Here is a 57671-nt window from a genome sequence, read left to right as displayed (position 1 = left end):
AAAGCACATAATTAATTGGCTTTTAATCCCCAAGTTTTTTTCTGCATCAACTTGAGCTTGATGAATACCAATCATCACGGTATCAAAGCTGACCCCTCTGGAAGTGTGTGCTTGTGGGTCGAAAAACAACTCTGCATACAAGGTTTCTTGGCTTCTGGCTTTGGTCAAGTATGCGTAGGTCAATTGATAGAAATCATCCTCTTCCACCAGCACATTCATGCCTGCATAATAAATGGCTAAGAATGATGGCAAGTCATAAAAGTCGTAGGCAGCGACTAATGCCTCTGGCGTTTTGTAAGCTAATTCGACACCGTTTTTCGCGGCAAGCGCAAAACTTAACTCAGGTTCAAGTGTACCCTCAAGGTGCACATGTAGTTCAGCCTTAGGCATTTTTTCGATAAAGGATTGCATGTTTAAATCGCTCAAAAATTATTAAGTAACATTCAGCTAAGCAACTTTAATGCCCATGAAATTCTCGACATTTTACTAGTGTTACCAGCCATATCGGTATATTTCGATGAGAACAACTAACTAAAAAAGGGAAAACGCACTATTTGCGTGCGATACAGATAAACTGAAATTTTCGGCCAAATACTTGGGAAATAAGTAGCTGTAATATACAGACTAAAGAAACACCCCATTGGACGTTTCTTTAACTCAATTAAATTAAATACTGACTCGTTTGTAAGGGCGGTACTCCGGCATCCAAAAGTTACTTTCGATACGTTCTTTTAGTATTTCATCCGACACTTCCAAGGCCAGATTTTGCTGCATGGCTATTTTTGCTACATCAAAGGCAATCTTTCTACTTAGCTGAGCTATTTCACCCAATGCTGGGAGTAACTCACCTTGCCCCGTTGCAGCAAGAGGTGAAGCCTCTGCCAACGCTGTGCTGGCTGCCATTAACATTTCGTCGCTGATCAAACTGGCTTTGCCTACGATAACGCCTAAACCTATACCAGGAAAGATATAACTATTATTACATTGAGCTATTGGATAAGTTTTGCCTTTATATTCAACTGGTTTAAAAGGACTACCTGTGGCAACAATAACCTTACCATCGGTCCATTCTATAACCTGCTGGGGTGTTGCCTCAACTTGCCTAGAGGGGTTGCTTAAGGGAAAAATAATCGGCAATTCGCAATGTTTTTTCATGCTACGGATAACTTGTTCAGTAAATAAACCCGCCTGCCCAGAGACACCGATTAAAATATCTGGCTGTGCACAATTAACCACATCCAATAATGATGCAAATTCTCCACTAAAGGACCATTCTTTAATTGCATCTTCTGATTGAACAAGACGTTGTTGGAAATCTCGCAGACCTTGCATGCCTTCTGTAAGCAAGCCAAATCGGTCGATCATAAATACTTGGCCTCGTGCTTGAGCATCTGAAATACCTTCTCTGCACATTTGTTGAATAATTTGCTCTGCAATACCACAACCAGCGGACCCCGAACCGACAAAGGCCACTTTTTGTTCAGACAATTTAGAGTTTTTGCTTTTACAAGCGGCTAATATTGTACCCACTGCGACTGCAGCTGTGCCTTGTATGTCGTCATTGAAGCAGCATATCTTGTCTCGATAACGTTCGAGTAAAGGCATCGCATTAGGCTGAGCAAAATCCTCAAACTGCAGCATAGCTTCAGGCCAGCGGCGATTAATCGCCTGGATAAACATATCAACAAACTCGTCATACTCTGCTTGACCGATACGTTTGTGGCGCGCGCCCATATACATGGGATCGGCTAACAACTTTTCGTTGTTAGTGCCTACATCTAGCATCACGGGCAAGGTATAAGCAGGGCTAATACCACCACAGGCTGTGTACAAAGATAACTTACCTATGGGAATCCCCATACCGCCAATCCCTTGGTCGCCCAAACCTAAGATGCGTTCACCATCGGTCACAACTATGACTTTCACTTTACGCTTGGTGGCGTTACGTAAAATATCATCCATTTGATGGCGTTCAGAATACGAGATAAACAATCCACGAGAACTGCGGTAAATGTCTGAAAACTGCTCACAGGCATCACCCACTGTTGGGGTATAGATAATCGGCATCATCTCGTCGATATGATCTTTCACTAATCGGTAATATAAAGTTTCGTTATTATCTTGAATGGCACGCAAATAGATATGTTTGTTCATAGGCTCAGCAAAACTGGAATACTGCATATAAGCTCGTTCTACTTGCTCTTCGATGGTCTCGTACCGGGGCGGGATCAGGCCAGTTAAATTGAACGTAATACGTTCATCAGAACTAAATGCGCTACCTTTATTAAGTAAAGGTGTTTCTAATAATGAGGGGCCAGAATGAGGAATGTACAGCGCATTTTTTGTTGCTGGATTTGCCATTAACGTATTGTCCTGTTTGTTCGTATTATTTCAGTTATCACTGACAACTTCGGCCAGTGAAGGCGTCATGTTACTTTAAAATATATCTTCAATCTGGTTTTTACTTTGTTCACCTTGCTCAGAAGGTTCGATAATTTGTGCATCGGCAACAAAAGTTTGAGGCTCAGTACCTTGAGTAAAGTATTCAAACATAGATGTCTTATCTGTTCTATTAGTCAGTTTACCTGTGCCTTTATCGATACGCACTGTAAGCAAATCTGTAGGCATAGGTAACAAATGCTCAGGTTTACCCGCTAATCCATGTTGCATAAACCTTATCCACGCGGGTTGTGCGGCATGGGCCCCGGATTCACTGCCTACTAATGCATTACCTATATAATTATAGGTTTTCGGGTTTTTATTAATCAAATTTTGATTCGGCATACTGCGTCCCAAACGCCGATTGTTATCATCAAACCCCACCCATGTAGTGGTCACTAAGTCTGGTGTAAACCCACTAAACCAAGTATCACGAACATCGTTGGTGGTCCCTGTTTTACCGGCGATGTCACTACGACGGTTCATCAACACTGCTGCACGCCACCCAGTGCCACGATTATCCCAACTCCCATTAATTTGCACCGCAGAACGCATCATTTCTGCAACTAAAAATGCATTTTCTGCACTGATGACTCTAGGTGCAGAGAGAATATTTTTGACGGGCTCATCAACCTGTGGTGTAACACCAAACTCTGCGGCTAGAAGTGCTTCAATATCTTCAAGCTCGGCATTGCTTTGGTTTGTCTGGGTTGCGGGGACACAAGGATCACAAGCGTTTTTTGGATTCGCTTTCCACAATATGTCACCCATCTCGTTTTCAATGCGTTGGATAAAATGAGGTTGAATTAAAAACCCGCCATTGGCAATGACCGCCATGGCTGTCGCCACCTCTAGTGGTGTATGTGATCCAGAACCTAAAGATAAGGTCTCATCTAAAGGGATATCATTTTTACTAAAACCAAAATGGGTAAGATGTTCTGCAACATTATCCAGTCCTACAGCCCTTAACAAACGCACAGACACAACATTTTTTGATTTAGTTAACGCCACACGCATACGGATCGGCCCATCATATTCTGCAGGAGAATTTTCTGGACGCCATGCGTTTCCTGAACCAGATTGCCATTGCGTGATGGGTGCGTCGTTTATCACGCTTGCCAAAGTGTATCCATGTTCTAGTGCAGCTGAATAAATAAAAGGTTTGATGTTTGAGCCGACTTGCCTTTTGGCTTGCGTTGCACGGTTAAATTGACTTTGATAAAAACTATATCCACCCACCACAGCTTGCGCCGCACCATTTTTAGGATCCAGAGCAATAAGAGCACCACTCGCTTGCGGGTATTGAGTAAGTTGCCAATGCGAATCGTCTTCTCTTTGACGGATTAAAATCAGTGCTCCAGCTTGTAGTATGTCGCTGGCTATTTTGGGTGCGGGCCCTTGTTTTGTGTCATTAATAAATGGTCTCGCCCAATCTAAGCCATCCCAATCAATAATATTGTATTTCTCTTTTTGGTTGAAAATAACGATGTCTTTTTCATTCACTTTAACAACAATGGCTGGATGCATTGATTCGAAGGTTTGTACATCTTGCAGGTAAGTTAACATTTTTTCTTCAGGCCACGGGTCTGAGCTATTGGGTTCAGATTTTTCAGACTCTGAAAGTTGCTCATTTTTATCATCAGATAGATTGGATGACCAAAGTTGTTTAACTACCCCATGATATCCATGACGTTCATCGTAATCATGTAAATTTCTGCGCACAGCTAGTTGTGCCGCCGCTTGCAAATCAGATGTAACAGTCGAATAAATTTGATAGCCGCCAGTTTCCGCCTCATCTTTGCCATACAGTGCAATCATTTCGCTATAAATAATATCGGCTAAGTAGGGCGCATCTAAATTTATTTCGGCGCCATATTTTTGTGCGGTGACAGGCGCGTTTACAGCTTCCTCAAATTGCTCTTTATTGATGTATTCTTCATCCAACATACGTAGCAAAACGATGCGTCTTCTGACCACTGAACGATCTGGGCGACTAATAGGATTGAGTACTGACGGCGCTTGAGGTAACCCTGCAATAGTGGCAATTTGAGCTAATGTCAGTTCATTAAGTGACTTGCCATAATAGACTTGTGCTGCAGCACCAAAGCCAAAGGCTCGGTGGCCCAGTTCTACTTTATTTAAATACAACTCTAAAATTTCTTGTTTGCTTAATAATTGCTCCATATGCCACGCTAAAATAATTTCACGTATTTTGCGGATATATTTCTTTTCTCGGGTCAGGAAAAAATCTCGCGCCATTTGCATAGTCAGGGTACTTCCACCCTGCCCTTTTTCGCCGGTAACGACTAAATTAACTAATGCGCGCATCATGCCGATAGGATCTATACCTGGGTGTTCATAAAATCTGCTATCTTCAGTGGCGATAACAGCTTGTATTAACTGTTCCGGGATTTGCTCAAGGGTAACAGGTATACGGCGTTTCACCCCATATTGGGAGATAAGTTTACCATCTTGGGTAAAAATGCGCATAGGCGTTTGCAATCGAACATCTTTAAGGACGTCGACACTAGGTAAGTCAGATTTGATATAAAAATAGGTACCTAATAAGGTAGCAATACCAACTACAAATGTGACAGAAATGACTATTAATGCGGGTTTAAGTAACTTCACGGATAGATAATACCAAGGCAATTTCTAATAAATGATCTACATTTTATACCTATGTACAGTTATTAGAACCATAAAACACAAAAAATTACGTAATAATGCTGGCGTGGATTTATTCTCATTCAATCGGATGTCTAACAATTGAAAAAATTATTTGGTCCTAAAGTACAAAAAATGATTGGCCTTGATATAGGAACTCGGTTTATTAAAGCCGTGGTACTTGAAAAGTCAGGTAAACAATTTAACTTGCAAGCCTATGCTTGCGAGCCCATTCTTGGCAATGCTTTTGCAGAGCGTGAAATTAAGGATTTCGAAGCAGTCAGCCATGCGCTTAAGAAAGTAAAGCTTGCCTTAAAAAGTAAAAACAAATTAGTTGCCATAGCAGTATCAGGCTCAACCGTGCTGAATAAGATTGTGTACATGGATCCGGGGCAGACCGATCATGAACTTGAAAGCCAAATTGAATTGGAGGCTGATAGTTTGATTCCTTATCCTCTGAACGAGGTATACATTGACTTCGAAGAGATAAGTGACACCCAAACCACAAATAATAAAGTTGAAGTATTATTAAGTGCTGTTCATAAAGAATTAGTTGACCGCAGGATCACCTTATTAGGTGAAGTGGGTTACGAAGCCAAAATTGTTGATGTTGAAAGTTACGCCTTAGGGGCAGCGGTTGCATCCTTCTATCCCCACAAAGAAGACGAAACGGTATGTTGTATCAATATTGGAGCCAGTCATTTACAAATGTGTGCAGTAAAAAATGGAAAGGTTATTTATACCAAAGACCACAACTTTGGGATGGACGCATTGATCCAAGACCTCACTATGCTCTACAGCCAAGAACGATCTCAAATTGAACAACAATTGACAGATGGCACCTTACCAGAAACATGGAAACAAGACGCTTACCCTATGTTTTTAGCCAACCTGCAACAAAATATTAACCGAGCATTGCAAGTTTACATCAGTGCTTCTGGCGAAGCTCGACCTAGTACTTTGCTGATTTGTGGAGGCGGTGGACATCTGACAACTTTACCTGAAGACTTGACCGCTGATTTAGGTATTGAGGTACTATGTTTCAACCCATTTACTGACATGACAATAGCAGAAAACATTAATCAAGGAGATTTAGAACAGATCTCTGGACAACTTATCATTGCTGCAGGTTTAGCCAGTAGGAGCTTTCAACCATGGCACATATAAATTTACTGCCTTGGCGCGAAGGCCGCAGGGTTGAACATAAGAAGAATTACCTGACCTTACTTACGGTGCTGGCACTTAGTGCAATTGGTTTAATGTTTGCTGCCGGTAATGTGTTAGAAAAAATGACAGATAACCAAAATTATCGAAACAATTTTGTTGAGCAACAAACAGCCTTGTTAGATCAACAAATTGAACAAATTAAAAACATCAAAAAAGACAAGGAAGCGATTGAACAAAGAATGGCCTTGATTGAGCAACTTGAATCAAGCAGAAACGCCGTGCCAATCGTTTTAGATGAGTTAGTTCGACTGGTTCCACATGGTTTATCCTTTCGCAGTTTTTCTCGCCAAGGCAATCTGATTGAAATATTGGGAGTCAGCGAATCCAACAACAGGTTGGCAGATTTCATGCGTCAGCTACAAGAATCAACTGTATTTAGTAGTGGCGAATTATCTTCAATCAAAGCGGATACATCGGCCTTAGAAGCGGTCAGTGATTTTAAGCTCACTTTTACTATTAATCCTAGTGTTGCGCCGGATTTCTCAGTCATTACCGAGGAGCCAAGCAAATGAAATTTGATATTAATAAGTTAAAAGAGATCAATGATTTAGATTTCGAGCAAGTGGCTACTTGGCCCTTTGAAGTTAAATCTTTAGTCGCAATGTTTGTCATAATTATTGGCTTAGTAGGTGGGTATTATTTTTTAGTGAAAGATAAACTACCCATACTTGAAGTGGCACAAAATAAAGAGATAAAGTTAAAACAAGTCTATCAAGGAAAATATCGCATTGCGGTAAACTTAGAAGCCTACCAGGAACAATTAGGCCGATTGAAAACCGATTTTTCATCAATGTTAAAATCACTACCTACGAGCAATGAAACCCCCGGATTATTGGATGACATCACGTTAGTAGGCACCTCAGCAGGACTCACTTTTAGATTATTGAATTGGCAAAGAGAAATTCCAAAAGAATTTTATTCAGAGTTGCCTATTGAAATGGAAGTGTTTGGTGGATATCACAACTTTGGACAATTTGCCTCAGAGATAGCGGGATTGCCGCGCATTGTCACGGTGCATGATTTTGAAGTCACCCAGGAAGGCAATACGCTTAAGCTCAGGGTACAGGCAAAAACGTACAGAACGTCAAGTGGACAAGACACAACGACATTGGGAAAAACACAATGAAGCATATTAAAATTGTGTTGGCCACAGCACTGTTAAGTGGCTGTGAAGCCAAGGTTGACGATTTACAGGTATTTATTGCTGAAACAAAACAAACAACTACTGTTAATATTGAGCCTTATCCAGAATTTAATAGCAAGCCTACTTTTATTTACTCTGCTGACACCTTGCGCAGCCCATTTCAACGTCCAAGAAATACAGGAGCAGGTGTCGAAATAAGCGTAGCCGCACAACCAAATTGTGCACAGCCCGATTTTAACCGTAGCAAACAACCTTTAGAAAAATTTGGTATCGATGCGTTATCTGTTACTGGTGTGTTTCAATCCAATGGTAAAAAATGGGCGCTTATTCAGTCTAATACAGGAAGTTTATTTAAAGCGACAATTGGCGATTACCTCGGATTGTTTTTTGGGAAAATCGATTCTATTCAAAATGGCACAGTTTCTTTTACTGAAATGCTGCCCGATGGTGCTGGCTGCTGGCAGAAAAAGCAAGCCACACTCACCATGCTTTCGAAGGCAGGAGAAAATAATGTCTGAGCGTTTTATTTTTAACAAAAAACTTAATCGAACTAATCCGACTTGGTATTGGTTACTTGCGTTAGCTTTTAGCCTATTGACATTTAAAGCGTTAAGTCAAGAAGAAGCTGTTGTGCTGGTTGACGTCGATCCTCAGGTCAACAGCGTTTTTCGCACTGAATTGTTAGATGTGCAGTTTTCGCGTTTACCCAGTGGTGGCGCAAAAGCGATAATGATGTTTAGTAATAAAAACTTTCAGCTACAGTTGAGTGAAAGAGGCAAAACCTTAAGCTTGGTTTTACCCAGAACAAAACTGGCTGACGAACAATTGTTTAAACTCGATGTAGTAGATTTTGCCACACCGGTCAATGCCATTGAAACTTTCCAAGATGAAGAACAAACCAGAGTTGAGTTTTCACTGCAGGACAAAATCACCTTTCGTCATCAAAAAAATGCTAATAGTTTAAGTATAGAAATCGAAAAACGTCTGAAAGATGCTCCTGTGGATGACCAGCAAAATAATTTTGCCGGGGAACCTATTTCCCTGGATTTTCAAGACGTACCCGTTCGCCAAGTATTACAAATTATTGCCCAGGTTAACGGTTTTAATTTGGTCACAACGGATACTGTGACGGGCAACGTGACTATTAGTTTATCTGGTGTACCTTGGGATCAGGCTTTAGACATGATCTTAAAAATTAAAGGATTAGACAAAAGGCTTGAAGGAAACATTTTACTTATTGCGCCCACTGAAGAGCTCACTGCTCGTGAAACGCAGCAACTGCAATCCAAACAACAAGTAGCTGAACTCGCCCCTTTAGTGTCAACAAATGTGCAAATCAATTATGCTAAAGCCCAAGACCTCGCAATAATCCTCAAAGGTACAGAAAATAGCATTTTAACACCCAGAGGCAGTGTTGCAGTGGATGAAAGAACCAACACACTTTTACTTCGAGATACGCAAACATCAATCGATGAGGCCAAAATCCTAGTCGATGCCTTGGACATTCCGATTAAACAGGTATTGATTGAATCTCGCATGGTAACCGTAAGAGATAATGCCAGTGAATCATTTGGCGTACAGTGGGGATTGAGCGATACCATAAATAATGGTGCCGTATCAGGTTCATTGACGGGTGCTGATTCTATCGCCAGCGGTGTTGTTCCTTCCATAACAGACAGGCTCAATGTGGCATTACCCGTGCAAAGTCCAGCTGGGAGAATTGGTATACAAATCGCTCGTCTATTAGACGGTACTATCATTGATTTGGAGTTATCCGCCCTTGAGTCTGAAAACAAAGGTGAAGTCATTGCAAGTCCTCGCATCACGGTAGCTAACCAACATGAAGCTTATATAGAACAAGGTACAGAAATTCCGTATGTAGAAGCAACGTCTAGTGGTGCTACATCAGTTGAATTCAAAAAAGCGGTATTAAGTTTAAAAGTCACACCACACATCACCCCAGATAATCGAATTATCATGGATTTAGTGGTTACTCAAGATACCCGAGGCGACACTGTATCAACATCAACAGGTGATGCAGTTGCAATTGACACCCAAGAAATCAGCACCCAGGTGTTGGTTGAAAATGGCGAAACCATAGTACTCGGTGGCATTTTCCAGCAAAGTTCTTCAAACGATGTGCGAAAAGTCCCCCTTTTAGGCGATTTACCTTTTGTGGGTTATCTTTTCAAAAATACATCAGAAATATTAGAAAAACGCGAGTTACTCATTTTTGTAACACCTAAAATTCTAACGGATGAATTGAGAACTAATTAACATTTGGCGATCTAGCCACCTTATTCGATTCAAAAAAACAGTTTAATCACTTGATTAGGCTGTTTTTTTATTATTCCTGCCGCATAACCTTTACAAAGCTTGCAAAATTCACTGTAAAACTGAGATAATCGATTTATCGAAATTTTCGACGAGGTCTGGTTAATCCATAAAAGGGTAGCCGAACAGAATTTTCTACCCCTTAAACATAGTTGTGAAATAAGCAAAAATGGCTGAAAAACGTAATATATTCCTTATAGGCCCCATGGGTGCTGGTAAAAGCACTATTGGTAGGCATCTAGCAGAAGAACTTCATTTAGAATTCTTTGACTCTGATCAAGAGATTGAGAAGCGCTCTGGCGCAGATATCGCTTGGATATTTGATCTTGAAGGGGAAGAAGGTTTTCGTCTACGTGAAGAAAATATCATTAACGACTTAACTGATAAACAAGGCATTGTTTTGGCAACGGGCGGTGGCTCAGTAGTCAGTAAAAATGTTAGAAACAGATTGTCAGCACGCGGCATAGTCGTTTATCTGCAAACCACCATTGATAAGCAAGTCGCTAGAACCCAGCGTGATAAGCGTCGTCCATTGTTGCAAAAAGATGATCCTGAAACGGTATTGCGTAATCTAGCTGAAGAACGTAATCCCCTTTATGAAGACGCAGCCGATTATATTGTTGATACCGATGATCAAAGTGCTCGTGCTGTTGCTAATCAGATAATTGTTAAAATAGGTTTGTAACTCTTCTTTTAAATATAACAAAAATAGGGCTAGCTACTTATGGCAACACTAACAGTTGAGTTGGGTGAGCGTAGTTACCCTATATTGATTGAAGCCAATCTGCTTAATCATCCTGAAGTTTTGACCACACATCTCACCACAAACAAAGTAGTAGTCGTGACCAATGATGTGGTTGATCCGCTTTATTTCCCCATTGTCAGTCAGGCCTTAGCAGGCTATGACGTTAGTAAAATTGTTGTTCCTGATGGCGAACAACACAAAAATCTACAAAGTTTTGAAATGGTCATTTCAAAACTCTTGGGAATGTCTGCGGGTCGTGACACCACATTAATCGCATTAGGTGGTGGTGTAGTGGGTGACTTAACGGGTTTTGTTGCTGCTAGTTTTCAGCGGGGTATGCCCTTCATCCAAATCCCTACCACCTTATTATCACAAGTGGATTCATCCGTAGGTGGAAAAACAGCAGTCAATCACCCATTGGGTAAAAATATGATTGGCGCATTTTACCAACCTAAAGCAGTATTGATCGATACTGATAGCCTATCTACTTTGCCTGAACGCGAGTTTGCTGCTGGTATGGCTGAAGTCATTAAATACGGAGTAATTTACGACGCCGATTTCTTTATATGGTTAGAACAAAATCAAAAAGCCATAAAACGTAAAAATCTCGTCGCACTGCAATATATGATTGCCCGTTGCTGCGCAATTAAGGCAGAGATAGTCGCTATTGACGAAAGAGAGTCTGGCTTAAGGGCGATATTAAATTTAGGTCATACATTTGGCCATGCCATTGAAGCTGAAAAGGGTTATGGCAACTGGTTGCACGGCGAAGCTGTCTCAGCAGGCATCGTTCTTGCTTCTGCAGTAGCAACTAAGATGAATTGGCTCGAAGCGTCAGAATTCAGTCGTATCGAATCTTTACTTCAATCATTTGATTTACCTACAGTTGCACCTAGTGACATGGCATATGACGACTTTGTTAGCCATATGCGTCATGATAAAAAAGTGCAAGCTGGGCAACTATTTTTTGTCATTCCCAAAGGGATTGGCAAGGCGGTGATCACAAATGAAATATCTGAAGAGGTGTTACGCGTCATTCTTTCTTAGGACATTTTTTTGCATTGATGTTTTTTGTATCGACATTATAAGCATCACTACCTAGGTATATGAAAATGGCAGCGTCAGAACTGAACAACCGATTAGACTATCTAATTAGTTACTCTTCGCAACTTGTGTTTGTTTGCAGCGATAAAATACAACAGCAATCACAAGTTGTTGAAAATTTTCTAGCTCATAAAAATGAACAAGCTGATTTGGCCTTGCTCACTGCCAATGAATTAACCCCACTGGTTATCTATCGAGAGAAGTTGTTTCGTCAACTCGTTAGCCAAAGCCAAACGGCAGACTTTAATCGACCTCTGAACCAGTTACTAGAACCACTGAATAATCATAATGGTCCAATTTTGATAAGCGTTTTTCAAGCTGAAAAACTGCCCATTAAGCTTGTTAAAGAGCTGTGGGATTTAGTCTTACAAAGTCGTTTTGCCAACAACAAACAACATCTTAATGTATTGCTTATGGGTCTCTCCGATTGGGCCGAGTCCGCTAGATCATGTTTGGGGGCTAAATCCAAACATCAACCCATAGTGTTAACTAATCAAAGTGATATTCAGCCCGCTGAGGATCATGAGTTTTCTGATTTAGAGTCATTCATTCAAGATAAACGGAAAAAATTCGCGCAACGCATAGAGGATCGTAATGTTCAGTCTTATGAGGCTGAACCTATTTATAAAAAATGGTGGATGGCCACTTTATTCGGACTGGTTTTTTTAACTATTTTCACTGGAATACTGGGCTGGCATTACCCAGAAAAAGTGAATGTTATATGGTCATATATTAACATTCAGGTATCGCCCCAAGAGCAACCTGTTGAACCTTCTGATGTCGCCGAGCTAGCAGATGAGTCAGTGGCGACTATAACGACCCAAGCAGCACCGCAATCTGTCGAAGTTACAGTTGTACCAGAAGTCATACCAAATGCGACTAAAGTGGGCATTAAAGAACTTTTAGTGACGGATTGGAGCACGGCCAGCGGCAAACTTGAAGAGCAGTCAAATAAAGTACTTTTACAAAGCAGCAATATTGATGAAAAAGTGGATACACCAACGCAGCTATCTTTAATACCAAAGCAGCCCGCCGTAGTTGAAGACTTAAAAGCACAAACTGACACTGTTAATGACTATCAAGTCGTAGATAAAGTTACGTATGCACCGATATCCGATCAAAAGGGAGAACCCTTAGGTAATACTGAACAAGTCAAAACCGCCGATTTTCTTAAGCCTGATCCTGATATGTTGTTGGCATTACCTAATAAAAACTATGTGATTCAAATTGCAGCGATGGCTAATATTAGTATCTTGCAAGATTATGTTAGGGATGAACAACTGGGCCAACAACTGTGGTTATATAAAACCCAACGTTATGGTGGTGATTGGTATGTGTTACTAAAAAACCAACATTTTTCCACAATAGAAGCTGCCAGAGCAGAAATAATCAATTTGCCAGAGGCAATGTTGAAGAATACTCCTTTTGTTAAGAGTATTGGGCAAGTCAAACAAGAAATAAGCGTCTCTGAGGCTTAAGCTATTTGTTGTTTTTGTCCAGTACCGTTACAATTCCGCCTATAAACTAGCGGCTCCGACTTGGTTGACACATTGGCAGTAACAAAAGATAAAAAAAATAGAGCCTTTTTGAAGTGGGCCGGTGGAAAATACAGTCTTATCGAAGACATAAACGCAAAACTTCCAAAGGCTAAAAAACTTATTGAGCCATTTGTCGGTGCAGGCTCGGTATTTCTCAATACCAATTATTCTAAATATCTGCTCAACGATATTAATCCTGATTTAATTAATTTATATAATATTGTAAAACACCAACCTACTGATTACATAACAGACAGTGCCAAGTTGTTCACTTCAGTCTACAACGAAGAAACACGTTATTATCAGATGAGACAAGAGTTTAATGATAGTGAGGATATCTATGAACGTGCGGTGTATTTCCTTTACTTAAATAGACACGGCTACAATGGGTTATGCCGTTATAACAATAGCGGAAAATTTAATGTACCTTTTGGTCGATACAAAGCCCCCTACTTTCCAGAAAAAGAGCTGGTGTACTTTGCAGAGAAATCTCAACTAGCCACTTTTACTTGTGACTCTTTTGAGAAGGTTTTCGCCAAAGCGCGCAAGGGCTCAGTCATATATTGTGACCCACCTTATGCGCCCATTAGCAAAACAGCTATGTTCAATAGTTATGCTACTGGGGGGTTTACGTTGGATAACCAGATTAAACTAGCATCCTTGGCACGACGCACCGGATACACGCGCAATATTCCTGTGTTGGTGAGTAATCACGATACTGAATTTACCAGGGATATTTATCAAGGCGCAGACATGACTAAACTTCAGGTCAGTCGTTTTATCAGTCAAAATGGTAGCACTAGATTAAAAGTGGCTGAACTATTGGCCCTCTATCAGGCCGACTAATTCACTTTATTTCTAAGTGAAATTAATTTGTCTGAGATGGATTTTTGGCTTGGCTATTCCCTGAACGTGAAAGCAACTCAAGTAAATCGATAAAATGAAACTGATATGAGCTTGAACGCCCAGTGAACCATTCAGACCAACTTACACCTTGTGACTGATTAGCAGCACATCTATTCACAGGGTGACTAACAGGTAACTCATGATCAAAGACAACATTTTCTACATTTCCACAAAACGCATTTCTATCGTCTAACGCCCCCTGAGAAATACTTAATAAAGCGACGATCGCTAAACTAGTTATAGTTACTCCAGTGAGGGTAAATAACGATTTTGACTTCCTGTTCATAGTGTTATCCGCGTTGAAATATTTTGTGACATTATACCTGTGATGGAAATATCGACAACGGTGCTTTAACTGAATTGTTAGGGCATTCATCGATAAATGCGACGATTTAAAACAAAAGGAGCGCCTAAGCGCTCCTTTTAACATTAACTCATAACGTAAAGCTCTACTAAAAAGCAGTGCCCCAACTAACTGCGAAGTTAGTATCGTCGCTTCCGGACTCTTTGTCTGCTTTTGAGATAGTTAGGGTAAAATCACCTTTTCCTAAATCAACTTGGAAGTGACCATAATCGGAATCACTGGTAGGTGTATCAAAATCATAGTAGCCATAGGTAAGGCCTAAAGAATAATCGTTACTTAAATCAAAACCGTAACTCACGTTATAATACAAATCGCCTGTACCAAAAGGTACATCATCGTCTGCATCACTATTAATAGTGTAAGCTACGCCGAAACCTAGGTCTCCGAAACTACCATTTAAGTAAATTTCTCCAAAATTACTGTCCTCATAACCAGTCGCAGGATAATAATAGTAGATATAACCAACATCATAGCCAAAATCACCAGCTTCACCACCAAACCCTGCATAGAAATCAACCTCGGCACCTTTATCATCAGAGGTTTCATCAGTCCAATCGATAGTACCTACCCATGTGCCCGCATAAAAACCGCTCTCGTCAGAGTAGTCTATACCACCAGACAATGAAGGTGCGTTACCACTTTGGGTTACACCACGCCACAAGTAATTGCTTGTCGCTCCAAAATTAGACTCAACGTCAGCTAAAGCGACATGACTAACACTAGATGCAGCTAAAACAGCAGCGGCAAGAGCAGAAATTTTTAAAGTTTTCATATGTGTACTCCGATTGTATTTATAATGTTTTCAGTGATTTGAATATGTTTTCTATCATATTATTTTTATTTTATTTTATTCACTGCTTAACGCAAAACTAATGCCTAACTAAACAGCACCCACAATAAAGCGTTTATCCACTTGTTTTTATTAGTTATTTCCTAATGAAAATAATTTAAAACCGTACGATTTTTTTATCTTTTAGGACGCTAAATGCACCACAAAAGAACAATGGGTCAACATTGGTGCAAAGAGGGCGCTTTTGTCTATTTGGATTTTTCTGTAGAATATTGTTTTTGATTGCAAGGAAAGTAATGAAACCTTATTTGATAGCTCCTTCGATTTTGTCCGCCAACTTTACCAAGTTAGGTGAAGAAGTAGACAACGTGCTCAGTGCTGGCGCAGATGTCGTGCACTTTGACGTTATGGACAATCATTATGTGCCAAATTTGACTATTGGCCCATTGGTTTGCAAAGCATTACGCAAACATGGTGTAACGGCTGATATCGATGTTCATCTTATGGTGCAACCAGTGGACGATATGATCAGGCAGTTTGCCGATGCTGGGGCAAGTTATATCAGCTTTCACCCTGAAGCATCCCAGCATGTGGATAGAAGTTTACAACTGATTATCGATTCTGGTTGTCAGCCAGGTTTGGTGTTTAACCCCGCGACTCCATTACAGCATCTCGATCATGTGATGCATAAGTTACATCATATTTTGTTGATGTCTGTTAACCCTGGCTTTGGCGGTCAATCTTTTATTCACAACAGCTTAAACAAGCTAAAACAAACCCGTGCATTAATTGTTCAATCAGGTTTTGATATTCGATTAGAAATTGACGGCGGCGTAAAAGTCGATAATATTCGGGCCATTGCAGAAGCAGGTGCCGATATGTTTGTAGCAGGTTCCGCTATTTTTGACCAAGAAGATTATCAAGCAGTGATTCGCCAAATGCGCTCTGAACTTGCTTTAGTTAATTAGATAAATAAATAATTAACCTTTCTTTCAACACTCTTTATAAGTAGAACCGTTTAACATGACAAAACCAATTGTACTTAGCGGCTGCCAGCCTTCAGGCCAACTCAGCATTGGCAATTATATGGGTGCACTTCGTCAGTGGGTCAATATGCAAGATGATCATGACTGTTTATATATGTTGGTTGATTTGCATGCAATCACAGTAAGACAAGATCCTAAAGCCCTGCACCAAGCCTGCTTAGATGGATTGGCGCTTTATATAGCTTGTGGGATTGATCCCGCTAAAAGTACTGTTTTTATGCAGTCACATGTACCAGAACATGCCCAATTAGCTTGGTTGTTGAATTGTTATACCCAGATGGGTGAGCTCAATCGCATGACTCAATTTAAAGATAAGTCAGCGAAAAATGTGTCAAATATTAATGCTGGTTTGTACTCATATCCGGTATTGATGGCGGCAGACATTTTATTATATCAAGCTAATCATGTGCCAGTGGGCGATGACCAAAAACAACACCTAGAGTTGGCTCGAGATATCGCCACTCGTTTTAATAATGTATACGGTAACATTTTTAGCATACCCGACCCTTATATCCCCGAATTTGGTGCTCGAGTAATGAGTTTGCAGGACCCAACAAAAAAGATGTCTAAGTCAGACGATAACGTCAACAATTTTGTTGGCCTATTGGAAGATCCGAAAAAGATTATCAAGAAAATTAAGCGCGCAGTGACAGACTCGGACGATCAAGCCCGTATTTACTTTGATACAACAGAAAAACCCGGTGTATCTAATTTGTTGAGCCTATTATCCTGTGCCACAGGAACCTCAATAGAAACACTGGTTCCTATTTATGAAGATAAAATGTACGGACATTTAAAATCAGATGTAGCCGATGCAATAGTGGCGTTACTAGAGCCTATTCAGCAAAAGTATCACGCGTTACGGGATGATAAAACTGAGCTAAACAAAATAATGCGTGAAGGCTCAGAAAAAGCCAGTCAACGTGCAGCCATTACCTTAGCTAAAGCATACGAAGCGGTAGGTTTTGTTAAACGCCCTTAATTTAATCACGGTTTAAAACAAACAATGCTTCTGTTGATTGACAACTATGATTCATTTACATACAACTTGGCTCGTTATTTTGAAGAATTGGGGCAAAAGGTAGTCGTGTTGCGCAATGATGAAATCTGTTGTGCAGAAATAGGTTCTTTGAACCCCGAATTTTTGGTTTTGTCGCCTGGTCCTTGTACACCGGATAGCTCTGGAATTACACTAGAAGCGATAAAGGTATTCGCCGGTGTCATCCCAATATTAGGTGTCTGTTTAGGGCATCAAGCAATCGGTCAGGTATTTGGTGCCAAGGTCATTCAAGCAAAACAAATAAAACATGGCAAAACATCACAAATTTACCATTCCCACTCTTGTTTGTTTAAAGATGTTCCTATGCCATTTGTCGCCACACGTTATCACTCATTAGTTTTAGATCGACAGAGTATCCCTGAAGACTTTAAAGTAACTGCGTGGTGCTGCGATAATGGCGACGGCAAAAATGACATTTTACACCAAGATAGGATAGAAAATAGAGAAGTCATGGCTATAGAACATCACACTCTGCCAATTTTTGGTGTGCAATTTCATCCAGAATCTTTATTAACTGAATTTGGTCATCGCATACTTAACAATTTTCTTAAGAACAAAAATATCTCTGATGCACTTCAGTAGCAGAGTAGAAATCTCGTCACATTAATGTAACATTAGTATCTGACTTTAATTGTTATAGTACATGAATAATTACATTCAAAAAAAGTTAATCATCAAATCAATTTCTTAAGAATTTAATAATTTATGAGCATATTCACAAATCCCGAAGACCTAATTAAGCAGCGCTTTGAAGCGCTATTTTTAGATCTGAAAGCAGCACAACAACCCGCTCTCCAGAAGAGTGAACCTGTGTTAAATGTCATCGAGATTGAGCAAAGTAAAACAGCCAGAACATTACTGCGAGTTGAAAAACAAGCAATTCGTGAAAAAGATTTAAACATCAAGTCTAATCTTAGTTTTCTCAATACCATCACAGACCAAATCAATATTGAAGTAGAAATCCGTCTAAAAGAAAGCATTGCAGATACAGAACAGCTGTATTCAAAAATAATAGGCATAGACAGATCATTACCTGAATTACTCGATTTGGTCGGCCTTAAAGCAGCAACTATAACTAAAGTTGAACCTCTTGCCACCGAGTTACCTTGGTTCTTCAATGATCTAATGAAGTTTGTTAATCAACCTAAATATCGGCGCATAGATAACAAGGGAAAAGCGGTAATAATTGAAACCATGCGAGTGGGCCTTAACTTTTTTGGTTTAGAGAATTTAATGATTATCATTACATCTCTGGCCTTCAAACGCTCACTACCTCAAATCACAGACCCTTACCCCCAAATAAAATTAAGGATTTGGGAGGAAGCCTTAACAACAGCTATTTCCTGCAAACAAATAGCGTCTGTGGTCGGCGTTAATCAAGACCATGCTTTTTGCTTAGGTATGTTACAAATGATGGGCAAAGTGGTGGTGTCAAAGCTATATTTCAGACTTTTCGAAAGTGTGCTTCGAGAAGCATTATTAGAAACTCAAAATACTCAAAAACATGAAGAACATTCTGCTTTGACCAGAGTTTCACCATCCGGTAAATTTCTCAACCAACTAATTGATAAATACGCCTTAGAAATTAGTGCCAAATTAATTGATAAAATGGCTATGCAGCGAGTCATTATCGCCAATGCAATGTTTGAAGTGGCAAATAATGAACCCGCAGCAAACTTATCCCCCTTAGCTTTAGTATTAAAACAAGGCAAAGCCTATGGGCAATACCGAATGTTAAAAGGTCATAAGCTGGTCGATTTACAGCAGTCTAAAGATTTCATACGCACACTGGGTATGCCTAAAGGCTCCTTAGAATTACTTAAAACCACAGATATGCGTTCACTTGACCTAAGTATGAATAACGATTAATTTTTTTAAGCATATTCATGCAGTACCTCTAAAATAGTTAAATACCCCAATACTGGCATTCAGTATTGGGGTTACTTGATACTGAGGGTGAAACTATATTGTCACCGACTTAATAGTTATTCACTATTCATGCAAAACTAGATGAACCCCTTTAAAAATGGCGCTTTGCATTCAACATGCATAAAGACAAGTGTCAAACCTTCTGCCATACTAGTGCTCTTTTTTAAACCAATATAAGACACTAGTAAGGCAATATTATGAATGTAACTCGCGACTTGTTTAATGAAGTAATGGTTCCTAATTACAATCCAGCGGCAATAATTCCGGTAAAAGGATTAGGCTCTCGTTTGTGGGATCAAGCAGGTACCGAATACATCGATTTTGCCGGTGGCATTGCAGTCAACGTATTAGGTCATTGCCACCCTGAACTTGTCTCTGCATTGACAGAGCAAGGCGAAAAACTTTGGCATTTAAGCAATGTTCTAACCAACGAGCCGGCACTTCGCTTAGCTAAAAAACTCACTGATGCCACATTTGGCGAAAAAGTATACTTTGCTAATTCGGGTGCTGAAGCCAACGAAGCGGCATTAAAACTAGCTCGTCGTTTTGCCCTTGATCAGTTTGGCGAGCAGAAAGATCAAATTATCTCTTTTAAACAAGGCTTTCACGGCCGCACCTTTTTTACTGTCACCGTGGGTGGACAAACCGCTTATTCAGATGGTTTTGGTCCTAAGCCAGGTGCTATAGAACACGCAGATTATAATGATTTAGCGAGTTTTGAAGCATTGATATCCGACAAAACCTGTGCGGTTATGATGGAACCCTTGCAGGGTGAAGGCGGCATAATCAGTCCTACTATTGATTTTGTTAAAGGAGTGCGTGCTTTGTGTGACAAACACAACGCCCTACTTATTTTTGATGAAGTACAATCCGGTGTCGGCCGTACAGGCGATCTTTATGCTTATATGGGGCTTGGTGTAGTGCCAGATATTCTCACAACAGCTAAAGCGCTAGGTGGCGGCTTCCCAATTGGCGCCATGTTAACCACTACTGAAATTGCCAAACATTTAAAGATAGGTACTCACGGCAGCACTTATGGTGGTAACCCACTAGGCTGTGCGATAGCCGAAAGGGTCTTGGATATTGTTAATACACCAGAAGTATTGGATGGGGTAAAACATAAAGAACAACTTTTCCGTAAGGGATTAGAAGCCATCAATGATCAACACCACTGTTTCGCAGAAATTCGCGGTAAAGGCCTTTTATTGGGTGCTGCATTAAATGAAAACTTTACGGGTCGCGCTAAAGAATTTTTAGTTGCTGCTGCCGAAGAGCATTTAATGTGTTTGATTGCGGGTGCTAATGTATTGCGCTTTGCTCCGTCACTTATTATTCCTGATGAAGACATTCAAGAGGGTCTGGTACGTTTCGAACGAGCCGTGGCAAAAGTAGTTGGCGCCGATGTCTCCTTTAAGTGAGTAAGCGCACATGAAAATTATTCGCCCAATCCATCCTGACGATTATTCGTCACTGAATGAAATTGCCCAAGAATCTGGGGTAGGTTTTACTTCGTTACCCGTAAACGAAGTGTTGCTTAGAAGTAAAATAGGCAAATCGGTTCAAGCCTTTGCAAAAGATGTAACCGAGCCAGCGGATGAAAGTTATCTTTTTGTGATGCAAGACCAAGAGACCCAAGAAGTTGTGGGTACTAGCGGCATTGTAGCCGGTGTGGGTTTAGACGATGCATTTTATCATTACCATCTAAGTAAGGTGGTTCATGCATCCCGTGAGCTTAAAATCTATAACAATGTCGATATCCTTACCTTGTGTAACGATTACACCGGTGTCTCTGAAATATGCACATTATTTTTGCGGCAAGTTGCCAGAGAAGGCTTAAACGGGAGATTGTTATCCAAATTTCGTTTTCTCTTTATGATGGAACACAGAAACCGTTTTGCTGAAACTATTATCGCAGAAATGCGCGGTATTAATGACGAAAACGGTCAATCACCTTTTTGGCAATGGTTAGAAGAGCATTTCTTTTCGATGGACTTCCCTACGGCTGACTATCTCACTGGTATTGGTCAAAAACAGTTCATCGCTGAGCTGATGCCAAAATATCCAATTTATGTCAACCTGCTAAGCAAACAAGCCCAAGCAGTGATTGGTCAGGTACATGAAAAAACGAAACCCGCTTTACAGCTTCTCGAACAAGAAGGTTTTAGTTGTAGAGGTTACGTGGATATTTTCGATGCGGGTCCCACCGTTGAAGCAAATTTGAAACATATCCGAAGTGCGCAAGCTAGCAGAAAAATGCAGATTAGAGTGACTGAAGAAGTTAATGATAATCAACAAACGTTCTTTGTAATCAATACTAAAGTGCAAGACTTTCGTGGCGTGTGTACACCACTCGTTATCGATACTGAACATGCCACTATTGGTCAACAAGCTGCCGATGCACTCGGTGTAAGTGATGGCGACAAAATTCGCTTTGCACCTACTCATTTCAGGACATAATCATGAATACACATACACATTTTATCGCTGGCAACTGGTTAGCAGGCGTTGGTCACGACATACACTCAGTTGATCCTGCCAAGAAAAACATTATTTGGCAGGCTAAATCAGCATCCCAAGAACAAGTTGACTCGGCAGTCAAGGCCGCTCGCTCAGCCTTTGTTGCTTGGAGCAACCTAACTTTTGATGAACGATTAGTCTATGTCAAAAAGTTTGCTGAATTACTCGGACAGAATAAGCAAGCACTTGCTTTAACTATCGCTCAAGAAACCGGTAAACCATTATGGGAAACGGCAACTGAAGTGGGGGCTATGATAGGTAAAATTGCCTTATCTGAAAAAGCCTACCATGAGCGTACTGGAACAGTAGAAAATGCCATGCCATTAGGTAAAGCATTTATTCGTCACAAACCTCATGGTGTGGTGGCGGTATTTGGCCCATACAATTTTCCCGGACATTTACCAAACGGACATATCGTTCCTGCATTACTAGCTGGTAATACTATTGTATTTAAGCCAAGTGACCTTACTCCTGTTGTTGCAGAAAAAACCTTAGAACTTTGGCAGCAAGCCGGTTTACCTGCTGGTGTATTGAACATGGTTCAAGGGGAAGTAGAAACAGGCAAAGCACTTGCATCTCATAGTGGATTAGATGGCCTTTTTTTTACTGGTAGTTCCCGTACCGGTAGATTGTTACACGAACAGTTTGCGGGGCATCCCGGAAAAATCTTAGCCTTGGAAATGGGTGGAAATAACCCACTAATAGTCAAAGATGCGGCTGATACCAGTGCTGTGGTGCACGATATTATTCAATCTGCATTTGTGACTTCTGGTCAACGTTGTACCTGCGCACGCCGTTTGTTTATTCAACAAGGTGAGGCTGGCGATGTCATTATGAAAAAATTGATTGAAGCAACCAACAAGATTCAAGTGGGAATGTATGATGCCGAGACACAACCATTTATGGGTGCCATGGTTTCACAACATGCAGCGTCTTTAATGGTCAAAGCTCAACAACAATTGGTTGAGCTTGGTGCGAAGACCTTAGTCGAGCTTAAACATCTAGACACAGAATCTGGTTTTGTTAGTCCTGGTATTATCGACGTGACTGATATCCTTAACGAAATGCCAGATGAAGAGCATTTTGGTCCTTTACTAAAAGTGATCCGTTATAGTGATTTTGATCAAGCCATAGATGAGGCCAACAATACTAGCTTTGGATTATCCGCGGGTTTATTGGCAGATAGCCAAGCAGACTACCAACATTTCTATCAGCGGATCCGTGCTGGAATTGTCAACTGGAATAGACCTATTACCGGCGCCAGTGGTGCAGCTCCTTTTGGTGGGATCGGCGATAGTGGCAATCACAGAGCAAGTGCTTACTATGCTGCTGATTACTGTGCATACCCGGTTTCTTCAGTAGAGCTAGAAAAAACAACCCTGCCAGGCACTTTGAGCCCAGGGTTAACTATTTAATTTTAGAACAAGAGTTTTAGCGCTATGCATAACAAAATAGATAACTTGTTTAGCCATTTATGGCAAGACTATTTAACCATTACGCCTTCGGCAAAAAAAGTACATGACTTGTTGGAAGGATACGAGTCTGAATATTTAGGTAAAACGTCTAAGTTAGTAAATGACCATATTGCGCTGCGCACTTTTAATATTGAAAAAATCAACTTAGATAAACTTGCAGCACACTTTTTAGCACTAGGTTACACGGAACAAGGTCAATATAACTTTGTAGAAAAAAAGTTGCGGGCTAAACACTTTGAACATACTGATGATACTCACCCCAAAGTGTTTATTAGTGAGCTTATAGTTGAAGACATGCCCTTGGATGTTCAACAGATTATTCTAAAAATGACTGATAACATTTCTGATGATGCTTCGACGCAGGATAACTTTTTGTATTCAGGAACACATTGGCAAATTAGCCCACAAGAATATGACGTGCTTGTGGCACATTCTGAATACGCAGCCTGGATGTCAGTTTGGGGATTTAGGGCCAATCATTTTACTGTGAGTTTAAATCACATGGGCCATTTTCAATCTCTTGCACAGATAAATACCCTATTGAAAAATGAAGGGTTTATATTAAATTCTTCAGGCGGTGAAATCAAAGGAGGCCCAGAAGTGCTGTTAGCACAATCATCTACTATGGCAGACAAAATCGAAGTAGAGTTCGCCAATGGTAAGAAGCTGGTACCGAGCTGTTTTTATGAATTCGCTCAGCGATACAAAATGCCAACAGGTAAATTGTACCAAGGCTTTGTTGCAGCCTCTGCTGATAAAATATTTGAAAGTACTAACAGTTAAATTGGTATAACGTCTGATAAAAAGCCAGTTGAGTGACAACTGGTTTTTTATATTACGAATGCGTCAAGACCGACACTAGACAGTAAATGAAGCACCGCAACCACATGTGGTCGTTGCATTAGGATTGGTTACTAAAAAACGAGAGCCTTCTAATCCTTCAGTATAATCGACTTCGCCGCCAACTAAATATTGAAGGCTCATAGGATCAACCACTAAGGTCACTTCGTATTTATCTATAGTGGTGTCCCCTTCATTAACCTTTTCATCAAAAGTAAAACCATATTGGAAACCAGAACACCCTCCACCGGTCACATACACACGTAATTTTAGATTTGGATTTTCTTCTTCTTCCACCAACGTTTTTACTTTTCTAGCGGCAGCATCAGAAAATTCAATAGGTAACGCAATTTGCACTGTCATAACTTGCCTCGGTAAAAAATGGAGTAACTCTAATTACGCGGATTATCTAGTACCTGACTAATATGGTCAAGTATTCACTAAGACTAATTAATTCAGATTTAGTTCTGCTTAGCCTAGTTGGGGTTAATGACCCAATCAAAGACTGTGGTTAACTGCCCTTTCTTGCGTTTAAACTGAAATATATCAGCATGCACAGATACTTGCTCTGGTTGAAAACCTTCTGGTAACCTGATTTCTCCCGCAATCACCTGAAAATATTTAAAACTAAAGGTCAAACTTTTTTGCTCTTGATCGGACAACATAGAATCCAAGGTGTATTGCTTAGCTTCACCATTTTCACTGCCTATCAAAGTAACGTTTAAATTTCCCTTAAGAGTATTTTTGGTTTTGTTTTGTTGCATCAATACTAATTCAAATCGAAAAGAATGATCACTCAACGCGGGCTCTAGATTAAACCCCTCAATCAAAAATCCTTGTTCATTCAGTTCTGGTGCCATCACTTGTTGATAAAAAGCGAGTTGAGTGCGTAAGTCTTTTTCGACATCAATACTTTTTCCAATTTCAACAAAATGTTGCTGCTGAGTCAGTTTTGCTACTTCAAGTTCAACCCCCAAAATATTGAGGTTTTTGGTCAGTTTCTCATTTTCTAGCTTAAGATTTTGAATACTTGTTTCATGGGTGGCTATCGTCATTTGTTGTTGTGTGTAATGGGCGTTGCCCCAGAAAAAACCCAGATACACAGTGGCAGCAATCATCACGATTAGGATCAAATAAAACTGAAATGCGCCGATTTTTTTCTTAAGTTCAGAAATAATCACTTTATGCCCTTTTAAAAGCTGCAAAGTTTTTCTACGTGAATATATTATCATTTAGTCCATTAAAATAGTCGATTGATTTATCAAACATTTAGCTTTTTGGCTGTGCTAAAAAGATTAACTCTTTAAAATACAAAGGCTTGTGATAAACTGATTATCATCTCAGTTATCAGTCCATTTATAATTGTGAACCTTAACCCTTTTAGACAAGAACTTGCCACACCACGCACATCTATTCAGCTGTGTATTATCGGCATAGTGGGTGGTATTTGTGCTGCTTCCTTAATTATTTTATTTCGTTTAAGCGTTGAATGGCTGCAAAGATTATTCTTACCCGAGTTAAATGAATTCGGTGCTTTAGAGCCATCTATGCGTTTTCTTCTGCCTTGTCTAGGTGCGATAGCTATAGTGCTCATTGCCTATCTGACAGGATTTAAACACTATCGAATGGGGATCCCTTTTGTTATCCATAGAATTAAACACTACTATGGACACATTCCATTTAGAACAGCTATTAATCAATTTTTCGGTGGTACTTTAGCTTTAGTGTGTGGTTTTTCAGTAGGCCGAGAAGGGCCATCGGTTCATTTAGGTGCATTCGGCAGCAGTTTTTTTGGCCAATGGTTGAATTTTCCCCACAATAGTATTCGTATTTTGTCTGGGTGCGGTATTGCAGCCGGTATTTCTGCTTCATTCAACACACCTTTTGCAGCTGTAATTTTTGTTATGGAAGTGGTATTGCGAGAATACAAAATCCATATTTTTATTCCCGTTATGCTTGCAGCGGCTTGCGGCACAGTATTAACTCGAATTGTGTTTGGGGAGGCGCAAGAGCTATCTTTTATTCAATTCCACGAGTTTAGTCGCTGGATTTACATCTATTTGATCATTTTTGGCATCTTACTCGGTTGTCTAGCCACTTTGTTTAATCAGACATTGATGCTAGTTTTCCGCGGATTTAGCCGTATCAATATGGCACGTCGATTATTAATTGCAGGACTAATTACCGGCGCAGTGGGATATATTTTGCCAGATGCATTAGGTGCTCATTTTCACTCCGCACACCTGTTAATTGCACAAAATGAAAATATTCAATTGCTTATAGGCGTGGTAGCGGCAAAATTTTTATTAACTATTGTTGCGATTGGTTTAGGGATCCCTGGAGGCATAATAGGCCCAGTGTTTGTTATAGGGATGCTCAGTGGTGTTGTGCTTGCTTTTCCACTGGGTTTTTTCTTAGATGATGTCAGTGACTTAAATGGCAGTTTTTCGCTGTTGGGAATGGCAGGACTAATGACCGCAGTGATCCATGCGCCATTAGCGGCATTATCAGCAGTTATGGAATTATCCTACAGCCCAGAGATGGTCTTGCCGACTATTCTAGTGATCGTGCCTGCGTATGTCACTTCGACACAGTTTTTGGGTAATAGCTCTATTTTTACACAGCAATTAGACTATCAAAAGTTACCTTATACTATTTCCTCAGTTATGGAATCACTACAAAAGACGGGCGTATTAGCAGTTATGGACAAAGAGTTCAAACTGCTTAGTGATGACAACGAGCAGTTAGTCAGTACCTTATATCAAGCACCTCATAGCACCATAGTCCAATATTCAGTTGATACAGATGGGGGCGCTAAATATTCATTAGTGAAATATGACAATGAAAAAGACGGTGAAGCTGTACGTTTAAACTTTATTCCGATGCAAGGAGTCAACTTTCAGGCTACGCTAGCTGAAGTGTATAGCTTACTTGAAATTAACAGAAATGGTGCGGTATATATATTTTCTACTACAGAAGAAATAGTCGGTATTATTACCTGGAAAACACTTAGACATCACCTGCATAAAGCTAGTTACTAGGAAACACAATGACTTTACTTTGGATAAAAGCACTACACGTATTTTTTATGGTTGCTTGGATGTCAGGTTTGTTTTATTTGCCAAGATTAATGGTTTACCATGCACAGTCAGATATTCAAGCAGTTAAAGATCAGTTCAAGATAATGGAAAAGCGGCTGTGGTACTTTGTCACGCCTTTTGCCGTATTGACCTTAGTATTTGGCGTCTGGTTAATAAGTTTGTATGGCAAAGATTGGTTTGTGGCGGCCAAATGGCTGCATATTAAACTGACATTAGTAACTGCTTTATATGCTTACCATGGTTACTTGTTTGTTTTAGTACGAAAATTTGCCAAAGATGAAAATGCTCATTCTTCACGTTTCTACCGTTTTTTAAATGAAGCCCCCGTTTTGGTAGTTTTCATTATTATCGTTCTAGCGATTGTAAAGTATCTCTAAATTTCTAATCAAGACCTATACTATGTATAAAATTTAGGAGAATCGACATGGATGTCAACCACAAACGCCTCAAGTATTTAGCCGCTCAGACTGACGTCGCATTTGAACAATATAAACAGCACCCAGCATCTGAAAAATATGCTCAAGCCTACGAAGAAGCCAAATTTGCCCTTGATCACTATATGTTAGAAATTCGAAAATCGATGGAACAAAAAGACAAAAAGACAAAAATTATTTAGCCGTCAAACAGACATAAATATGACGGTGGTATTTAATCCTAGCCTCAGAAAATGTTATCATCGGGCAATCTAATTATGGGTCATACCCGTAACACATACACATACTCAATTCATACCACTCATCGAAGAGCCAAATTACATGTCAGATAAATTAGCCGGCCATTACACAGATATACTTTCAATATTAGGGGAAGACGTGAGTCGTGGTGGCTTGGTAGATACGCCCAAACGCGCAGCCAAAGCAATGCAGTTTTTAACTGATGGTTATCAAAAAGATTTAGATGGCGTGGTAAATGGGGCTATTTTCGAAGCAGACACAGATGAAATGGTCATTATACAAGACATCGAATTCTACTCATTGTGTGAACATCATATTTTACCTTTTATCGGTCGTTGCCATATTGCCTATCTGCCCAATGGCAAAGTGTTGGGATTATCAAAGTTTGCCCGCATTGTAGATATGTACGCTAGGCGTTTACAAATCCAAGAAGGATTAACCAAACAAATTGCCGATGCCGTGCAGAAAGTGACTGGAGCGACAGGTGTCGGTGTGATTATGGAAGGTAAACACATGTGTATGATGATGCGCGGAGTGCAAAAACAAAACTCTTCTATGATAACTTCAGTCATGTTGGGCTCGATGCGCACATCTGATGCCACCCGTAATGAATTTCTTCGCTTAATCGGTAAATAAACCTTTGCCAGACTAAGGGCTATTTACCTTATTGGCATGGATTTCCTATACTTCGCTGCCTGAGATAAAAAAGCTCTCTAAGTTGGTGCAGTTAGCGTTAAATAATGACGACTTGCCCAAGTTTATACTCCTACTTGCCCTTCTAAAGGGCAATGAACACTTCATTCACGAGAACGTCACTATGTTTAAAAAACTCAGCATCCATTTTATTTTAATTTCTAGCATCTTACTAATTACCCATAATAGTTATGCAAAAGACATTAGCACTTATGGGCCAAAGGAATTTTCAGATAAAAATAAATGGACTGCGATTGTTGCCGCCTACGCCCCAGAAATTAAAGCTATTGATGAAGCATTCGGTCAACTGGCGGATGCTCAAATCAATGAAACAAAGACTATCAAGGGGGTCAAATACCAACTGGGTTCTTATAAAGGAGAGCCTGTGGTGATATTTACTACAGGTATAAGTGTACCTAATGCGGCTATGACTATGCAGATGGCATTGGACTATTTCCCTATAGACCGAGTGGTAATGATGGGTATAGCTGGTGCAGTTAATCCTGATTTTCAGCCCGGTGATATATCTGTGCCAGAGCGTTGGTATTTTCATGATGAATCCGTCTATGTCAATCCTGACCCCAAAAAAGCAGGTAGTTTTGTATTGCCTGATTATTATGAAAATGCACTCCAAAGATACAAAGAAAGACGCGAACAAGACCCCCATTCTCCTGCATATGAGAACTATGGTTTTATTCATCCTGAAGAAATGGCAGTAGTTAAGCAAGGCTGGGATAAGCCTAAACAAATGCCTTACTTTAGTGCCACTCCTGAACTCATCCAGCTGGCTAAAAAAGCCGTTAATGCGGTGAGTCCAATTAATATGCCTTCTGGGAAACCTATTCAAATCAAAGTAGGTGGAAATGGTGTCACAGGTTCAGTGTTTCTTGATAACGCCGAGTATCGCAATTGGTTACAACGAGTGTACAACGCTCAAGTCACTGAAATGGAATCCGCTGCAGTTGGGCAAGTGTGTTTTGTTAATGACGTAGACTGGGTGATTATTCGTTCGATTAGTGATTTAGCGGGCGGCCAGCACGGCAAGAATGTTGAAAATGTGTTTGATGGTATTGCTTCAGGTACAGGCACAAAATTAATGATTGGCCTTCTAGATCAAATTGTTGCAACACAATTAGCCCAGTAACTGGTCAATAATATTTTTTGAAACAATTGAGCTGATATAGGCAATTTCATAAAGGGTAAACTGATTTAAAATAGCTGCGTGATTAAAAAGGAGACGGTGTGCAATTATCAGTCAAACAGATTAGCAAACAATACGCGGAAGTACTCGCCGTGGATGATTTATCTTTTGAAGTGAAATCGGGAGAAATTTTCGCTTTACTTGGACCTAACGGTGCAGGTAAATCATCTACAATCCGTATGTTAATCAGCTTAACCTATCCTGATACAGGAGTGATTTCATTTACAAATATTGAAGGTCAAAAGATAGCCAAATTAGTTAGTGGCGACTTTGGTTATTTGCCCGAAGAACGAGGCCTATATCAAGAGAGTAATATACAGGACACCCTAGTTTATATGGGGCAGTTAAAAGGCATGACAAAAGCAGATGCATTAGAACAAGCTGATGTTTGGCTAACCAGCTTCGAATTAGCTGAGCGGAAAAGAGACCAACTAAAAACCCTATCCAAAGGTAATCAACAAAAAGTGCAATTGATTAGTGCCATCATTCACCGACCTAAAATCGTGTTTCTTGATGAACCTTTTTCTGGATTAGATCCCGTTAACCAAGAAAAAGTCATATCATTTCTGCAGCTGTTACGAAAACAAGGCACCACCATTATTCTTAGCGCCCATCAAATGTCTTTAGTTGAAAAGTTAGCCGACAGGTTTCTGTTGATGAATAAAGGTAAGGCAACCTTATATGGTTCAATTAAAGATATTCGCCAAGCCGCGCAGCTAGGAACACATTTAACAGTAACATTTAGTGATCCAGTCAGCAGTGAATCTTTTTCACTGACCGAACAAATCATGCTGCTTATCAGTATTGATAGCCACACCGTTCAATTCACCTTAGCACCGTCATGCCATGTCCCTCAGTTTTTACAAAGTATGTTAGCTGAGCATCAAATTGAAAGTTTACAAACTGAACAACCCAGTTTACATGACATCTACATTAACAGTGTCAAAGGAGCCGCATAATGGATAAGGTGTTATTAGTTGCCCGTTGGGAATTTATGCGTAACTTTAAATGGAAACAGGAACTAATCGGCTATTTTTTAATGTTATTAATCTATGCCGCAATTTTTGCTGTGCAGATATGGAGCCAATCAAGCACACAGAAAACCGTTAATTTAGCCGTTATAGGCCAGTTACAGACTCAGCTAAACAGTAAATTTGTGCTGTCGTCACTAGATACTAACGTCGAAGAACAACAACTATTTGATAAAATTGCTGCATTATCATTGGATGGTATATTAAAGGTTGGGCAGTCAGACGAGTTTACTCTGTATATTTCTCAGCAAAGTGTTTGGCAACAAGAATTAGAACAAGCACTGATTGCTGATCAAAAAGATATATTGTTAAGAGCAATGGACATTAGCCCAGAACAATTAGAAAAATTACAAAACCCTATTTCCATGACGTTTGTCAATCAAGCAGAAGAAGTGGTAGGCAGCAGTGTAAAAGTGCTTGGACTGCTTGCAGCAATTTTAAGTGCGATGGCGGTTTTTACTAGCTTTGGTTTATCACTCACCTCAGTGACACAAGAAAAACAACACCGTATTACCGAACAATTACTCACCTGCATTAGCCATCAACAATGGGTCGACGGCAAAGCACTAGGCCTGTGTCTGTCTAGTATTAAAAGTCTGTTGACCACATGTTTTATGATGGCAATTGTATTTACTGGTATCGCAGTTTTTTCAGACGGTGGTGGTGAAAGTATGAATGTATCGGCCACAGTGGTGATACAAATTTTAATTTTTTGTGTGCTGGGTGTGTTGTTTTGGAATTATGTATTTGTCGGTTTCGCCGCGACTATTGATGACCCTAATCACTCAGGAAAAACCGGGTTGATGTTGCTACCCATGTTACCCGTTATGCTGGTATTTATTGTTATGGGGGAACCCAACGGTCAGGTGGCAAAAGTATTGTCTTTAGTACCTCTTACCTCTATCAGCTTTATGCCTATGCGTATTGCTTCCATGAGTGTGCCAGTCTGGCAAGTCGGTTTATCTTTGTTATTTTTGATAGCAGGAGTGTATTACGTTCGTTTATTTGCTACTCGCGTATTCAGAGCCCACATCACCTTGTTTGGTAAGGAGCCAGATTGGGCAGATATTTGGCGCAGTATGTTAAAAAGCAATCCATAGTGATTCATTAAAAAGCTGAGCATAAGCTCAGCTTTTTAATGTTAATAAAATGGTTTAACGCTCAATGACTGCATTGTGATAAACGTGTTGCACATCGTCACAGTCTTCTAACATGTCCATGAATTTGTCAAACGTGGCTACATCCTCGCCACTCACAACAGACTCGGTTTGTGGGATAAAGGTAATTTCATCTGCTTCAAATTCAATATCAGGACTGTCATCGGTTAGTGCAGTTCGTGTATTATTGTATTCTGTATGAGGAGCATAAACAGTTACGATTCCTTCTTCACACTCTACTTCTGTAACGTCAACGTCAGCTTCCATCAATGTTTCGAGTACTGCATCTTCATCATCACCTTTAAAGGCAAATACCGCTTGGTGATCAAACACATGACCTACTGATCCTTCAACACCCAATTTCGCACCAGTCTTGGTGAAACAATTGCGTACATCAGTAATAGTGCGATTATTGTTGTCGGTTAGACAATCAACTATCACCATACATCCACCAGGACCAAAGCCTTCATAACGAGCAGGCACATAGTCTTCACCCGCGCCCCCTGCGGCTTTATCAATCGCTTTGTCAATAACATGACTAGGAACTTGGTCTTTTTTGGCTTTTTCGATCAGCCTACGCAGAGCCAAGTTTGCTTGAGGATCTATTCCACCATTTTTGGCAACAACATAAATTTCTTTGCCGTACTTGGAATAGACTTTGGTTTTCGCTCCAGCGGTCTTTGCCATGGAGATTTTACGCACTTCAAACTTTCTACCCATTTAATTATTCTCTTCTAATAATATCGAGCACCTGGCACGATTAGATGTATGTGGAGGATTTTACCGATATTCAAGGCAGATAACAAAACCCATTCAATCTGTAATCCTAAATTTTAAGGAATATGCTGTGATGCAAGGTAATCATGAGACTGCATTTCATTTAGCCTACTTAGGCAGCGCATAAATTCAAAATTAAGTTGACCATCTACATAAAGAGTTTCCATTGACACCTCAGCTGACATAATCAACTTAACATTACGTTCATAAAATTCATCCACCATAGCAATAAAACGCCGAGCGATATCATCGGTTGTTCGTCCCATTTGCTCTACATTAGCAATTAATACCGTGTGATATAGGCGACTTATTTCCATATAGTCAGTTTGGCTTCTGGGCCCATCACAAATATTGCGAAACTCAAACATCACAACCCCATCCGCATAATGCAAGGTTGGGATCATCCGACCTTCCACTTGTATTTCTTGATTTTCGATGCCTAGCTCGGGTGCCAGTTGTATAAAATATTTATGCAAATTTTGATTGGCTTGATTATCTAACGGGTAATGAAAAATTTCTGCCTGCTCTAAAGTCCGCAGGCGATAATCTACGCCACTATCTACATTCACAATACGCGTATTTTGATTAATTAATTCAATCGCCGGTAAAAACCTTGCTCGTTGCAGACCATTACGATACAGCTCGTCAGGCACTATATTTGAAGTGGCAACTAACACAATACCATGGCCAAAGAGCTCTTCCATTAAGGTACCTAAAATCATTGCATCTGTAATATCAGACACGAAAAACTCATCAAAACAAATCACTTTGGTTTCTTTGGCAAAAATTTTGCCTATGGTTTTTAGGGGGTCTGGTTGACCTTCTAGAGATTTAAGTTCTTGGTGCACCCTATACATAAAGCGATGAAAATGAATCCGCATCTTTCTTTTGAAAGGCAAACATTCATAAAATGTGTCAACCAGATAGGTTTTACCTCGTCCTACCCCACCCCAAAAATATACCCCCTGGATACTAGGTTTACGCATCCCCTTGCCAAACTTACTCTGTAACTTTACTCGCCAAGTCAGTTTTTTCTCAGGATGAGTTAATTCGTCATACAACCGTTGTAATTCTTTTACCGCATTTTCCTGAGCGCCGTCATAGAGAAATTCAGGATCTTGTAGATCCTTTTGATATTTTTGCCATGGTGTAAAATCAATCATTCTCTGGTATTTTTCCTTTCACTTATGGGTGTTTTTAACACTTGAATACAAATAAAATGACCGCATTGAAAGTGCTGGGCGTATAATAACAAATATAGCAAGCTTGCTCATGGTCAATACTTTATATTTTAATAAATAGTAGCGAACCAGATGAGCAGAAATAAGTAAAAAAATAGGAGACGTTATGGATTGGTTTGTAGGGTTATTGCTGTTATTAGTGGGCGGGATTATGGGTTTTTTTGTTGCCATGTTTTTCACTAAAAAGAAGCTGCAGACATCAGGTAAGGCCGAAAGTGAGCAAACAATTCAAGAATTAATGAGCCAGCAAGCTGCTGTTCATATTCAAGAAACCAAACAAATTGCAGAAAGCTTAATCGCTCAATCCACCACCTTAAAACAGCAGGTTGAAGATTATGAACAGCGACTAATTAGTCAGCAGGCTGTACCAGAAGGCAGTTCGTTGAGTTACTTTGGTGAGCATACTACGGCTTATTTACGTAATAAAAGTACCAAACCCGTACGTGAAAAATCTAGTGCAGACATACAACCATTAGACTTTTCTTCACAAAGTTCAGGATTGTTCTCGGGCGGTAAAGAAGCCCCTACTAAAAACAGTAAATAATGAACTTTTACGGGACCAATATAGTCTTTATATTGCCTTTAAATTTAGATATTGGAGATGACAACTGATGAGTAGAGTAGTAAATCGTTTTTTAGTAGCTTGTTGCATAGTGACTGCAAGCATGTCGGTCAGCTTAGTGTCTAACGCCGCATTACCTTTCCTTTCAACTGACAAAGGTGAAATACCTAGCCTCGCTCCTATGTTAGACAAAGCCACACCGGCAATTGTCAGTATTTCTGTTGAAGGCACTCAAGTATCTCGACAACGTGTACCAGAGATGTTTAAGCATTTTTTTGGGGGAACAGAGGAGCAAGTGCAAGAAAGACCCTTTAAAGGGTTAGGTTCGGGCGTCATTATCGATGCCAAAAAAGGGTACGTGGTGACGAATAATCACGTGGTTGATAATGCTGATGAGATTATCGTTAAACTGACAGATGGTCGTGAATTCAAAGCAAAAAAATTGGGTGCAGATGAGCAAAGTGATATTGCGTTATTAAAAATAGAACCTGATGCATTGGCAGCTATGCCTCTCGCTGACTCAGACGAGTTGAGAGTAGGCGATTTTGTGGTGGCTATTGGTAACCCTTTTGGACTCAATCAAACGGTCACCTCAGGTATAGTTAGCGCCCTTGGACGTTCTGGCTTAAACATAGGTGGATACGAGAATTTCATTCAAACTGATGCTGCAATTAACCGAGGAAACTCTGGTGGAGCCTTGGTTAGTCTTCGAGGTGAGTTGGTCGGAATTAACACGGCTATTTTTGGGCCTAACGGCGGTAATGTCGGCATTGGTTTCGCGATACCCAGCAATATGATGAAAAGTTTAGTCGACCAGATTATAGAGTTTGGTGAAGTACGTCGTGGTTTACTCGGTATCATGGGTCAAGACATCGACTCAGGCTTGTCAGATGCTATGAATCTAGATGTCAATCAAGGCGCATTTGTAAGTGAGGTTTCGCCAGACTCAGCGGCTGAAAAAGGCGGAATTCAAGCTGGTGACATTATTACAGAAATTAATGGTAGATCCGTTGTGAGTTTCCAAGAATTAAGGGCGAAAGTCGCCAGTAAAGGCGCAGGCACTAAACTTGAATTAACAGTATTACGCAAAGGCAAACGTGAAAAAATTAATGTTGTGCTAGGCGATGCAACACAAAATGTGGTGGTTGCTAAAGAAATACACCCAGCATTAGAGGGGGCAACCTTAACCAACGGTAAATCTGAACAAGGCGATAATGGGGTCATCATTTCCAATATCGAATCTCGTTCTCCAGCGAGTCGTATTGGCTTACAAGATGGTGATGTGATAATCGGTATTAATCGCAAAAAAGTGGATAACCTGGTGCAATTACGCACTGAACTAGAAGATGCTCAAGGCGTTATTGCGCTTAATGTTAAACGCGGTATCTCTTCTTTATATTTGGTGATCCGTCAATAAAAACTGACTAGTGATAGCGGTATTATACTCATACCGCCTCAAGATGCGCTGAATTCAACATCTTGAGGTGGTATAGGTATAGACTTAGTACTGCTATCAACTCAATGATTTCAATGTTATTATTTATCGTATCTGATGTAGAAAATATTTAATATCGCCCGTGCTAAAATCCTTATCTTTCTTTTTAAAATCCATCCTTATAGGAGTGATCATTTCTTCCGTCATTTTATTACTGGTCCCCGATTTACGTAAAGGTAGTGGTCTGCCACTGACATTATTTACTGAGCAAGAGAGTTCAAAAAAACTCAGCCTTAATCCAGCGGTTAATGCAGCAGGTCCTGCAGTAGTTAACATCTATAGTCAAAGCATCGAAAGAAGCGGCTATAATCGTCGGCAGCCAATCGAACGGACGAGTCTTGGTTCTGGTGTGATTATGACCTCCAATGGCTATATCCTGACTTGTTATCACGTGATTGCCAATGCCAAGCTCATTTTAGTAGGTTTGCAAGATGGTCGACTCGAAGAAGCACAAATTGTTGGTTATGACCCCATAACAGATCTAGCAGTGCTCAACGTATCCGTAGAAAACCTTCACCCTATTCCGCAACTAGATGATCCTAAAACATTAGTAGGAGACGTAGTCTTAGCCTTAGGTAATCCCTATAACTTAGGACAAACAGTTACAAAAGGTATTGTTAGCCGGATCAGTAACAACGAGCTTAATAATTATTTCGATTATATTCAGACAGACGCAGCACTTAACGAGGGCAACTCTGGTGGAGCACTCATAGACAGTGAAGGTTTTTTGATAGGCATCAACAATGCTAACTTTAAAACTCGCATCAGTCGAAGTCGTGTTGAATCTGTTGATGGAGTGTCTTTTGCTGTCCCTTACAATTTGGCTAAAAAAGTCATGGGTGAAATCATCGCCACTGGCAAAGTGACGCGTGGGGCATTAGGTTTTGTAGGTCAACAGGCTGGACTAACAAGCGCTGGGATTTTGGTGACATCTGTAGTAAAAGGAAGTCCAGCAGAATTGGGCGGCTTACAGGTTAGTGACCTTATTCTATCTGTGAACAATATTCCGGCCATTAGTATTCGCGATACTTTGGATTATATTGCCGATACTACACCAGGAAACACTGTCACTTTTGAAGTGAACAGAGACGGTACAATGCTGAAATTAGACATGATAGTGGCAGAATTGCAGTAACCGCTAGCCTTAAGGTTACGATTTTATTATCCCGTAACACGTTTGATGTTAGCACCTAACCCATTTAACTTTCTCTCAATATGTTCATAACCACGATCTAAATGATAAATGCGATCTACTGTGGTTTGCCCTTCTGCAACCAACCCTGCAATCACCAAACTCGCAGAAGCCCTCAGGTCCGTGGCCATCACTTGAGCGCCCTTTAAAATTGACTTTCCATTACAGACTGCACTATTGGCTTGCAACGATATATCGGCACCCATTCGCTGTAATTCAGGTACATGCATAAAACGGTTTTCAAAAATATTTTCGGTCACCACACTTGTTCCTTCAGCCAAACAATTAAGCGCAACAAATTGCGCTTGCATATCAGTTGGAAATCCTGGGTGCGGGGCGGTTTTAATATCAACACTAATAAGTTGCCTATTGGTCATATCCAACTCAATCCAATCATCACCAACAGTTAATTTAGCCCCCGCCTTAGACAATTTATCCATTACTGCTTCCAGAGTTTTTGGTGCCGCTTGTTCACAGCGGATCTTGCCACCTGTGACTGCAGCTGCAATTAAAAACGTTCCCGTTTCAATTCTGTCAGGCAATACGCGATAACGACATCCTGATAAAGACTCAACTCCCTGAATGACAATTTTATCACTTCCAGCATGGGACACTTTAGCGCCCATCGCATTTAGACAATGGGCTAAGTCAACAATCTCTGGCTCTTTTGCCGCATTTTCTAAAATGGTTTCACCTTGCGCCAAACACGCAGCCATCATCAAATTCTCAGTGGCACCGACACTTACCACATCCATAAATATGTGAGCGCCTCGTAACTTTCCGTTCACAGACGCCCTGATGTAACCATTATCTACATCAATTTTGGCTCCCATCTGTTCAAGTCCTTGCAGATGCAAATTCACTGGACGAGCGCCTATTGCACAACCACCAGGTAAAGACACATTTGCCTGACCAAACTTAGCCAAAAGTGGTCCCAACACCAATATAGATGCACGCATAGTCTTAACTAATTCGTAAGAAGCATTAAAATTATCAATAGAACTCGGATCAATCACCACAGATTGAGCATCTTGGCGATAAGCTTTAGCACCTAACTCACTCAGCAAAGATAAACTGGTGTATATATCTCTAAGCTCAGGAACATTATCGAAATAACAAGTAGAGTCTGCCAGTATGCTTGACATCAGAATTGGCAATGCAGCATTTTTGGCGCCTGAAATAGTCACACTTCCGTTAAGCGGCGGGCAAGCTTCGATAATTAATTTGTCCATAAATGCACTCTATTTGATGTTACGAGGGTGAAGGGGGTTGTGAATATTATTGAGGAAGGTTAAACATTTTCTCACGCTTCCATTGGCTTTCGGTAAAGGTTTTAATGGAAACTGCATGCATACTACCTTCAGCAATTTTTGCGGCCAAAGGCGCATAAACAAACTGCTGTTTTTTGACCCTACTCATATCTTCAAACTGATCACTCACAGCGATCACTTGGAAATGAGATCCATCACCCTTTACATGTGCTTCGGCTAAGCTTAAGGTTTCAAGCAAAAGCGCTTCAATTTGTTGATTATCCATGACAAGTCCAGATGTGTAAAAATAATCGGTTATTGTACAGACAAAAAACTATCTACGTCGCTTATTTTTGCAAGCTTTCTCAACCTTTCTGGGATGTTTTTAAGTTCAAAATGAACATTCTGTTGTTGGTTACCTTTCAAAAAATTCATCAACCAAGCTAAGCCTGCAGTATCAGAATTACTCACACCTAACATATCAAGGGTGAAAGCTGCATCTTTGGAGTTGTTTTGATTGCTTCGATCAAGCGTTGCTAATGCGCCTGACTTAGGGATAGTGTTACGGTTTAAATCACCTTGTAAGGTGAAGTAACCTTTAGGTGACTCAACGACTTCCAATTTAGTCACCTAAGTTTCCTTTTTTGTGACGTCAATATTAATAGGTTTACTGATTGTATTCTTCATCAAATCTATCACTTTTTGTATACCATCCTGTCGCAATATAGATTGGAACTCACTTTGTTTGCTAGATAAAAGACTAATGCCTTCAGCAACCATATCGTAGGCTTTCCATACATTGGTTTTTTTATTTTTACGTAATTTAAACGCTAAATTAATGTCTGGTCGACCGGGCTCTTTAACCACAGCTCTAACAGTTACCGTTCTTTCATCAGTCACTTCACGAACGGGCTGAAATTCTACGTCCTGTCCATCATAGTAAGCCATAGCCAATGCATAGGTAGTGATCAAATATGCACGAAACACACTGATATATTCGGGAATTTTTTCTCTTGGCACTTTTTTATAATGTTTACCTAAAACCTTTAATGCAGAAAAATTATAATCCACATAAGGTAGCAATTCCTCTTCCATAACCATTCGCAAAAGCTCAGGATTCTCTTCTATGAGCTGGCGTTCTTTCTTAATTCTGCTGAAGGTTTTGGTTGCTACAGCTTCCAACATTACGTATGGGTTTTTGTCTTGCGCTTGGGTCATGCCAGAACCAAAAATCAATATCACACTCAATAATAGAAGTGCACATTTATTTATCACGTTATTTTCTCCAATCAACGTCATCGACTAACCGTCGTTGCTACTAAATAAAAATTGACCAATAAGGTCTTCTAAAACTAAAGCTGATTTTGTATCTTCTATGTAATCACCTTCAGCTAAGTTTTCAATACCATCAATAGCAAATCCTGGTTGAAAACCAACATATTGCTCTCCTAATAAACCTGATGTAAGTATAGATACCGAACTTGTTTCTGGGAACTGGTTAAATTCTGACGAAATACTCATGGTCACTAATGGAGTAAAGTCGCTATTGTTAAGCGTAATATTGTCGACTCTACCAACGGTTACCCCACCCACTTTAACTGCTGAGCGGACTTTTAACCCACCAATGTTGTCAAATTTTGCATACAGTATGTATGTATCTTCACTGTTCGACATACTTTGATTGGCCACGTTAAGTGCTAACATAAGACCTGCTGCTATAGTTAATGCAACAAACACACCCACTAATAGTTCCGACTTTCTAGATTTCATTCCCATTTCCTTTACTCAATTCCAAACATTAATGCAGTCAATATAAAATCTAGCCCAAGTACCGCTAACGAAGAAAATACGACCGTTTCTGTTGTTGCCTTACTTATTCCTTCAGAGGTAGGTATAGAATCATACCCTTTAAAAGTGGCGATCCAGGTAATCACAAAAGCAAACACTATGGTTTTTATAATACCGTTCACCACGTCCTTATTCCAATCCACTGTGGACTGCATAATAGACCAATAACTGCCTGAATCTACGCCTAACCAATCAACGCCAACTAAGTGCCCGCCCAAAATGCCAACTGCACTAAAAATGAGTGCAAGCATTGGCATGGATATAATCCCCGCCCAAAGGCGCGGAGCAATCACTCTACGGAGAGGATCAACCGCCATCATTTCTAAACTGCTGAGTTGTTCCGTCGCTTTCATTAAACCAATTTCAGCTGTCAGTGCCGAACCTGCCCTTCCAGCAAATAATAAAGCGGTAACCACTGGGCCTAACTCTCTTAATAATGATAAGGCAACCATAGGCCCAAGGCTGCCTTCAGCACCATAATCCACCAAAATGGTATACCCTTGCAACGCCATTACCATGCCAATAAATAGGCCAGATATCACTATAATAAGTAATGACTGCACACCCACTATATGTATTTGCTTAATAGTCAGCGGTATCATTTTTAAAGGCTGAGGTTTAGCAATGATGGCTCCAAACAACATAAAAGTGGCGCGGCCAAACATTTCTAGACGGTTAAGGGTGTTCGCCCCTAAATTGATAAAAAATTTCATGATTCATTGCCCAAAAAAGCCTGGGCAGTACTACTGGCAGGGTAATGAAAAGGTACAGGACCATCTGCTTGGCCTTGCAAAAACTGTTGAACCAGCGGCGAGTCACTATTTTTAATTTGCTCTGGGGTCCCACTACCTATGACCCTCTGCTCTGCCAATATATAAATGTAATCTGCAATAGTTAAGACTTCAGTGACATCATGAGTTACTACAACACTAGTTAATTGCAAAGCGTCATTTAAGGCTTTGATCAATTTTACCAACACCCCCATTGAGATGGGATCTTGTCCTCCAAATGGCTCATCATACATAATCAGCTCTGGATCCAATGCAATAGCTCTTGCCAACGCTACTCGGCGAGCCATACCGCCAGATAATTCTGCAGGCATTAAATCTGCCGCACCTCTTAAACCTACAGCCTGCAATTTCAGCAGAACCAAGGTGTGAATGATCGATTCAGGTAATTTTGTGTGCTCCCTTAACGGAAATGCAATATTGTCGAACACTGTCATATCAGTAAATAACGCACCACTTTGAAATAACATGCTCATTTGTCTACGTACTTCATATAGACGATTACGACGCATGCCAGGAACAGACTCCCCTTTAAATTTAATATCACCTTTGTCAGGCACCAACTGTCCGCCCATCAGACGCAACATAGTTGTTTTTCCAATGCCACTGGGACCCATAATAGCGGTAGTCTTGCCTTTTTTAATCTGCAGTGAAATATCATCGTAAATAATTCGACCACTACGGCTAAAGGTTAGATTGTTAATTTCAATCAAATTTTCCATTAAGATAGGAACATTCCATTTTGGTTTATCGAGCTAAGTGTAAATAACAACCCAATTATAAGGCCGACTATTGTATTAGTTTTCTGCATAAAAGATCAAAGACAAAAAGTAACAAGGTATATTCGATTTAATACAACTATGACTGAATATCAGCTTAACATTTTCCATTGATAATAAGATTATTTGGTCTAGCTTGTTGCTTTCATAGCCTATACAAGTAAATCAAATACATTATACATACTTGCTTTCGTTACTGTTGATGCATATATCGATATAACGCATGTTTACATGTTGTTACTAGACCCATAGATCAGCAAGAAAGTTTCGAAACTAATTTATTCTAACATTCATATGCAAAGCCTTAGCTTTTTGAGACAATTGAAATTGATTATTTTTAATCCCTATTAAAACTAGAAGTGATATTTTGTGATTTTAGAAGCTTGTTATTTCCTGATTTGGCTTATTGTTTTGAGTTGGGGCGCAGATAGATTTGTATTTGGCGCATCAGTGTTAGCGAAAAACTTAGGTATATCGCCTATGATCATCGGCCTTACTATAGTAGCTATGGGGTCATCTGCACCAGAAATCATGGTAGCTGCCACGGCCTCGTTCAATGGCAACACTGATACCGCAGTGGGTAACGCTCTTGGTTCAAATATTACTAACATCGCTTTAGTGTTAGGAATAACTGCACTACTTAAACCTTTATCTATTGCATCAAGTACCCTTAAAAAAGAAATGCCAGTGTTATTGTTGGTAAGCCTTCTCGCTGTATATTTTTTGTCTGATTTTTTATTAATCAAAGTAGAAGGGATTATCTTAATCACTTTATTTTTTGCCGTTATAGGTGGGCTCACTTGGGTGTCTTTCAATATGGAAAAAGGCGATCCTTTACAACCCGAGACCGAAAATGAAATTCCTTCCGGCGTAGCAACTTCCAGAGCAGTTATGTGGTTAATAGTGGGTATGATACTGTTACCTACGAGCGCCTACTTTATGGTAGATTCTGCAGAAGTTATAGCCCGATACTTTGGTTTAAGTGAGTTAGTAATTGGTTTAACAATTATCGCCATTGGTACAAGTTTGCCAGAACTGGCGGCTTGCGTTGCAGGTGTGTTGAAAAACGAAGACGATTTAGCTTTGGGTAATATAATTGGCTCAAATATTTTTAATATTTTGGCAGTACTGGCGATGCCAGGTCTTATCGCACCAGGTGTGGTAGATGAAAATGCTGCAACACGCGACAGTTACGTAATGTTAGGGCTAACGATATTACTCATCGTATTTAGCTTTAATTTAAAAGGAAGCAGATGCATTAACCGAATAGAAGGTATGTGTCTAATAACTTGCTTCTGTGCTTACCAATTTATGTTATTTAATTAATATAGCGACCTTAAGAATCACACATGAACACACTATGATTAAACAATCTGCCTTAAGAGTATTGGAAATTGAACAGCGAGCCATCGCACAATTAGCTCAATATATTGATGACGCTTTTGTAGACGCTTGTCAGTTAATTTTATCTTGCAAGGGTAAAGTAATCGTTTGTGGAATGGGCAAATCAGGTCATATTGGTCATAAAATATCAGCCACCTTGGCTAGCACAGGCACTCCCGCATTTTTTATGCATCCTGCTGAAGCCAACCACGGTGATTTGGGAATGCTCACCAAACAAGATATTTTATTAGCCATTTCAAACTCAGGCGAAACTGCCGAATTATTAGCTCTGATCCCAGTGGTTAAACGCTTGGGTGTACCTATTATTGCTATGACATCGAATTCCCAAAGCACTCTTGGTAAATATGCAGACATTAACCTGTGCATCAAAGTTGAACAGGAGGCTTGTTCACTTGGCCTTGCTCCTACTTCAAGCACAACTGCCACCTTAGTGATGGGAGATGCACTCGCCGTTGCATTACTCGATGCACGAGGTTTTACTTCTGAAGATTTTGCCTTGTCTCACCCTGGCGGTACATTAGGTAGAAAACTCTTAATCAAATTAGAAGACGTGATGGTCAAAGAACAGTCTTTACCTTTGGTCTCAGGGCAACAAAATTTGCGGGAAGTGTTATTAGTTATTTCACAAAAAGCCTTAGGCATGGCTGGAGTGATAGATGACAATGGCAAGTTATTGGGAATTTTCACAGACGGTGATTTACGCAGAGTACTTGACGATAGAATAGATATACACAAAACTAAAATCCAAGAGATTATGACGCCCAACAGTATTACGGCTAAACCAGAAATGTTGGCTGCCGAAGTCCTTACACTCATGCAAAAACACAAAATAAGTTCGCTATTTGTGACCGATACTAATGGCAAACCAATAGGTGCTATCAATATGCAGTTACTGCTTCAAGCAGGGATTATATAATGTCTATGTTAGTCACTCCTTATGGACCGATTGATAAAAAACTATTAATCCAACTTAGACAAATAAAACTCTTAGCCTGCGATGTTGATGGCGTATTTTCCGACGGCCGAATTTACATGGGTCAAAATGGAGAGGAGCTTAAAGCATTTCATACTCGAGATGGCTACGGGGTCAAAGCATTACAAAAAATTGGTGTGCAAGTTGCGGTTATCACAGGGCGTAATTCAAATATGGTAGAACAGCGGATGACATCCTTAGGAGTCCAACATATTTATCAAGGTTGTGAAGACAAACAGCCCGCTTTACAAGCAATACAAAATAAAATGTCCGTTACCATGAGTGAGACTGCTGCAATAGGTGATGATATGCCTGATCTAGGAATGTTTAAGGTGTCGCAGTGCAATATATGTGTACAAGATGGTCACCCTATTTTAGCTGCGCAGGCGCATTATCAGACGCGAACTAAAGGTGGATTTGGTGCGGTGCGTGAACTATGTGATTTAATTCTTTTATCTCACGGACAGCTATATACTATTCAGAGCGCCAGCATATGAATCGCGTTACCCTATGTATTGTGGTGTTATTTGTATTAGCACTCGCCTTGAGTCTTCCTGGCTGGCTTTCTGAAGAAGAAGTAATGGTAGACTCACAAACAGAAGAGGCCTGGGTTCCTAATTACAAGGCAAGTAAGATGCGCAGCACCTTGTATGATAAATTGGGGCAGATAAATCATCAGGTTTTTGCCCAAAAAATGGAGAATTTTGATCTACTTGGGTTCACATTGTTCAAACAACCCAACTATTTGTTATTTGCTCAATCACTACACCCATGGAAAGTCGATGCCCAAGAAGGTACCTTGTATGAAGATCAACGTATTCAATTTGAAACCGATGTTGAAATTACCAGCCTTGATGAACAAGGTTATATACAGGTCATCCGTACCAATTTTGTCGAAGTAAACCTAGCTGAAAAGACCATGTATTCTGATCAGCCCGTCGAAATTATTGGCCCAAATTATGTGATAAACAGTAATGGCTTCACCGCTAGCTTAGAAACCCAAAGATATGAGTTATTAGACCATGTTAAAACCGTTTACCAACCCTCTGTTCCGCGCTAGTTTTTTAGCAACGTTATTATTTTCGGCTAATAGTGATGCTGGGAAAGATGATTTCACTAAAAAAATTGAACTGGCTTCCTTGTACCAAAATGCTGACGGCATTGCTAAAAGAGCAACTTATCAAGGCAATGTTGTTATCCTACAAGGCTCTTTAAAAGTCAGTGCAGAAGAATTAGAAATTGATGCCAGCAAGGGTGAAGGCAATGAAATATTTATCGCCACTGGTAACCCTGCTAGATATTCTCAACAACAAGAAGATGGCAGCATAGTCACTGCAAAGGCCGATAAGATTGAATATCATCGCCAAACCCGCTCTCTATCACTGGAGGGGAATGCTGAAATAAAACAAAACTCCAGTAGTGTGCAAGGCAAGTCGATCACATTTAATATGGAACTTGAACAAATCATAGCTCAAGGTAGCGATCAAGAGAGTGGCCGTGTTATTACCACATTCCAGCCTGTAACCAAACCTAAAGAACCTGCAACAGACCAACAGGATGAACAACCTTAATGGCCGTATTAAAAGCCACACATTTAGCTAAGTCTTATAAGTCGAGGCAAGTGGTACGAGATGTCAGCATTGAAGTATCGACTGGTCAAATAGTGGGTTTATTAGGGCCAAATGGCGCAGGTAAAACCACTACATTTTATATGATTGTTGGGCTAGTACCTTTAGATAAAGGTGACATTTATATTGATCAACAGAATCTTACACTGCAACCCATGCATGTGCGTGCTAGGCAAGGCATAGGTTATTTACCTCAAGAAGCGTCGATATTCAGAAAGCTAACCGTGTATCAAAATCTGATGGCGATTTTACAAACTCGTAAAGAATTATCCAAAGAACAGCGAGAACAGCAGGCCGACTCACTATTGGACGAATTTAATATCAGCCATATTCGCAATAGTTTAGGTATGAGCTTATCTGGCGGCGAACGCAGAAGAGTAGAAATTGCGCGGGCCTTGGCAGCTGATCCAGAGTTTATATTATTAGACGAACCCTTTGCTGGCGTTGATCCCATTTCAGTTAACGACATAAAAAAAATAATTCAACAATTACGGGATAGAGGTCTAGGCGTATTAATTACCGATCACAACGTGCGTGAAACTTTAGATGTATGTGAAAAGGCATATATAGTGAGCCATGGTGAGTTGATAGCATCTGGCACTTCGGAAGAAGTTTTAAGTGATCAACGTGTAAGAGATGTATACCTAGGTGAACAATTCAGGCTATAGTTAGGCTGAAGATTTATTAAATAATATTGGGATTTCAGCAAAGCTGTCAAGCAAGCGAACTTCATGAGTATTTAGTTTATATATGAATAAGCTGGTATAACTTCGACAACAGGCTGTGATTTCTAGAATGAAGAGTTTATCTCGGCTGATAACAACAACAGATTAGACATAAGAAGTTAATGAAACCCTCTTTACAGTTAAGATTTAGCCAACAACTTACAATGACCCCGCAGCTGCAACAAGCTATTAAGCTCTTGCAATTGTCTACTTTGGATTTACAAGCTGAAATCCAAGAAGCTCTAGATTCTAACCCTTTGTTAGAAGTAGACGAGTCAAATGACAGTGGTAGTGGCGAAAAAGCCCTTGAAACTAATCACAGTGCCGATAGTAAAGATAGCGAAAGCACTCAAGTTGAAGTGAATGCGGATAATGTCGATAGCGGCGAAGCCCTGCAAAAAAATGAGATACCAGAAGATTTACCCTTAGATAGTACTTGGGATGAATACTTAAGTGCTTCATCAGCACCGTCTTCTATGAGCAGCGCAGGCTCAGCAGGCGATGACGACCAAGTATTTCAAGGTGAAACCACAGACAACATTCAAGACCATTTGCTTTGGCAAATGCGTTTAACTCATTTTAGCGATACCGATATTGGTATCGCGATGGCCATTATTGACTCAATCGATGAAGCAGGTTATTTGACTATCAGCACCGAAGAAGTCCTAGCCAGTATGGATGACGAAGAGATTGAACTGGACGAAGTGGCAGTCGTACTAAAACGTATTCAGATGTTTGATCCTGTAGGCTCAGGGGCGCGCAGCGCCCAAGAATGTTTACTGATTCAGTTACGACAATTTGCGCCGGATACACCTTGGCTAGAGGAAGCCAAGATGCTGATCACTGATTACTGCGATCTGATTGGTAGTAAGGACTATCGTACTCTAATGCGTAAAACCCGTCTTAAAGAAGAAGAGTTACGGGAAGCCATGCGACTGTTGCAAACCCTTAATCCTAGGCCTGGTACCGCCATAGTCACAGGTGAATCGGAATACGTAATCCCTGATGTATCGGTTTCTAAGAAAAATGGCCGGTGGACAGTAGAACTTAACCCCGATAGCCTACCTAAACTCAATGTCAATCAGCAATATGCAGCGATGAGTAAAAGCGTTAAGAACTCTTCAGACAGTCAATTTATTCGTTCACATTTACAAGAAGCTAAGTGGTTTATTAAAAGTGTAGAAAGCCGCAACGAAACCCTTCTTAAAGTGTCTAATTGTATAGTGCAGCAACAAATGGGCTTTTTTGAACACGGTCCCGAAATGATGAGACCTATGGTGTTGAACGATGTCGCCGAAATGGTAGATATGCACGAATCCACTATTTCGCGAGTCACCACACAAAAATACATGCATACTCCAAGAGGCATTTTTGAGCTGAAATACTTCTTCTCTAGCCACGTAGCCACAGATGTAGGTGGAGAATGTTCATCAACCGCTATTAGGGCGTTGATTAAAAAATTAGTGGCAGCAGAAAAACCCAGTAAACCTTTAAGTGATAGCAAGATTGCACAAGTGTTGGCTGACCAAGGCATTATGGTGGCGCGGCGAACAATTGCAAAATACCGGGAGTCACTCATGATCCCACCATCTAACCAACGTAAGAGCCTGCTTTAGGCGAATTGAAGAAGGAAGAGGCGATATGCAAATTAACCTTACCGGTCATCATGTAGATATTACAGATTCTTTAAGAGACTACGTCGATACAAAATTTACTAAACTAGAACGACATTTTGATCATATAAATAATGTTCATGTGATTTTAAACGTGGAAAAGCTGAATCAAAAAGCTGAAGCCACTTTACACCTCAGTGGAACAGAGGTGTTTGCTACATCTGAACATTCAGATATGTATGCAGCAATAGATGCTTTAATCGATAAACTTGACCGACAAGTGATTAAGCACAAGGAAAAAGTTAAACGCCATTGATCGCGTCAACGATTAACCACAATTAGAATCCATAATGGAAATTAAAGATATTCTTCACCCTGACTGTACTTTATGTGCAGTTCAGGGCACCAGTAAAAAACGAATACTTGAACTCATCAGTCAAATTGCTAATCAATATATAATCGATATCGATCAAGCTACTATTCTGTATAGTCTTACATGCAGAGAAAAGATGGGCAGTACTGGTATTGGTAATGGCATTGCACTGCCACATGGTCGCCTACAAGATCTAGAAAATGTTATAGCGATTGTAGTGACCAGTGAAAACCCAATCGATTATGACGCCATAGACAATGCGCCAGTTGATATCTTTTTTGCTATTTTGGTACCCGAAGACAAAGCATCTGAACATTTAGGCACTTTGTCTGCTATTGCCACTAAACTAAACAATAAGGACACGTTGAGCCGAATGCGCAAAGCGAAAACAGATCAAGAATTATTTGAGGCACTAGGATAAATGAAACTGATCATTATTAGTGGGCGCTCTGGTTCAGGTAAATCGATAGTACTGCGCTCATTGGAAGACCTTGGATATTATTGCGTGGACAATATCCCAGTTAACCTTTTACCCACACTGACTCATACTGTTGTTGATGAATATGACCAAGTGGCCGTTAGTATCGATGTACGTAACTTACCAAAGGACCCTAATGAGCTAGTCGAAATTCTTGATTATCTTCCCTCCACTTGGAACATGACCATACTTTATCTAGATGCCAGCGATGATATGCTGATCAGACGTTTTAGCGAAACACGACGGTTGCATCCTTTATCCAAACAAAATAAATCGTTGTCTGATGCTATCCAAGCGGAGAGCCAATTACTCGCGCCTATTGCCGAACGTGCTGATTTATATATAGACACTGACCAACTATCGGTCCATCAACTTGCTGAATTAGTCCGTGAACGTATTTTAGGTAAAAAAAGCTCTAGACTGGTCTTGGTATTCGAATCCTTTGGTTTTAAACATGGCATACCAAAAGACGCCGATTATGTATTTGACGGCCGCTTTTTACCTAACCCTCATTGGGAACCCGACCTCAAACACTTAACAGGCTTAGATACACCGGTACAGATATTTTTGGGTTCACAACCGATAGTGACCAAGTTTATTTGGCAAATTCAAAACTTAATTTCCACATGGTTACCACATTTAGAGCGTAACAATCGCAGTTATGTCACAGTAGCTATTGGTTGCACAGGCGGCCAACATAGATCCGTTTATGTTGCCGAAATGCTAGCCAAAACGTTTAGCAACTCCCACCCCGATGTACAAATTCGCCACCGCGAACAAAACTGATGCCTCGCTTCGAAAAGACACTGGTTATCGTCAACAAATTAGGGCTTCACGCTAGAGCAGCCACCCAGCTTGTTCAGCTAACCAATAAATTTGATGCACAAATAACCCTACACCAAGGCGATAAGCAAGCCTCAGCCAACAGCGTATTAGGCTTAATGATGCTCGAAAGCCATCAAGGCAAAGAAGTGCGAGTAGTGACTGAAGGTAAAGATGCACAAGCGGCGTTAGATGCGGTTGAAACTTTAATCGTCACTAGGTTTAATGAGGAGGAGTAGCGATTTTTTGTTTGGTTTAAGCGAAAAACACGTTTCGCGTCATTGTCCTGATGGTCTTGTCATTTCCCCAAAGAATAAACCATTTTGAGCTGAAAATTTAAAGGCAAAAATATAGAATGCTTCGCATCATCTTTTCTTGAACTCCACGTCATCCGCTATCTGCTATTTGTAATCGTTAAGTAAGTGGTTCACCAACGCCACGTTTTGGCACAAAGCGCCAATAGTCAAAATAGCCCTGACTGTCTGCTATCTCAGTAATGACGACCTTCGAAGCAACCAAACCTAACGCTTCACACAAACATGCAAAAACCCATTTAACTCATAATGAATTTCCCCACAGTACAGGGGCTCTTGGCAGGTCTTGATGGCGTTAATGGAAAAATCCCGAAGGCTTGGTGCAATATCTCTAAATGACAATTCTACATTGCCGTCTTTTGGGTCACTGAGCTGTAATACCTTCAAGGTATCAAGGAAAACTAACACTGCACCGAGTAGTTTTTGTCGAAGCTCTTGGGTTTCTAGATAATCATCACTTATTAGGTCGATATGGATTGAGATATGACCCGGCCTCTCTTCGCGAAACCCTGTCAGTTTGCCTTCGGTGATAACCCGGCGCCCAGCATAAACACTACCAGTAACTTGGGCTGTTGCATCACAAAACTGGTTAAAGCGCAGGTAAATATGTGGCTTTGTAAAGCCTTTTTCATCTGATGATAGTTGTGGGCAACCCAGTACCACTCTGGCGCCTCTGCCAACAATACGCCGAATAAGCGTCGCGAGCTTTACCTCAGATTTAAGCATCTAACTTAACTCAATCCTTTCTACTGCAAGTTCGATTTCTTCAACTAGTGTTGCCTGGGACTTGGCATCGAGTTGCAAACTCTTCCATCTACAGGGCCAAGCTTCAAAGAAGTTGTAGCGATATTTTTCACTCATATCGTCGCCTAATACTATTACTGAACCACTTTTTCTTTCTAACGTTCCTTGCATCACAGATTTGTACCACTCCCAGAGTGCGTGAGTAGTCAATGCACCCTTGGTCAAAACAATATTTGAAAAGGTTGTTCGTCCGGGGCGTTTACGCACATTTGGATCGCCGCCATCGGCGTATTCAATGACTTCAGTACGACTCTCTAACCCGCTTACCTCTGCGAAATCACCCGCAGTAACACCCTCAATTTCTACCCGAAAACGGTTGCTTAAAAGATGATCATGTTCTCTACTATTTGGCATAATAATGTCCAGTTGATAAATAATTAGGCAAAGTATAGTCAAGCTTGTTTTATTTTCCTGCTCTACATATTTCACACGTTTAAAGTTAAATATGTACTGAACAACTCGTGGGCATAGATTAAACTAGTGTCGTAAAATCAAAGCATTACGTTTTAGGGCGTATTGACCTAATGAGTAAGTTATCTAAGCCATGCCAAATACCTTCGAAGCCAAAAGCAGTAACAACCAACTTCATGACATTAATGAAGCCTTAGGTAGCGGGCAAACTGAGCTAGCCAAAGAGATGTTGCTCCGGTTACAGCCCGGTGATCTTTCTTTGCTTTTAGAATCGAGCCGCAGCCGTAATCGCTTGGATATTTGGCAACTTATATCTCCAGATCTTTACAGCGACGTGCTCGAAGAACTATCTGATGATGTGCGTAATGGCATTATCAGAAATATGCTTCCCGAAAAGGTCGCCGATGCCCTAGAAGAGATGGACACCGATAACCTAGTTGATACATTGCGTGGCTTACCACAAGAAGTCGCTCAAGAACTATTGGCTGCCATGGAAGAGCAAGATCGGGCGCGTGCCGAGCTGGGATTGTCTTACGGTGAAGAAACAGCCGGTTTTATTATGAACACCGATGCTATTACGCTTCGGCCCGGCATTAATGTAGATGTGATCCTCCGATATTTACGCTTAAAAGGCGATATACCGGAGCACACAGACACCTTATATGTGGTGGACCGCAACGATAAATTAATGGGTGGTGTAGCGTTGACTCGGCTGATAACTGCCGCTGCTGATACACCCATAGAATCGTTAATTAAGGACTCTGAAGCCATTCCCGCAAACATGATGGATAACGAAGTAGCAAGTTTGTTTGAGCGATATAATTGGTTATCAGCCCCAGTAGTAGATGAAAACAATCAATTATTAGGTCGGATCACTATTGATGACGTAGTCGATATTATTCGTGAAGACGCAGAGCACTCAATGATGAGCATGGCCGGTTTAGATGATGAAGAAGATACCTTCGCGCCAGTCGTAAAAAGTACCCAGCGCCGTTCAATTTGGTTAGGTGTCAACTTGCTTACCGCTTTAATGGCAGCTGCCGTGAGTGACTTATTTGAAGCTACCTTAAGCCAACTTGCGGTGTTAGCAATACTCAACACCATAGTACCCAGCATGGGAGGGGTAGCAGGTAACCAGACCCTTACCTTAGTTATTCGTGGTATGGCTTTGGGTCATGTAAATTCAGCTAACGCCAGATGGCTGATTAGCAAAGAATTAGCCATCGGTTTTTTAAATGGTGTGATATGGTCTGTTTTGATTGCATCAGTGATTGCCATTTGGAAACAAGACTTAATGTTAGGCGCAGTTATCGCCTTTGCTATGCTGATCAATATGGTCGCCGCCGGATTAGCAGGAGCAAGTTTGCCCATCATAATGAAAAAATTAAAAATTGACCCTGCTTTAGCGGGCAGCGTGATTTTAACCACGATCACCGATGTAGTTGGAATATTTGCGTTTTTAGGCTCAGCTACTTGGCTACTGATATAAATGTCATTGAATACCCCTCAAGCGATTCTACTCACTCTCGTTTCACTCTTTGCTTTTGCTGCTAATTCGGTACTGTGTCGTTTAGCTCTTAGCATTGAACAAGTTCACCCAGCAGATTTCACTGCCATTCGGTTGTTATCAGCAGCGCTCACTTTGGCATTTATTGTCGCTGTAAAAAACACAACAAACCTCAGGAAAATAGGCAAATTAGGTAGTCATGCAGGTGCCATATATTTATTTATTTATGCTGCAGGGTTTTCCTATGCCTATGTGACGCTAGGCACCGCAACGGGTGCACTTATTTTGTTCGCTTGTGTGCAATTTACTATGTTACTTAAAGGTTGGTTAGCGGGTGTTAAAATGAGCAAGCAAGAGTGCGGAGGTATTGTTTTATCACTTCTTGGATTTCTCTACTTCATCTACCCAGAGCTAGAAAAACCCAGCTTAATAGGTTGTCTGCTAATGGGTTTGGCAGGGATAGCTTGGGCTATGTATAGTTTGATAGGGGCAAGATCAACTCAACCTCTTTTGGATACTGCAAGCAACTTTGTCCGGCTACTACCGATAGTCATCATCGCTTTAGTTTGGATCTACTTTACCACTGGGCTTCAGATAAGTTTACAAGGCTGGCTCTACACTATTGCCTCTGGTGCCTTGGCCTCAGGAGTCGGTTATGCAGTTTGGTATGCCGTGCTGCCACATTTAAAACCTAGCATAGCAGCAGTTAGTCAATTATCAGTTCCAATCTGGGCAGCGTTGGGCGGTGTGCTGCTAGTAGCTGAGCCCATTAGTTTACATCTCACTCTATCTGCCAGTGTGATACTAGGTGGGATTTTGTTGGTTATTTTGACAAAAGGCTCTATTCAGACAAAATAGTATATGCATAAAAGATGGCGGAGACTATTATGAATTTTTTATAATCGAGCCCTCGGTCGCTGAGTCATTCGACTCAAAACCACTAAATGAAGGTCTAAGTACTGCCTTCTCCTTTTTATCATTTAGAAAAGCTAAATTAGTACCTTACATACTTGTAAAGTACTCTGTTTAATCGCAGATATTAGGGGCGTCATTTCTCAAATTCTTCCATAACAAGGCACCCGCTTCTTATTGGTTTTGTTTAATTTTTTAAAGCAACTTGCTCAATAAAAAACAGTCAAAATTCACCTGCCCCATCACTGGCACTACAAATATAAATAGTTTCTTTATAACCCGTCTCGACTTGGTAACGCTCAACCAACAACTGCTTTGCACCATCCACCATGGAATGTGGCATTAGAGCAACCATACAGCCACCAAAGCCACCACCGGTCATACGCACGCCACCTTTATCGCCTAGATATTCAGTTAATATCTTTACGACAAAATCGATGGGCGGTACGGTGATTTCAAAATCATCACGCATAGAAATGTGGGACTCAGCCATCAATTTTGACAACTGCACCACATCATTTGTTCTAAGAGCTTGCGCCGCTAAAACGGTACGTTCACTGTCGGATACAACATGGTGAGCCCGTCGGTATACCACCTCAGGCAGTTTATCCTTGTTGTTTTGCAACTCAGTCAAGCTGATATCACGTAATGCGGTTAATCCCAAAATACGGGCGGCGGCTTCACATTGCAGGCGACGGGTGTTGTATTCACTATCCACTAAACCACGTTTCACATTGGAGTTGATGATTATCACCGCCAAGTTTTCTGGCATCGAAATCAGCTCTGCGTCTAATGAACGGCAATCTAATAATAAGGCGTTAAATTTAGAGCCACAGGCACTAACCATCTGATCCATGATCCCACACTGACAACCTACAAATTGATTTTCAGCTTCTTGGCCATTTAACGCCACTTCTGCTTTTGTCAGTGACAACTTATATAGACCACGAAATGTTTCGCCTATTACGACTTCCAAAGAGGCTGAAGAACTTAATCCTGCTCCTTGGGGCACATTGCCGGTAATAGCCAAATTGGCACCCTTGAATACATGACCTCTAAGTTGCAGGTGTTTGATAACACCACGTACATAATTACTCCATAATTGGGTAGCGTGGGCTTCGATTTCACAATCGAGTGAAAATTCATCTTGTTGGTTACTGTAATCTACGGCCACGACTTTAACCGTCATATCATTTCTAGGCGTCACTGCCACTAAGGTTTGATAATCAATAGCGCAAGGCAGCACAAAACCATCGTTGTAGTCTGTATGTTCACCTATTAGATTAACCCTGCCAGGTGCCTGAAAATGACGTGCGGGCGCTGCACCAAATGTCTGAGTAAATACCGAATTAAGTTCAGTTAACATACTTTGAGATATGTTAGATGTTTCGTTAGACATAAAATACTAGGCTCCAGTTGATTCGTTGTAATGAACATCACTGAGCGTCTGTAAACGCTGGGCCGCTTGTTCTGGTGTTAAATCTCGTTGTGGCTCTGCCATCATTTCATAACCCACCATAAATTTACGCACAGTGGCTGAGCGTAACAAAGGCGGATAGAAGTGAGCATGGACTTGCCAATGTTCAGTCGAATCTAGATTATTCGGTGCCCCGTGCCAGCCCATTGAGTAAGGGAAAGAACATTGAAACAAATTATCATAGCGACTTGTGAGCTTTTTGATCGCGATAGCCAAATCGGCTTTTTGCGCGGCATTAACATCAGTGAGTCTGGCACAAGCAAACTTAGGCATAAGCAAGGTTTCAAACGGCCAAGCGGCCCAATATGGCACTACCGCTATCCAATGTTCGGTTTCAACCACTGTTCGAGAGCTATCTGCCGATTCTCTTTGTGCATAATCTAACAATAGCGAACTAGCATGTTTTTCAAAATACGCTTTTTGACTCGCTTCAGCTTTCGCCACTTCATTAGGTATAAAGTCATTTGCCCAGACTTGTCCATGGGGATGCGGATTAGAGCAGCCCATAGCTGCCCCTTTGTTTTCAAATACTTGTACCCAAACATAATCTTTGGATAAGTCCGCGACTTGTTCTTGCCACGTATCAATCACCCCTTCTAAAGCAGGTAAAGATAATTCCGGTAAGGTTTTGTTGTGCTCAGGAGAAAAACAAATAACGCGACTGGTGCCTCTGGCCGCTTGTAAAGTAAACAAGTCATCATTCGATTGTTGTGCTGCAGGGGTGTCTTGCATTAATGCTGCGAAATCATTCGTAAATACAAAGGTCCCATCATACTCAGGGTTCACTTCTCCATTAATACGGGTGTTACCCGAACATAAGAAACACTCTGGGTCGTGGGGCACAGTATCAGCAAGCTGGGGGTTTTCCACTTGGCCTTGCCAAGGTCGTTTTGCTCTATGGGGTGAGACTAACACCCAATCTCCAGTTAAAGGATTACGACGACGGTGTGAGTGATCAACTGGATCAAATTTTGACATAACTTATATAACCTATGTGAACTGCCATTAGCTTAAATGGCGATTAATCAATGTATAACATCTAAAAACAAGCTAACAAAAATACCGTATCTTAATATTTGATAAATAGACTATCGATTGAGCAAGAGGCCGACTAAGCCTCTTTAGTCATCTATATCTTGCTGACCCAACCAATTTATTAATTTTTGCATATCTTGATTAGCAGCCTGATCTAATTGTTCTACCCAGTCATGCACATTTTGCCACCATGCAGGGTGATCACCTTGTTGGATTTCGTTAGCAATTTTTTGTACTCTGGTTAAGCCTACTGAGCTTGCGGCTCCTTTTATTTTGTGAGCTTGGGAGCACACTTCATCTTTTTCATCGGCACTTAAGTTCAGTTGTAAAATTTCCAAGTATTCAGGCATTTTTTCCTCAAATACTTTAACACTTGTACACACCATGTCGTGGCCTATAGTATCCACTAACATTTGTAACAATTCTAAATCGAGAACAGTGTTCATCAAGTCTTTTTTAGGCTCTGGAGCTGGTTGGTGAGGCACGCTAGGTTGCTCGCAGAACAGACTATTGAGCACTTCAATAATACGACTCTTTTTGACTGGCTTCGAGATAACTTCATCCATACCATTATCGAGAAATTCTTGATGTGTTTTAATCACATTTGCGGTCAACGCCACAATACTGGTTTGCTCTACCAAAGATTCTTCATGTAAAACATTTGCGACCTCAAATCCATTCATATCTGGTAATTGAATATCTAATAAAATCAAATCATATTGTTTGTCCCGGGCCATAGTAATGGCTTCATTACCTGTCATAGCTACGTCAACATGTTGTCCAAGTTTTTCCAACAATGCTTTGGCGACCATCGCATTTAACTCAATATCTTCTACCAACAATATTTGTAAACCTGTGACCTTTAATGTTTCAACTTGAATAGGCTTTTTGCTTATACCAAGGGGCAGGTCCACGGTAAAGCAAGTACCTTCACCTATCACGCTACTGACACTGATCTCACCGTTCATCAAAGACACCATTTGTTGACAGATAGCCAAACCAATGCCAGTGCCTGTAGCACTTTGATGTTCGGGTGAGTCAACTTGATAATACATAGCAAAAATTTTATCTAAATCTTGCTGAGGTATACCGACACCCGTATCACAGACCTTAAATGTGACCATGGATGTTTCAGAATCAATCTGTTCAGCTTTGACTTCTAATGACACGGTTCCTTTTTGTGTGAATTTGACTGCGTTGAATAATAAATTCCACAAAATTTGTCTTAAGCGAGTACCGTCCACTTCAACCAAAGCGGGTAAGGGCTCCTCTACATGCGCA

The 57671-nt window shown here is 40.5% G+C and carries 61 protein-coding genes (2 of these 61 cut by a window edge); 40 read left to right on the top strand and 21 right to left on the bottom strand.

What is annotated here, in order from left to right:
* The 3 genes from add to CXF95_RS04630 all read right to left on the bottom strand — a co-directional run.
* Positions 1 to 411 carry the start of an adenosine deaminase gene (gene add, locus CXF95_RS04640; protein WP_101197613.1) on the bottom strand. 597 nt of this gene lie to the left of the window's left edge, so 411 of the gene's 1008 nt are visible here — the first part of the coding sequence; the start codon lies at positions 409 to 411; the stop codon falls past the left edge of the window.
* A 255-nt stretch (positions 412 to 666) separates the two neighbouring features.
* Positions 667 to 2361, bottom strand: coding sequence for an NAD-dependent malic enzyme (locus CXF95_RS04635; RefSeq protein ID WP_101197612.1), 1695 nt, complete (start codon positions 2359 to 2361; stop codon positions 667 to 669).
* A gap of 75 nt (positions 2362 to 2436) precedes the next feature.
* Entirely contained in the window at positions 2437 to 5070 is a 2634-nt protein-coding gene (locus tag CXF95_RS04630; protein WP_101197611.1) for a penicillin-binding protein 1A, read from the bottom strand.
* 138 nt (positions 5071 to 5208) lie between these two features.
* Between CXF95_RS04630 and pilM the strand changes: the two genes are divergently transcribed.
* The 9 genes from pilM (at position 5209) to CXF95_RS04585 (ending at position 14044) form a co-directional block, all read left to right on the top strand.
* Positions 5209 to 6273 carry a type IV pilus biogenesis protein PilM gene (gene pilM, locus CXF95_RS04625; RefSeq protein ID WP_101197610.1) on the top strand — a complete coding sequence of 355 codons (1065 nt, stop codon included), beginning with the start codon at positions 5209 to 5211 and terminating at the stop codon, positions 6271 to 6273.
* Entirely contained in the window at positions 6261 to 6845 is a 585-nt protein-coding gene (locus CXF95_RS04620; protein ID WP_101197609.1) for a PilN domain-containing protein, read from the top strand. The genes pilM and CXF95_RS04620 overlap by 13 nt, the downstream gene beginning before the upstream one ends.
* A complete protein-coding gene (locus tag CXF95_RS04615) occupies positions 6842 to 7459 on the top strand; it encodes a type 4a pilus biogenesis protein PilO (RefSeq protein WP_101197608.1) in 618 nt (205 codons plus the stop codon). The genes CXF95_RS04620 and CXF95_RS04615 overlap by 4 nt, the downstream gene beginning before the upstream one ends.
* Positions 7456 to 7995 (top strand): pilus assembly protein PilP, encoded by a 540-nt coding sequence (locus CXF95_RS04610; protein ID WP_101197607.1) that lies wholly within the window; start codon positions 7456 to 7458, stop codon positions 7993 to 7995. The genes CXF95_RS04615 and CXF95_RS04610 overlap by 4 nt, the downstream gene beginning before the upstream one ends.
* Entirely contained in the window at positions 7988 to 9754 is a 1767-nt protein-coding gene (locus tag CXF95_RS04605) for a type IV pilus secretin PilQ (protein ID WP_101197606.1), read from the top strand. The genes CXF95_RS04610 and CXF95_RS04605 overlap by 8 nt, the downstream gene beginning before the upstream one ends.
* Before the next feature lie 226 nt (positions 9755 to 9980).
* On the top strand, positions 9981 to 10496 hold the full coding sequence (aroK, locus tag CXF95_RS04600) for a shikimate kinase AroK (RefSeq protein WP_101197605.1): 516 nt from the start codon (positions 9981 to 9983) through the stop codon (positions 10494 to 10496).
* Between the two features lie 39 nt (positions 10497 to 10535).
* Positions 10536 to 11603: a 3-dehydroquinate synthase gene (gene aroB, locus CXF95_RS04595; protein WP_101197604.1), complete on the top strand. Its 1068-nt coding sequence runs from the start codon at positions 10536 to 10538 to the stop codon at positions 11601 to 11603.
* 65 nt (positions 11604 to 11668) lie between these two features.
* Positions 11669 to 13138, top strand: coding sequence for an SPOR domain-containing protein (locus CXF95_RS04590; protein ID WP_101197603.1), 1470 nt, complete (start codon positions 11669 to 11671; stop codon positions 13136 to 13138).
* A 72-nt stretch (positions 13139 to 13210) separates the two neighbouring features.
* A complete protein-coding gene (locus CXF95_RS04585) occupies positions 13211 to 14044 on the top strand; it encodes a Dam family site-specific DNA-(adenine-N6)-methyltransferase (protein WP_232787647.1) in 834 nt (277 codons plus the stop codon).
* Positions 14045 to 14066: 22 nt separating this feature from the next.
* Here CXF95_RS04585 and CXF95_RS04580 read toward each other — a convergent pair whose 3' ends face one another.
* Together CXF95_RS04580 and CXF95_RS04575 are read right to left on the bottom strand one after the other, a co-directional pair.
* Positions 14067 to 14390, bottom strand: coding sequence for a hypothetical protein (locus CXF95_RS04580; protein ID WP_101197601.1), 324 nt, complete (start codon positions 14388 to 14390; stop codon positions 14067 to 14069).
* A 166-nt stretch (positions 14391 to 14556) separates the two neighbouring features.
* Complete coding sequence (locus CXF95_RS04575; RefSeq protein WP_101197600.1) at positions 14557 to 15240, bottom strand: TorF family putative porin; 684 nt, start codon at positions 15238 to 15240, stop codon at positions 14557 to 14559.
* A gap of 314 nt (positions 15241 to 15554) precedes the next feature.
* Between CXF95_RS04575 and rpe the strand changes: the two genes are divergently transcribed.
* From rpe to CXF95_RS04535, 8 genes are all read left to right on the top strand, one after another.
* Positions 15555 to 16226 (top strand): ribulose-phosphate 3-epimerase, encoded by a 672-nt coding sequence (gene rpe, locus CXF95_RS04570; protein ID WP_101197599.1) that lies wholly within the window; start codon positions 15555 to 15557, stop codon positions 16224 to 16226.
* Positions 16227 to 16281: 55 nt separating this feature from the next.
* Entirely contained in the window at positions 16282 to 17286 is a 1005-nt protein-coding gene (gene trpS, locus CXF95_RS04565; RefSeq protein WP_101197598.1) for a tryptophan--tRNA ligase, read from the top strand.
* 24 nt (positions 17287 to 17310) lie between these two features.
* Complete coding sequence (locus CXF95_RS04560) at positions 17311 to 17946, top strand: aminodeoxychorismate/anthranilate synthase component II (RefSeq protein ID WP_101197597.1); 636 nt, start codon at positions 17311 to 17313, stop codon at positions 17944 to 17946.
* A 123-nt stretch (positions 17947 to 18069) separates the two neighbouring features.
* Complete coding sequence (locus CXF95_RS04555; RefSeq protein ID WP_101197596.1) at positions 18070 to 19233, top strand: HDOD domain-containing protein; 1164 nt, start codon at positions 18070 to 18072, stop codon at positions 19231 to 19233.
* A 257-nt stretch (positions 19234 to 19490) separates the two neighbouring features.
* Positions 19491 to 20711, top strand: coding sequence for an aspartate aminotransferase family protein (locus tag CXF95_RS04550; protein ID WP_101197595.1), 1221 nt, complete (start codon positions 19491 to 19493; stop codon positions 20709 to 20711).
* 10 nt (positions 20712 to 20721) lie between these two features.
* Complete coding sequence (gene astA, locus CXF95_RS04545) at positions 20722 to 21750, top strand: arginine N-succinyltransferase (RefSeq protein ID WP_101197594.1); 1029 nt, start codon at positions 20722 to 20724, stop codon at positions 21748 to 21750.
* Between the two features lie 2 nt (positions 21751 to 21752).
* Positions 21753 to 23225, top strand: coding sequence for a succinylglutamate-semialdehyde dehydrogenase (gene astD, locus CXF95_RS04540; protein ID WP_101197593.1), 1473 nt, complete (start codon positions 21753 to 21755; stop codon positions 23223 to 23225).
* Between the two features lie 24 nt (positions 23226 to 23249).
* On the top strand, positions 23250 to 24068 hold the full coding sequence (locus CXF95_RS04535) for a DUF1338 domain-containing protein (RefSeq protein ID WP_101197592.1): 819 nt from the start codon (positions 23250 to 23252) through the stop codon (positions 24066 to 24068).
* Between the two features lie 75 nt (positions 24069 to 24143).
* Here CXF95_RS04535 and erpA read toward each other — a convergent pair whose 3' ends face one another.
* The gene (gene erpA / locus CXF95_RS04530; RefSeq protein WP_101197591.1) at positions 24144 to 24488 is read right to left on the bottom strand and encodes an iron-sulfur cluster insertion protein ErpA; all 345 of its coding nucleotides are present in this window, start codon (positions 24486 to 24488) and stop codon (positions 24144 to 24146) included.
* A gap of 113 nt (positions 24489 to 24601) precedes the next feature.
* On the bottom strand, positions 24602 to 25330 hold the full coding sequence (locus tag CXF95_RS04525; protein WP_232787646.1) for a DUF6776 family protein: 729 nt from the start codon (positions 25328 to 25330) through the stop codon (positions 24602 to 24604).
* Between the two features lie 159 nt (positions 25331 to 25489).
* Here CXF95_RS04525 and CXF95_RS04520 point away from each other — a divergent pair, with 159 nt between their 5' ends.
* The 7 genes from CXF95_RS04520 (at position 25490) to CXF95_RS04490 (ending at position 31925) form a co-directional block, all read left to right on the top strand.
* Positions 25490 to 27166 carry a chloride channel protein gene (locus tag CXF95_RS04520; protein WP_101197589.1) on the top strand — a complete coding sequence of 559 codons (1677 nt, stop codon included), beginning with the start codon at positions 25490 to 25492 and terminating at the stop codon, positions 27164 to 27166.
* 8 nt (positions 27167 to 27174) lie between these two features.
* The gene (locus CXF95_RS04515) at positions 27175 to 27603 is read left to right on the top strand and encodes a CopD family protein (RefSeq protein ID WP_101197588.1); all 429 of its coding nucleotides are present in this window, start codon (positions 27175 to 27177) and stop codon (positions 27601 to 27603) included.
* Positions 27604 to 27650: 47 nt separating this feature from the next.
* The gene (locus tag CXF95_RS04510) at positions 27651 to 27842 is read left to right on the top strand and encodes a hypothetical protein (protein WP_101197587.1); all 192 of its coding nucleotides are present in this window, start codon (positions 27651 to 27653) and stop codon (positions 27840 to 27842) included.
* Between the two features lie 139 nt (positions 27843 to 27981).
* Entirely contained in the window at positions 27982 to 28536 is a 555-nt protein-coding gene (folE, locus tag CXF95_RS04505) for a GTP cyclohydrolase I FolE (protein WP_101197586.1), read from the top strand.
* Positions 28537 to 28717: 181 nt separating this feature from the next.
* Positions 28718 to 29737, top strand: coding sequence for a 5'-methylthioadenosine/S-adenosylhomocysteine nucleosidase (locus CXF95_RS04500; RefSeq protein WP_101197585.1), 1020 nt, complete (start codon positions 28718 to 28720; stop codon positions 29735 to 29737).
* A 98-nt stretch (positions 29738 to 29835) separates the two neighbouring features.
* A complete protein-coding gene (locus CXF95_RS04495; RefSeq protein WP_101197584.1) occupies positions 29836 to 30753 on the top strand; it encodes an ABC transporter ATP-binding protein in 918 nt (305 codons plus the stop codon).
* Positions 30753 to 31925: an ABC transporter permease gene (locus CXF95_RS04490; RefSeq protein ID WP_101197583.1), complete on the top strand. Its 1173-nt coding sequence runs from the start codon at positions 30753 to 30755 to the stop codon at positions 31923 to 31925. The genes CXF95_RS04495 and CXF95_RS04490 overlap by 1 nt, the downstream gene beginning before the upstream one ends.
* 54 nt (positions 31926 to 31979) lie before the next feature.
* On the opposite strand, the gene CXF95_RS04485 is transcribed toward CXF95_RS04490, so the two are convergent.
* Together CXF95_RS04485 and zapE are read right to left on the bottom strand one after the other, a co-directional pair.
* Positions 31980 to 32702: a YebC/PmpR family DNA-binding transcriptional regulator gene (locus CXF95_RS04485; protein WP_101197582.1), complete on the bottom strand. Its 723-nt coding sequence runs from the start codon at positions 32700 to 32702 to the stop codon at positions 31980 to 31982.
* Between the two features lie 113 nt (positions 32703 to 32815).
* Complete coding sequence (gene zapE, locus CXF95_RS04480; RefSeq protein ID WP_101197581.1) at positions 32816 to 33922, bottom strand: cell division protein ZapE; 1107 nt, start codon at positions 33920 to 33922, stop codon at positions 32816 to 32818.
* 184 nt (positions 33923 to 34106) lie between these two features.
* Between zapE and CXF95_RS04475 the strand changes: the two genes are divergently transcribed.
* The 3 genes from CXF95_RS04475 to CXF95_RS04465 all read left to right on the top strand — a co-directional run bounded on the left by CXF95_RS04475 (position 34107) and on the right by CXF95_RS04465 (position 37192).
* A complete protein-coding gene (locus CXF95_RS04475) occupies positions 34107 to 34544 on the top strand; it encodes a ZapG family protein (RefSeq protein ID WP_101197580.1) in 438 nt (145 codons plus the stop codon).
* A gap of 67 nt (positions 34545 to 34611) precedes the next feature.
* Positions 34612 to 35979 carry a DegQ family serine endoprotease gene (locus tag CXF95_RS04470; RefSeq protein WP_101197579.1) on the top strand — a complete coding sequence of 456 codons (1368 nt, stop codon included), beginning with the start codon at positions 34612 to 34614 and terminating at the stop codon, positions 35977 to 35979.
* 160 nt (positions 35980 to 36139) lie between these two features.
* Positions 36140 to 37192, top strand: a complete 1053-nt coding sequence (locus tag CXF95_RS04465; protein ID WP_101197578.1) for a trypsin-like peptidase domain-containing protein — start codon at positions 36140 to 36142, stop codon at positions 37190 to 37192.
* A gap of 26 nt (positions 37193 to 37218) precedes the next feature.
* Here the strand turns inward: CXF95_RS04465 and murA are convergent, their stop codons facing one another.
* Genes murA through CXF95_RS04430 form a run of 7 tightly spaced genes read right to left on the bottom strand, consistent with a single transcriptional unit; the run spans position 37219 to position 41857 of the window.
* The gene (murA, locus tag CXF95_RS04460; protein ID WP_101197577.1) at positions 37219 to 38481 is read right to left on the bottom strand and encodes a UDP-N-acetylglucosamine 1-carboxyvinyltransferase; all 1263 of its coding nucleotides are present in this window, start codon (positions 38479 to 38481) and stop codon (positions 37219 to 37221) included.
* A gap of 46 nt (positions 38482 to 38527) precedes the next feature.
* Positions 38528 to 38785 carry a BolA family protein gene (locus tag CXF95_RS04455; RefSeq protein WP_101197576.1) on the bottom strand — a complete coding sequence of 86 codons (258 nt, stop codon included), beginning with the start codon at positions 38783 to 38785 and terminating at the stop codon, positions 38528 to 38530.
* 29 nt (positions 38786 to 38814) lie between these two features.
* Positions 38815 to 39129: a lipid asymmetry maintenance protein MlaB gene (locus tag CXF95_RS04450; protein ID WP_101197575.1), complete on the bottom strand. Its 315-nt coding sequence runs from the start codon at positions 39127 to 39129 to the stop codon at positions 38815 to 38817.
* On the bottom strand, positions 39130 to 39798 hold the full coding sequence (locus CXF95_RS04445; protein WP_198556500.1) for an ABC transporter substrate-binding protein: 669 nt from the start codon (positions 39796 to 39798) through the stop codon (positions 39130 to 39132).
* Between the two features lie 3 nt (positions 39799 to 39801).
* Positions 39802 to 40269, bottom strand: coding sequence for an outer membrane lipid asymmetry maintenance protein MlaD (gene mlaD / locus CXF95_RS04440; protein ID WP_101197574.1), 468 nt, complete (start codon positions 40267 to 40269; stop codon positions 39802 to 39804).
* An 11-nt stretch (positions 40270 to 40280) separates the two neighbouring features.
* Complete coding sequence (mlaE, locus tag CXF95_RS04435) at positions 40281 to 41060, bottom strand: lipid asymmetry maintenance ABC transporter permease subunit MlaE (protein WP_101197573.1); 780 nt, start codon at positions 41058 to 41060, stop codon at positions 40281 to 40283.
* Positions 41057 to 41857: an ATP-binding cassette domain-containing protein gene (locus CXF95_RS04430; RefSeq protein ID WP_101197572.1), complete on the bottom strand. Its 801-nt coding sequence runs from the start codon at positions 41855 to 41857 to the stop codon at positions 41057 to 41059. Before CXF95_RS04430 ends, mlaE begins: the two co-directional genes overlap by 4 nt.
* Before the next feature lie 426 nt (positions 41858 to 42283).
* Here CXF95_RS04430 and CXF95_RS04425 point away from each other — a divergent pair, with 426 nt between their 5' ends.
* The 11 genes from CXF95_RS04425 (at position 42284) to CXF95_RS04375 (ending at position 50169) form a co-directional block, all read left to right on the top strand.
* Positions 42284 to 43240, top strand: coding sequence for a calcium/sodium antiporter (locus tag CXF95_RS04425; RefSeq protein ID WP_101197571.1), 957 nt, complete (start codon positions 42284 to 42286; stop codon positions 43238 to 43240).
* 34 nt (positions 43241 to 43274) lie between these two features.
* On the top strand, positions 43275 to 44234 hold the full coding sequence (locus CXF95_RS04420; RefSeq protein WP_101197952.1) for a KpsF/GutQ family sugar-phosphate isomerase: 960 nt from the start codon (positions 43275 to 43277) through the stop codon (positions 44232 to 44234).
* The gene (gene kdsC / locus CXF95_RS04415; RefSeq protein ID WP_101197570.1) at positions 44234 to 44788 is read left to right on the top strand and encodes a 3-deoxy-manno-octulosonate-8-phosphatase KdsC; all 555 of its coding nucleotides are present in this window, start codon (positions 44234 to 44236) and stop codon (positions 44786 to 44788) included. The genes CXF95_RS04420 and kdsC overlap by 1 nt, the downstream gene beginning before the upstream one ends.
* On the top strand, positions 44785 to 45351 hold the full coding sequence (lptC, locus tag CXF95_RS04410) for an LPS export ABC transporter periplasmic protein LptC (RefSeq protein ID WP_101197569.1): 567 nt from the start codon (positions 44785 to 44787) through the stop codon (positions 45349 to 45351). The genes kdsC and lptC overlap by 4 nt, the downstream gene beginning before the upstream one ends.
* The gene (gene lptA, locus CXF95_RS04405; RefSeq protein WP_101197568.1) at positions 45314 to 45862 is read left to right on the top strand and encodes a lipopolysaccharide transport periplasmic protein LptA; all 549 of its coding nucleotides are present in this window, start codon (positions 45314 to 45316) and stop codon (positions 45860 to 45862) included. The genes lptC and lptA overlap by 38 nt, the downstream gene beginning before the upstream one ends.
* Positions 45862 to 46587: an LPS export ABC transporter ATP-binding protein gene (gene lptB, locus CXF95_RS04400; protein WP_101197567.1), complete on the top strand. Its 726-nt coding sequence runs from the start codon at positions 45862 to 45864 to the stop codon at positions 46585 to 46587. The genes lptA and lptB overlap by 1 nt, the downstream gene beginning before the upstream one ends.
* A 179-nt stretch (positions 46588 to 46766) precedes the next feature.
* The gene (locus CXF95_RS04395; RefSeq protein ID WP_101197566.1) at positions 46767 to 48260 is read left to right on the top strand and encodes an RNA polymerase factor sigma-54; all 1494 of its coding nucleotides are present in this window, start codon (positions 46767 to 46769) and stop codon (positions 48258 to 48260) included.
* Positions 48261 to 48285: 25 nt separating this feature from the next.
* A complete protein-coding gene (hpf, locus tag CXF95_RS04390; RefSeq protein WP_101197565.1) occupies positions 48286 to 48573 on the top strand; it encodes a ribosome hibernation promoting factor in 288 nt (95 codons plus the stop codon).
* A 34-nt stretch (positions 48574 to 48607) separates the two neighbouring features.
* Positions 48608 to 49051 (top strand): PTS IIA-like nitrogen regulatory protein PtsN, encoded by a 444-nt coding sequence (gene ptsN / locus CXF95_RS04385; RefSeq protein WP_101197564.1) that lies wholly within the window; start codon positions 48608 to 48610, stop codon positions 49049 to 49051.
* Entirely contained in the window at positions 49052 to 49894 is an 843-nt protein-coding gene (gene rapZ / locus CXF95_RS04380) for an RNase adapter RapZ (RefSeq protein WP_101197563.1), read from the top strand.
* Positions 49894 to 50169, top strand: a complete 276-nt coding sequence (locus CXF95_RS04375) for an HPr family phosphocarrier protein (RefSeq protein ID WP_101197562.1) — start codon at positions 49894 to 49896, stop codon at positions 50167 to 50169. The genes rapZ and CXF95_RS04375 overlap by 1 nt, the downstream gene beginning before the upstream one ends.
* 282 nt (positions 50170 to 50451) lie before the next feature.
* On the opposite strand, the gene CXF95_RS04370 is transcribed toward CXF95_RS04375, so the two are convergent.
* The gene (locus CXF95_RS04370) at positions 50452 to 50970 is read right to left on the bottom strand and encodes a hypothetical protein (protein WP_101197561.1); all 519 of its coding nucleotides are present in this window, start codon (positions 50968 to 50970) and stop codon (positions 50452 to 50454) included.
* Positions 50971 to 51402, bottom strand: coding sequence for a phage tail protein (locus CXF95_RS04365; protein ID WP_101197560.1), 432 nt, complete (start codon positions 51400 to 51402; stop codon positions 50971 to 50973). It abuts the gene before it with no gap.
* 190 nt (positions 51403 to 51592) lie between these two features.
* Between CXF95_RS04365 and mgtE the strand changes: the two genes are divergently transcribed.
* Positions 51593 to 52948 (top strand): magnesium transporter, encoded by a 1356-nt coding sequence (gene mgtE, locus CXF95_RS04360; RefSeq protein WP_101197559.1) that lies wholly within the window; start codon positions 51593 to 51595, stop codon positions 52946 to 52948.
* 6 nt (positions 52949 to 52954) lie between these two features.
* Entirely contained in the window at positions 52955 to 53824 is an 870-nt protein-coding gene (locus CXF95_RS04355) for a DMT family transporter (RefSeq protein WP_369809291.1), read from the top strand.
* Between the two features lie 277 nt (positions 53825 to 54101).
* Here the strand turns inward: CXF95_RS04355 and galK are convergent, their stop codons facing one another.
* The 3 genes from galK to arcB form a co-directional block, all read right to left on the bottom strand.
* Positions 54102 to 55277, bottom strand: a complete 1176-nt coding sequence (gene galK / locus CXF95_RS04350; RefSeq protein WP_101197557.1) for a galactokinase — start codon at positions 55275 to 55277, stop codon at positions 54102 to 54104.
* A gap of 6 nt (positions 55278 to 55283) precedes the next feature.
* Complete coding sequence (locus tag CXF95_RS04345) at positions 55284 to 56333, bottom strand: UDP-glucose--hexose-1-phosphate uridylyltransferase (protein WP_101197556.1); 1050 nt, start codon at positions 56331 to 56333, stop codon at positions 55284 to 55286.
* 143 nt (positions 56334 to 56476) lie between these two features.
* Positions 56477 to 57671, bottom strand: the 3' portion of a protein-coding gene (gene arcB / locus CXF95_RS04340) for an aerobic respiration two-component sensor histidine kinase ArcB (RefSeq protein WP_101197555.1). The gene runs 1163 nt beyond the window's last position; only the last 1195 of its 2358 coding nucleotides appear in the window; its start codon lies off the right edge, out of view; the stop codon is at positions 56477 to 56479.

The sequence above is a fragment of the Paraglaciecola sp. MB-3u-78 genome (assembly GCF_002835935.1).
In the GTDB taxonomy this organism is placed as follows: domain Bacteria; phylum Pseudomonadota; class Gammaproteobacteria; order Enterobacterales; family Alteromonadaceae; genus Paraglaciecola.
This window is presented reverse-complemented; position numbering and strand designations above follow the sequence as displayed.

What these genes read in the sequence shown, in the direction of transcription:
- CXF95_RS04635 (WP_101197612.1), bottom strand. Translation starts at nt 2,361, where the DNA reads ATGGCAAATCCAGCAACAAAAAATGCGCTGTACATTCCTCATTCTGGC.
- CXF95_RS04620 (WP_101197609.1), top strand. Translation starts at nt 6,261, where the DNA reads ATGGCACATATAAATTTACTGCCTTGGCGCGAAGGCCGCAGGGTTGAA.
- CXF95_RS04615 (WP_101197608.1), top strand. Translation starts at nt 6,842, where the DNA reads ATGAAATTTGATATTAATAAGTTAAAAGAGATCAATGATTTAGATTTC.
- CXF95_RS04610 (WP_101197607.1), top strand. Translation starts at nt 7,456, where the DNA reads ATGAAGCATATTAAAATTGTGTTGGCCACAGCACTGTTAAGTGGCTGT.
- CXF95_RS04605 (WP_101197606.1), top strand. Translation starts at nt 7,988, where the DNA reads ATGTCTGAGCGTTTTATTTTTAACAAAAAACTTAATCGAACTAATCCG.
- aroK (WP_101197605.1), top strand. Translation starts at nt 9,981, where the DNA reads ATGGCTGAAAAACGTAATATATTCCTTATAGGCCCCATGGGTGCTGGT.
- aroB (WP_101197604.1), top strand. Translation starts at nt 10,536, where the DNA reads ATGGCAACACTAACAGTTGAGTTGGGTGAGCGTAGTTACCCTATATTG.
- CXF95_RS04590 (WP_101197603.1), top strand. Translation starts at nt 11,669, where the DNA reads ATGGCAGCGTCAGAACTGAACAACCGATTAGACTATCTAATTAGTTAC.
- CXF95_RS04580 (WP_101197601.1), bottom strand. Translation starts at nt 14,390, where the DNA reads ATGAACAGGAAGTCAAAATCGTTATTTACCCTCACTGGAGTAACTATA.
- CXF95_RS04575 (WP_101197600.1), bottom strand. Translation starts at nt 15,240, where the DNA reads ATGAAAACTTTAAAAATTTCTGCTCTTGCCGCTGCTGTTTTAGCTGCA.
- rpe (WP_101197599.1), top strand. Translation starts at nt 15,555, where the DNA reads ATGAAACCTTATTTGATAGCTCCTTCGATTTTGTCCGCCAACTTTACC.
- trpS (WP_101197598.1), top strand. Translation starts at nt 16,282, where the DNA reads ATGACAAAACCAATTGTACTTAGCGGCTGCCAGCCTTCAGGCCAACTC.
- CXF95_RS04560 (WP_101197597.1), top strand. Translation starts at nt 17,311, where the DNA reads ATGCTTCTGTTGATTGACAACTATGATTCATTTACATACAACTTGGCT.
- CXF95_RS04555 (WP_101197596.1), top strand. Translation starts at nt 18,070, where the DNA reads ATGAGCATATTCACAAATCCCGAAGACCTAATTAAGCAGCGCTTTGAA.
- CXF95_RS04550 (WP_101197595.1), top strand. Translation starts at nt 19,491, where the DNA reads ATGAATGTAACTCGCGACTTGTTTAATGAAGTAATGGTTCCTAATTAC.
- astA (WP_101197594.1), top strand. Translation starts at nt 20,722, where the DNA reads ATGAAAATTATTCGCCCAATCCATCCTGACGATTATTCGTCACTGAAT.
- astD (WP_101197593.1), top strand. Translation starts at nt 21,753, where the DNA reads ATGAATACACATACACATTTTATCGCTGGCAACTGGTTAGCAGGCGTT.
- CXF95_RS04535 (WP_101197592.1), top strand. Translation starts at nt 23,250, where the DNA reads ATGCATAACAAAATAGATAACTTGTTTAGCCATTTATGGCAAGACTAT.
- erpA (WP_101197591.1), bottom strand. Translation starts at nt 24,488, where the DNA reads ATGACAGTGCAAATTGCGTTACCTATTGAATTTTCTGATGCTGCCGCT.
- CXF95_RS04515 (WP_101197588.1), top strand. Translation starts at nt 27,175, where the DNA reads ATGACTTTACTTTGGATAAAAGCACTACACGTATTTTTTATGGTTGCT.
- CXF95_RS04510 (WP_101197587.1), top strand. Translation starts at nt 27,651, where the DNA reads ATGGATGTCAACCACAAACGCCTCAAGTATTTAGCCGCTCAGACTGAC.
- folE (WP_101197586.1), top strand. Translation starts at nt 27,982, where the DNA reads ATGTCAGATAAATTAGCCGGCCATTACACAGATATACTTTCAATATTA.
- CXF95_RS04500 (WP_101197585.1), top strand. Translation starts at nt 28,718, where the DNA reads ATGTTTAAAAAACTCAGCATCCATTTTATTTTAATTTCTAGCATCTTA.
- CXF95_RS04490 (WP_101197583.1), top strand. Translation starts at nt 30,753, where the DNA reads ATGGATAAGGTGTTATTAGTTGCCCGTTGGGAATTTATGCGTAACTTT.
- CXF95_RS04485 (WP_101197582.1), bottom strand. Translation starts at nt 32,702, where the DNA reads ATGGGTAGAAAGTTTGAAGTGCGTAAAATCTCCATGGCAAAGACCGCT.
- zapE (WP_101197581.1), bottom strand. Translation starts at nt 33,922, where the DNA reads ATGATTGATTTTACACCATGGCAAAAATATCAAAAGGATCTACAAGAT.
- CXF95_RS04475 (WP_101197580.1), top strand. Translation starts at nt 34,107, where the DNA reads ATGGATTGGTTTGTAGGGTTATTGCTGTTATTAGTGGGCGGGATTATG.
- CXF95_RS04470 (WP_101197579.1), top strand. Translation starts at nt 34,612, where the DNA reads ATGAGTAGAGTAGTAAATCGTTTTTTAGTAGCTTGTTGCATAGTGACT.
- murA (WP_101197577.1), bottom strand. Translation starts at nt 38,481, where the DNA reads ATGGACAAATTAATTATCGAAGCTTGCCCGCCGCTTAACGGAAGTGTG.
- CXF95_RS04455 (WP_101197576.1), bottom strand. Translation starts at nt 38,785, where the DNA reads ATGGATAATCAACAAATTGAAGCGCTTTTGCTTGAAACCTTAAGCTTA.
- CXF95_RS04445 (WP_198556500.1), bottom strand. Translation starts at nt 39,798, where the DNA reads ATGACGTTGATTGGAGAAAATAACGTGATAAATAAATGTGCACTTCTA.
- mlaD (WP_101197574.1), bottom strand. Translation starts at nt 40,269, where the DNA reads ATGAAATCTAGAAAGTCGGAACTATTAGTGGGTGTGTTTGTTGCATTA.
- mlaE (WP_101197573.1), bottom strand. Translation starts at nt 41,060, where the DNA reads ATGAAATTTTTTATCAATTTAGGGGCGAACACCCTTAACCGTCTAGAA.
- CXF95_RS04430 (WP_101197572.1), bottom strand. Translation starts at nt 41,857, where the DNA reads ATGGAAAATTTGATTGAAATTAACAATCTAACCTTTAGCCGTAGTGGT.
- CXF95_RS04420 (WP_101197952.1), top strand. Translation starts at nt 43,275, where the DNA reads ATGATTAAACAATCTGCCTTAAGAGTATTGGAAATTGAACAGCGAGCC.
- kdsC (WP_101197570.1), top strand. Translation starts at nt 44,234, where the DNA reads ATGTCTATGTTAGTCACTCCTTATGGACCGATTGATAAAAAACTATTA.
- lptC (WP_101197569.1), top strand. Translation starts at nt 44,785, where the DNA reads ATGAATCGCGTTACCCTATGTATTGTGGTGTTATTTGTATTAGCACTC.
- lptA (WP_101197568.1), top strand. Translation starts at nt 45,314, where the DNA reads ATGTTAAAACCGTTTACCAACCCTCTGTTCCGCGCTAGTTTTTTAGCA.
- lptB (WP_101197567.1), top strand. Translation starts at nt 45,862, where the DNA reads ATGGCCGTATTAAAAGCCACACATTTAGCTAAGTCTTATAAGTCGAGG.
- CXF95_RS04395 (WP_101197566.1), top strand. Translation starts at nt 46,767, where the DNA reads ATGAAACCCTCTTTACAGTTAAGATTTAGCCAACAACTTACAATGACC.
- hpf (WP_101197565.1), top strand. Translation starts at nt 48,286, where the DNA reads ATGCAAATTAACCTTACCGGTCATCATGTAGATATTACAGATTCTTTA.
- ptsN (WP_101197564.1), top strand. Translation starts at nt 48,608, where the DNA reads ATGGAAATTAAAGATATTCTTCACCCTGACTGTACTTTATGTGCAGTT.
- rapZ (WP_101197563.1), top strand. Translation starts at nt 49,052, where the DNA reads ATGAAACTGATCATTATTAGTGGGCGCTCTGGTTCAGGTAAATCGATA.
- CXF95_RS04375 (WP_101197562.1), top strand. Translation starts at nt 49,894, where the DNA reads ATGCCTCGCTTCGAAAAGACACTGGTTATCGTCAACAAATTAGGGCTT.
- CXF95_RS04370 (WP_101197561.1), bottom strand. Translation starts at nt 50,970, where the DNA reads ATGCTTAAATCTGAGGTAAAGCTCGCGACGCTTATTCGGCGTATTGTT.
- CXF95_RS04365 (WP_101197560.1), bottom strand. Translation starts at nt 51,402, where the DNA reads ATGCCAAATAGTAGAGAACATGATCATCTTTTAAGCAACCGTTTTCGG.
- mgtE (WP_101197559.1), top strand. Translation starts at nt 51,593, where the DNA reads ATGCCAAATACCTTCGAAGCCAAAAGCAGTAACAACCAACTTCATGAC.
- galK (WP_101197557.1), bottom strand. Translation starts at nt 55,277, where the DNA reads ATGTCTAACGAAACATCTAACATATCTCAAAGTATGTTAACTGAACTT.
- CXF95_RS04345 (WP_101197556.1), bottom strand. Translation starts at nt 56,333, where the DNA reads ATGTCAAAATTTGATCCAGTTGATCACTCACACCGTCGTCGTAATCCT.